The sequence below is a fragment of the Streptomyces sp. NPDC059255 genome, assembly GCF_042752355.1.
Taxonomy (GTDB): domain Bacteria; phylum Actinomycetota; class Actinomycetes; order Streptomycetales; family Streptomycetaceae; genus Streptomyces.
The window spans coordinates 1-54,954 of record NZ_JBHYZP010000034.1 but is presented as its reverse complement, the minus strand read 5'-3'; the positions used below and the strand labels follow the sequence as shown (position 1 = coordinate 54,954).

The window sequence follows — 54,954 nt, the reverse complement described above, 5'->3', positions numbered from 1 at the left end:
ATCCGTGCGGTCCGTAGGTACGTACGGCACGGTAGGGATCGGCGCGCTGCAGGTATCAGCGCTGTACGGATCAGCGCTGTACGGATCAGCGCTGTACGGATCAGCGCTGTACGTATCGGTGCCGTACCGATCGGCGTCGTACGGGTCGCGCACGCCCGACGTGCGGCGGTACGGGCGACGCGGCGGTCCGGCGTACGGCCGCCCCCTCCGCCAGGGGAGCGGCCGGTACCGGTGCCGTACGCGCGGCGAACAGGCCGTCCGGGCGGGCGTCGGGCGGGCGTCAGGCGGGTGTGACCTCGACCGGTACGCCCATGACCTCGCGCGCGTGCCGGTTCGGCACCATGCCGAGGTCCCAGGCCTGCCAGCCGTCCTCCAGCCGGACACCCCGGCCCAGCATCACGGCGAACGCCGCCAGCGAGTCCGCCAGCTTGCCGTCCCGCGCCGGATGGTCCGCCGCGGACAGCTCGGCCAGCTCCTGTTCGGCCACCGCCGAGCCCACCTCCGTACCGCCCGCCGAGCCGTACGGCAGCAGTGTGCAGCGCAGGAAGCGTGACCAGTCCGCGCCGCGGTGGTCGCCGTACGAGGTGAAGAGCGCCGTCGCCTCGTCGCACAGCGCGAGCGCCTGGGCCGCGCGGCTGTTCCCCGCGTCGACGATGGCCAGCTCCAGACAGGTCCACCCCTCGCCGTGCGCGACGCCGATCCGCCGGAAGTCCGCGCGGGCGTCGACCAGGAGCTGCCGGGCGAACCCCGAGTTGCGCAGGTTGCCGGTCTGCGCGGCACGCTGGTCGCGGGTGACCCGGCCCGAGTGGTGCCGGGCGCAGGCCAGCCCGTACACGTCCCGCATCCGCGAGAACATCGTGCGGGCCCGCTCCAGCTCCCGTACCGCCTGGTCGCGCTCGCCGCCCTCCTCCAGCGCCTGCCCGAGGTAGTACAGCGTCCACGCCTCGCCGCGCGCGTCCTCGTTCTCCCGGTGCCTGGCCAGCGCCTCGCGCAACTGCTCGGCCGCCTGCCCCGGTTCACCCTCCACCAGCCGCGCCCGCGCCAGCTGCGTCGTCGCCCACGCCACGCCGCGGCCGTCCCTGGTCCGCGCGTACAGCTCCAGCGCCGCGCGCAACTCGCCCTCCGCGCGGGCCACATCACCCATCCGCAGGAACAACTGACCGAGCTGGAAGTGCGCCCACGCCTCGCCGTGCACCGACTCGCTCTCGCGGTGCAGCGCCAGCGCCGCGGTGAGCATCCCGAACGCCTCCTCCGGGTAGCCGCGGTCCCGCTCCACCGCCGCCAGCGCGTGCAGCGTCCAGCCGCGGTCACCCGCCAGCGACGGGGTCTCCTGGAGCGCCAGCGCCTCGCGCAGCTTCGCCGACGCCTCGGTCAGATTGCCCTGGTGGTGCAGGGTGATGCCGAGCGAGCAGAGCGCGCGGGCCGCGCCCGCCTCGTGCTGCGCCTCCTGGTAGAGGCCCACCACGGAGGTCAGGGTCGTGCGCGCCTTGTCCAGCTCGCCGAGCTGCCGGGCGGCGATGCCCGTACGCCACTGGACCGAACGCACCAACAGCCCTTGGTCCACCGCCTGCGTCAACTCGTTGATCTCGCCCAGCCGGTAGAGGTCGCCGCGCAGCAGGCAGTAGTCGCAGAGCGCGCCCAGCAGATTGAGCACGGCCTGCTGGTCCACGCCCTCCGCGTGGCGCAGCGTGGCCGTGATGAAGCTCGACTCGTCGTCCAGCCAGCGCAGCGCCGCGTCCAGCGACGAGAAGCCGTGCGCGCCCGCCGCGCTCTTGAAGAGGTCCGCGCGGGTCGACGTCTTGCCGTCGACCAGCCGGATCACGGAGTCGGCCAGCTCGCCGTAGTTGCGGATCAGCCGCTCCTGCGCGGCCGTACGCTCCTCCGCGGGCTCCTCGTCGCGCAGCCGCGCGTGCACGAAGGTCCGTACGACGTCGTGCAGCCGATAGCGGCTGCCCCGTACGTGCTCGACCAGGCCCGCCCGCGACAGGGCAACCAGCAGCCGTCCGGCCTCCTGCTCGTCCGTCGCGAGCAGCGCCGCCGCGGCGCCCGCGCCCAGCGAGGCGCGCCCCGCGAGCGCGAGACGGCGCAGCAGCCGCCGGCCCTGGTCGTTCTGGTCGGTGTACCGCAGCCACAGGGCGCGCTCGACGGGCTCCACCGGGCCGTACGCTTCGAGATCCGCGGCCAGCCCGTGCGCGGTGCGGCCGGCGCCGAGCGAGGAGCCGGCGATGCGCAGCGCGAGCGGCAGCCCGCCGCACAACTCCCGTACACGGTCCGCCGACTGGGCGTCGTACGGCCCGCCCTCGGTCTCACCCCCGCTCCCGGAGGCGGCGCGCAGCAGCTCCTCGGCGCCCGCCCCGTCCAGTGCGTCGACGGGCAACTGGTGCACCCAGGCCGGGACATCGGCCGGCAGCTCGACGGGGCCGCGCGCCGTCACCAGCACCAGGCTGTCCGAGCGCTCCGGCACCAGGGTGCGCACCTGCTCGGGGTCGGAGGCGTCGTCCAGGACGACGGTCACCGGCAGGCCGGTGAGGTGCTGGTGGTACAACTCGCTGAGTCTGCGCACCTGTTGCTCGGGCGAGGAGCCCTCGCGGAAGAGCAGCTGCTCGCGCGGCGCGCCGAGCCGGTTGAGCAGGTGCAGCAGCGCGTCGCGCGTCGACAGCGGCGCCTCCAGGGTGCCGCCGCCGCGCAGGTCGACCACGCAGGCGCCCCGGAACTGGTCCCTGAGCTGGTGTGCGGCGCGTACGGCCAGCTCGGTGCGGCCGGACCCAGGGGCGCCGTACAGCACGACGACCGTCGGCTTGGTCTCCGTCGACGCGCGGGCGGCGTGCACCCACTGCGCGATCTTCGCCAGTTCGGCGCGGCGCCCGGCGAACGGGCCCGCGGGCTCGGGGAGATGGCCGAACGACTGCTCCAGCACGGTCCTGCGGCGGGCCGCGGCGCTGCGGTCCCCGCCCCGCAACTGCGGGACGGAGGTCTTCTTGGCCGTCGTACGGCGTGTCGCGGAGGTCAGGACGCGCTGCTGGTCGAGGAACGGCCGGATGCCCCGTACCTCCAGCGCCGTCAGCCACTGGAGCCGCAACTGCTCGGCCCCGCCCGGCTGGCCCGCCGCGCCGGCTCTGCGGTGCGCGGCCGGCCAGTGCGCGGCGGTCACTTTCGCGACGGTGGTCGCCGCCCCGGCCACGGCGACGACGGCGCCGGCGCCGAGGGCGACCCCCGTGGCCGTCCCGAGCGCGACATCGGCGCCGATCGCGGCCACGGCGGCGACCGACGTGACCAGCGCGGGCGTGCCGATGCTCTGCCGGCTGAACCGCTCGGACAGCGGCACCGCCTGCACCCGCGTCGCGTCCAGGGCCTGCGTGTAGGCGGCGTACTCCTCGTCCGCGCCGGCGGCCATCGCGTCCAGGGCGCCGCGCCCGCGCGCCAGCAGGGCGTTCCCGTCGGTTCGCCCGCCGGAGCGCCGTACCTCCTCCTCGACGGCGCGTACCAACAGCCGTTCGGCCTCGGCCCGGTGGCTTTCCCGCATGTGCGTCCCCCTCCGAGAGCATGGTGAGTGCACATTGTCCTGCGGACGGGGCGTCATGGCGAGTGGTGCCTGTCGTTCGGCTGTTCGGCGGCCCGGTACAGGAATGATTGCCTCCGTCCCGTGCGTTCCAGCGGACGAGGACTCATTCGACAGCACCCGACAGCATCGGAGATGGACAGCATGCCTCTGAAGGGCGAGTACGAGCCGAGCACGCAGCAGCTGGTACGGGACCAGGTGGAGCTGTACGAGAGTTCCGGCGGCACACAGGGCACGACACTGGCGTCCCTGGTCGGCACGGCCGACGAGAAGCGCCGGGACATGCCCGTCGTCATCCTGACCACGCTGGGCGGAAAGAGCGGCAAGATCCGCAAGTCCCCCCTGATGCGTGTGGAGCACGACGGCACCTACGCCGTGGTCGCCTCCCTGGGCGGCGCCCCGAAGCACCCGGTCTGGTACTACAACGTCGTGGCCGACCCGAGGGTGGAGCTGCAGGACGGCGCGGTGCGCCAGGACATGGTGGCCCGTGAGGTGACGGGCGACGAGAAGGCCCTGTGGTGGGCCCGCGCGGTCGAGGCGTTCCCGGACTACGCGGACTACCAGAAGAAGACGGAGCGCGAGATCCCGGTCTTCGTACTGGAACCGGCGGCAGACGGACACTGACCCGGCGCCTCTCCAGGCCGTATGCCGCGCCCTCCACACCACGCGGAGGGCGCGGCGTCGTGGTGGGGGCGGCACCGTCACACCGGCCATGCCCCGAAGACATCCCCCGGTCCCCGGACCAGGTCGGCCCCGTCGCCCCCGCCCGTCCCGGTGATCCCGCTCGTGCCGCCGAGGGGCGCGACGATCAGCCCGGTGGAGCCCGGGACGAAACCCGGTACCTGGGCCGCGCCCTCGTTCAGGGCGGCCAGGTCGTGGTGGTCGAAGGGCCCGTCAGCCACTTGACCGAGCCCGCGAAGTACAGCGTCCCGGCCACGGGTGCGCGGTCGGCGCCCACCAGGTCGACCTCGGGGCTGAACTGCCGGTTCCACCAGCTACCCACCGCCTCGGCCTCCGGCCAGGGCAGTTCCCCCGTCGCTGCCGCCAGTTCGAGCGACTCCCGGATCAGAGGTTCGACCGCACGACCGCGCCAGGCCGTCCACCGGCGCCGTACCATCCGGAACGCCATGTCCGGACGCCCTCGCAGCGCCGGATTCTGGGAGCGGAAGGGATCTTTCCGATCGCGCGCCGACTCCGACGCCGTAAACGGGCGACACCTTCCATTTACGTTGAAGTGCAGAGACACGCCTGCTCGGCCCTCTCGGAAATGAGGCCGTGGCACGATGTGCGGCATGACGACGAACCGAAAGGCCCATGCCGCGTAGGCGGCCAGGACACATCCGGGCACGCGTCCCCGGCGCCCGGTACCCAGAAGTAAGGCGCACCATCGACGGCCTGTCCTCGCGTGCGCTGTCCGAGATCTTCCGTCTCGAACACACCCGCAACTATCTGCGGCCGGGAGACGTCGGCGCGGCTCTGCGTCTGTGGAAGGACTACGTGCACCGTCCCGAGCGCCAGTTGTGGGACGACTACGAACGGGGCAACGTGCACTGGTACTGCTGCGGTGATCCCCTCGAAGCCCGTGCTCTCCTCGACACCGTGACGCAGGTCCTTTCGCCTCGAAGCGCCCGCGAACTCCGGCGGATCGTCGGCCGGTACGACGCCGTCTGGAACCAGCCCTCACCGCCGTACGACCCGGGTGAAGGCTGATGATCGTCACGTTCGGGGTGAACGGCACGCTCGTCGTGCCGAAGGGCGGCCCCACGTGCCCCGACGCCGGGGGGGGCCGGACGGCGCTGCGAGTGTGTCGTACGGGCTGTCGGCCGCGGCCCGGCGTGAGAATCCAGGGATGAACGGGGCGCCGGGGGCCGACCGTAAGGAGCTGGACACCATGGTGATGGCGGACGAGCGCGACGAGTGGCCGGACACCACCGCGGTACGGGTCGCCCTCTGGCGGGCGATGCACGTACAGGCCGACCCGCCGCCCCACGTCATCGAGGACGAGATCGGCCTGCGGCTGGCGGCCCCCGGCGAGGGATGGCGGCACCGTCCCGACATGGACCCGCGCGCCACCGCCGGGTTCCGGGCGGCCGTCGTGGCCCGCGCCCGGTTCGTCGAGGATCTGGTCGCCGAGCAGGCCGGCCGCGGGGTCACCCAGTACGTCATCCTGGGGGCCGGGCTCGACACCTTCGCCCAGCGCAGACCGGAACTCGCCGCCCGCCTCCGCGTCTTCGAGATCGACCGGCCGGGCACCCTGGCCTGGAAGCGGCGGCGCCTGACCGAGCTGGGGTACGGGGTCCCCGACGGGCTGCGACTCGTCCCGGTCGACTTCGAGGCGGGCGGGGACTGGTGGGAGGAACTGGCCGCCGCGGGCTTCGATCCCGGCCTGCCCGCGGTCGTCGCATGCACCGGGGTCACCATGTACCTCACCGAGGAGGCCACGGCGGCGACCCTGCGCCGGCTCGCCGGACTGGCCCCCGGCTCGACGCTCGCCCTGACGTTCCTGCTCCCGGCCGGACTCCTCGACGAGGCCGACCGCCCCGCACTGGAGGCGACCAAGCCGCAGGCGCGGGCGGCGGGAACGCCGTTCATCAGCTTCTACACCCCGCGAGAGATGCTGGCACTGGCCCGCGCGGCGGGGTTCGAGGACACCCGGCACGTACCGGGAACCGCCCTGGCCGACCGCTACTTCGCCGGCCGGAGCGACGGCCTCCGCCCGTCGAGCGGGGAAGATTTCCTGGTGGCCTCGGTCAGCTCGGACGACGCCCGTGAGCGCAGCTGACCGTACGGAGGAAGTGGCCCGCGTCCTCGGGGCCGGCCGGCTGCTCCCTCGCTCGTTCCGCCCTGACCGGGGAGCTCCTGGTTCCTTCGCCCGTTAGGGTGCCGGTGTGAACGAGGTGACCCCGGATGCGCCCCAGGACGTAACCCCCGATACGGCCCGTGTGTTCCGGGCGCTGCTCTCCGACGGCCTCGGCGCCGGCCGGTGGGAGGCCGTCACCGACGGTGAGTCCGGGGCCGGTGTCTTCCGCGCCGAGGACGGCTCGCGGTACGCCAAGTGTGTCCCCGCCGGTCAGGTCTCCGCGTTGGAGGCGGAGCGGGACCGGGTCGAATGGCTCCACGCACAGGGCCTCCCGGGGGCGCGCGTGCTCGACTGGCGGGTCACCGGCGAGGGTGCCCGCCTGGTGACGAGCGCGGTCGCGGGGGTGGCGGCCGATCAGCTGCCCGCTCCGAGGCTCCGGGAGGCGTGGGCGCCGATCGCCGACGCGGTACGCGGGCTGCACGAACTGCCCGTACGGGACTGCCCGTTCACCCGTGACCTCGCGCAGATGTTCGCCGTCGCGCGCGATGTCGTCGCCCGCGGTGCCGTCCACCCGGAGTTCCTCCCCGAGGAGCAGCAGGGGACGCCCGCCGGGGAACTGCTGGCGCGGCTCGAACCACAGCTCGGCCGGCGGCTCGCCGAGGAGGCGGACCGGAGCGTCGTCTGCCACGGGGACCTGTGTCTGCCCAACATCATCCTCGACCCGGAGACCCTCGACGTGGCGGGCTTCATCGACCTCGGCCGCCTCGGACGGGCCGATCCGTACGCGGACATCGCGCTGCTGCTCGCCAACTCCCGGGAGACATGGACCGGCGAGGAGCAGGCGTGCGCCGCGGACGAGATGTTCGCCCGACGGTACGGCGCCGTCCTGGACCGCGAGAGGGAGCGGTTCTACCTCCACCTTGATCCCCTCACCTGGGGGTAGCGCGGTGGCGCGGCAGCGGCGCCGTACCGCGCCGGTGCCAAAGGCCGGAATCGGGGTGGAGGCGCGAACCCGGGCGTGCCTATGATCCGGCTCATGGTGTCCACCGACCGGCTTCTCGCCTTCGCGGCCATGTCGTTCCTGCTCATCGTGGTCCCCGGCCCCAGTGTGCTCTTCGTGGTGGGGCGGGCCCTGGCGCAGGGGCGTCGTGCCGCGCTGACCACGGTGCTGGGGAACACGCTGGGCGCCTATGTGCTCGTCGTGGCCGTGGCGCTCGGGGTCGGTGCCGTCGTGGAGCGCTCCGTCATCGTCTTCACGGCGCTGAAGCTGGTGGGCGCTGCTTATCTGGTGTACCTCGGTGTGAAGGCGATACGGCAACGTGGCGTGCTGCAGGCCTCGTTCACGGGGGAGGGGCCCGGGCGCGGCAGTCTCCGTACGCTGTGGGACGGGTTCGTGGTCGGCGTGGCCAACCCCAAGACCATCGTGTTCTTCGCCGCCGTGCTGCCGCAGTTCGTCGACCCCGGCCAGGGGCATGTCGCCCTGCAGATGCTGCTGCTCGGTCTCGTCTTCAACGTCGTCGCGATCGTCTCCGACAGCACGTGGGGGCTGATCGCCGCCACCGCGCGGGGGTGGTTCGTCAGCTCGCCGCGCCGGCTCGCCATGGTCGGCGGCGCCGGTGGTGTCGCGATGATCGGCCTCGGTGTCGGCGTCGCGGTGACGGGCCGTAAGGACTGAGACTCCGTACCCGCACACAACTGACGTTCCGCACCACACACAGCGGAGTGCGGTAGCCCACCCGCGGCAAGGAGGGCTACCGCACGATGCCGACTCGGGGAACGGCTACCGGCTCAGCCGGTCTTGACGGGGGTCAGGGTGAAGCCGTCGTTGGGCTTGCCCGCGAGGAGGTCGGCCAGTCCGCCGCTGAGCGCGTACGTCCTCCCGTCCGGGCCCGCGGTCACGTCGCTGGTGACGGGGTCCTGGACGGTGTCGGTGACCTTCACCGTGGCTTCCTTCCAGTTGTTGCTGGGCCGCACGTGCTGGATCTGGGCGGGCTTGCCGTTCAGCAGACCGCTGCTGACCGCGGTGATCGAGCCGTCCTCCAGGAGCCGCATGCCGGCCGTGGGGGCCGACAGCGGCGTCCCGGACAGCTTCACCAGCTCCGCGTCCTCGGGCTGCTGGACGGGCACCCGTACGATCGCGCCGTCGGCCATGGCGATGATCAGCTGGTCCCCGGCCACCCACTCCACCGCGGACATGCCCACACCGTTCAGGAAGTCAGGGATGTCCAGCTTGCCCTGGAGCAGGTCGCTCCGCAGGAGGACCGAGGCGCGGCCCTCGGTGTCGATGCGGAACACCGTGGGGGTCAGCTCGTCGACGGCGTAGACGGTGCCGTCGGGCGCCACCGTCACGTCGGAGATCAGGTGCTTCTTGCCATCGAGGGCGATGGCCGTCAGGTCGACGCACCAGTCCTGCTTCCCGGTGGCCAGGTCGTAGCTGCCCACACCGGCGATGCCGAAGGGGTTCTCCTTGGAACGGTCGGCGGTGCCGTAGTCCACGTTGCCGACCAGGACGCGGCCCCGCTCGCGGTCGACGCGGACGGCCTGTGCCGACACCAGTTGCGGGTCGTCGATGAAGGTGCGCACCGTGCCGTCCGGGTCGACGGCGTAGACCTTGCCCTGCTTCAGCGAGCCGGCGAAGAACGTCTTCGACTGCGCGTCGTAGTCCAGGGAGTGCGGGAACACGTTCGCGCCGTCGGCCTTGATGGGGCTGGGCGTCTTCTGCTTGTTCTGCCCGGTCACGGATCGCTCGGAGGCGGAGCTGGAGTTGGAGTTGGAGTTGGCCACGGTTTCGGAGCCGGTTCCGCCGGACATGTTGCGCGCGGCCAGCGCCGTCCCGGTGGCCGCCACAACGACCAGTGCCGCACTCGCGATGGCGATCTTCAGCTTCGTCTTCTTCATGGTCCTTGTTTCCTCAGGAGAGTTGGGGTCGGCGGGTACTGCGGTGAGGTGTCCGGGGATCATCCGGTGATGTCGCGTCCGAGCAGGGCGGCCAGCCGGTCGAGCGCGGGGGCGTCCTCCGGAGCGGTCCGGGACGGCGCGAACGGAGCGCCGGGCCCGGACGGCAGCTGTGCCAGGAGGCCGCGGGCGAACTCGGTCTCCCGCTCCACCGTGGCGTCGTCGAACAGGGCCTTCTGGCCGATGGCCCGGGCCAGGTCCCAGCCGTGCACCAGGTGCTCGATGGTCTGCAGGTGCAGCGCCACCGCACCGGGCACCTCACCGACCGGCGCCCGCACGGCGCGCTCCAGCGCTCCCGGAGCCTCGAAGGCGGCGACCAGGGTGGCGGCCGAGGTCCGGAACGTCCGCCTGAGCTCCTCCGGAGCGGTGTCGGCGTCGAGCGCCGGCAGGGGCGCCTCCGCCCCCATCACGTCGGCGAACGTCTGCTGTCCCGCGACCAGATGGTCGACAAGCTGCCGGACGGTCCAGTCGGTGCAGGGCGTGGGCGCGCTCCACCGCTGCTCCTCCACGTGCTCGACCAGGTAGGCGACGGTGTCGACGACCTCGGTGAAAGCCGTGACGGGTGTAGTGGACATGGGGAACCTCCGGGAGGGGTGAAAGAGGAAGACGGGCACGCGCCCGTCGCGTGCGAGCACCGGAAACGGGTGATCGCCGCTGGGCGGGGACACAGGAGAAGAGAGAGGGGAGGCGGCGTCATCGGCGGCGGGAAGGCGCGCGTGACGAGGCCCTGCGGCACTCTCCGGCAGGCCTCGGGCCGGGGAGCGACGAGTGATGTTCAGGGGTGACGCTTCATACGTACGGGCGAGACGGAACGAACGGGCGGACTACGGACGGACTGTGGATGTGCGGTGGCCGGACGGCCGGATCAGGAGTGCAGGGGAGGAGCGATGTGTACGGGGGCGCCGGTGGCGGGGTGGGCGGTTGCCGGCCTGTCGGCTGTGGGCTGGAGGGTCTGGTTGAGCAACCGCAGCGCCGCCTGGGAGGCGGAGCCGGGCGCCGCCGTCGTCACCACCACCCGGATCCCCTGCTCCCGGGGCACCGCGAGCGAGTGCTGGAGCACGTCCAGCTCTCCGACCGTCGGATGGCGCATGCGGTACTCGACCATGCCCCAGGCGCGCACCCGGTGCTCGGCCCACAGCGTGGCGAACTGCGGGCTGCGCATGGTCAACTCGCCTATGAGGGAGGCCAGATGCGGGTCGTCCGGGTATTCCCCGACCGCCTGCCGCAGCTTGCCCACCACGTCCCGCGCCTTGCTGTGCCAGTCCACGTACAGGTCCTGGGTGTGGGCGTCCAGGAATATCAGCCGGGCACTGTTGGGCCGCGTGGCCGCCCGATCCGGGCTGTCCCCGGCCAGGTGCCCGGCGAACAGTGCGTGCCCGGCGCGGTTCCACGTCAGGATGTCCGAGCGCCGGCCGAGGACGACCACGGGTGAGTCCCTCAGGGCGTCCACCAGTTGGCGCACCGCCGGGGTGACCCGCTCGGCGGGGAGCCGGCGGCGGCTCTTGCGGGCATCACCGGACAGGGTGTGCAGGTGGCGCCGCTCCGCGTCGTCCAGGCGCAGAGCCGTGGCCAGTGCGTCGAGGACCTGCGGCGAGGCGTTGAGCGACAGCCCCTGTTCCAGCCGGATGTAGTAGGCCACGCTGACCCCGGCCAGCTGGGCCAGCTCCTCCCGCCGCAGCCCCGGCACCCGCCGCCGGTCGCCGTAGTCCGGCAGTCCCACGTCGGCCGGCTTCAACTGCGCCCGGCGAGTGGTGAGGAACTCGCCGAGGAGGGACTTGCCGTGCGCTGTCTCGTCCATGCGGTCGAGTATGGCCAGCCCCGCCACATCCAGCCTGCCCCTGCGAGTAGCAGACACGGAGCCGCGGCCGCGGCCGGCGGGGCGGTGCCGGGCGGTCCCGTGCGGGGCCGCCCGGCGGGCTACGGGCGTGATGTTGTGTCAGGCCCGCTGTTGGGGGAGCGCTTCACCCGATCGGGACGTACTGGCCGTTGCGGATGACGCAGGGGCGACCGTTGACCTCGTACACGGGCTCCGAGGCCGGCGCGCCACCACCTCCGCGCGGGCCGGGCGGCGGGCCTCCGTACGAGGGGCCTCCGTAGGAGGGGCCGGGCGGCGGGCCTCCGTACGAGGGGCCTCCGTAGGAGGGGCCGGGCGGCGGGCCACCGAACGAGGGGCCACCGAACGAGGGCCCGGGCGGCGGGCCAGGGTAGGGCGCGTGCGACGGGCCGCCTCCGTACGAGGGCCCGGGCGGCGGGCCAGGGTAGGGCGCGTGCGACGGACGCGAGTGCCGTGGCGCGTGCGACGGACGCGAGTGCCGTGGCGCGTGCGACGGACGCGAGTGCGGATGCGGGGCGTCCACGATCATCGGCGACCCCCCGCCCCCGTCCCCGCCCTCGTCGGAGGATGACGACATTTCGAGCAGGGTATCGCGTGCCCCCCTGGAGAGCTTGTGCTTGCCGGACTGTGCCTTGGGGTAGGCCTGCGCACCGTAGCGGTCCCCGTCATGTGTCACGGATCCGGCCATGGGGAAATTGTCTACGAATTCGTCACGGCTGGCCCTGCCGCTCTTTTGGCGCTCAAGTGCGGAACGCAACGCCTTGTTGGAACCCGGGCGACGCTTATGCTCCGAATACGAGGCGCCGTAGAGTGTGGAGGCGGCACGGCGCCGGGTGGGGTCCATGCTGTCGATCCTGTCCTGGTCCGGCGGCTCATTCCGCAGGACGTCCACGGCGACCCCGAGATCGTCGTCGGTCAGCTGGGACATGAAGCCTGGGGGCTTGCCAGGGCGTTTTTCGTGGTACCTGTCGCTGAATCTGCCGCTGCCGGGGTGCTGCTTTTTGTTCGTCACGGCCATCGGGCCCTTGTCGTTCGCGTAGCCCTTCTTGATGGTGTGCCCGCCGAACGGATCGTCATTCGGGCCGTAGGGCAGGTCCCCGTCGTCGTATTCCGCGTCGCGTCTTGAGGCGCGCTCGTGAGCCCTCCTTTCCCTTGCGAGCGCCTCCTGGTACTTCTCCTCCTCCGTCATGCGTGAATAGTCCCGGTCCCGGCCGCGCTGCACCTGAAGGGGCGCGCGCTGCACCTGGGGCGCCCGCTGCACGGGCGAGGCACCGGACAGGAATGCCGACGTCGCGGCGTTGCCCGCTTGAGTCTGCATGGCCGAGAGGGAGAGGAACGTGTCGGCAGCGGCCCCGGCCGCGCTCTGGGACGGACGCGCCAACGGCGCTCGGGCACCGTTGGCTTCGCGATCTCTGTATGCGTACAAGGGCTCGGCTCCTCGGGTCTTTGGGCGGTCCCCCCGGCTTTACTGCCACCTTCCAGGTGTAGTGAGGCGAAGCCTGGGACGCCATGGACGCGAGGGCAGTGTGCGGCTACCCAACGGGCAGCCGTTCGGCGCCTCTTGGGGCAGGGTCGCATCTTCGACCTCGGCCACGCCCCTGACCGGTGATGCCTCGCCGGGGGTCTTCGTTCCGGGTGTTGTTGTGCCGCCGGAAGGCGAAGCTCGGGTTGTCGGCTGCCCACTGTCGACGCCGAGCACCGTACCCGGTCCGGAGACGCGCCGTCGAGAGCGGCAGCGTGGTCTTCCCGGTCCCCGTCCGCGCTCCGGACTCGGTCCTAGCCCACGCCGTCAGGTGCGAACGAAGACCGACCAGACCATGCGGATCGGGCGCGGCCGGGAGATGAAGCGCAGTCCGTGCCGTGTGGCGGCCGGTTCGGTGGTGAGCGCGAGGTCGTATCGGCGCTCGGCCACGGCCTGGGCCGCCTGGCTGGTGGAGTCCGCGATGGCCACTTCGGGTAACTGGTGGGCGACGGAAAGCAGTTGGTCGACCAGCGGTCATGGCGATGGGTGCGTGACCACGCTCAGGGGGTAGGAACTGCTGCCCGATAAGTGAGTTCTGGTGACCATACGCGCGCGCGAGTGAGTCTGTGGTGGTTCCCGGTTCTGTTCCGGTGGGGTGGGTGGCTGTTGGGCTGGGTGGGTGACTCTTGACCCGGTGGTTCGTTGTCCTGTTCGACATGGGATGCCCGGTGGCGTACCGGAGGCCCGGGAGCCCAGGGCTGCGGAGGGGGTGGGATGGATGGCGGAGCTTCGGGTAGTGGTCGCGCCGTTTGTCGTGCCCGGCCCGGCGGGTGTTGCAGTGCGTACCCGATTGCGTGTGTCGGCCGCCGAGGAGCGGGTGCTGTGTGAGGTGGGTGGGTGGTTGGGGTCGTTGGCGTCGGGGGATCTGGCGGTCCGCTGCCGTGACGGTCTGGACCACGACGCGGAGCGCTGGGCGGTGCGTAAGCGGGCGTTGACGGGGCGGTCGTCGTCGCGGTGGGCCGGGAGTATCACCAAGGCCACCCATGACCAGTGGGCCCTGGCCCGTCGGGGCCTGGCCGCGCATATCCGCGGTCTGGAGGCGGGGATCGCGACGGTCCGCCACCGCCTCGCGCTGCCGGTCGGCGAGAAGGGCACCCAACCTGCTTCTCGGCGCTGGTCCTGGCGCCGAGAACAGGATTGCGGACGAACTCGACCGGGCGGCCGAGCAGTCCCCCGCGAGCGTTGATGTCCTCGGCTCCGGATCCCATGGGCGAGACGGGCCGAAGGCCGTTGTCCGCGAGGGGACCGGTCGGCGACAGGCCGTTGGCGACCGGCGGTACCCGATACGGATCGGGGCCCGCGCGTCGTCAGGTCAGACGTCGGTTCCACCGCGTCCTGTGGCGAGCAACTGCGTCTCCCAGCTGAAGGCGACGCCTGTTGCGCCCCCGTGCTCCAGCAGAACGTCGGTGAGGCCCGGGAGGGTCTTCTCGCGGGCATAGTCGCGCTGCCACTCACTCATTACGGCCAACCAAGTGATCGGTACCACGCCCGCCTGGATCATGCGACGCACAGCCATGTCGTGGGTTTCCTTCGAGGCGCCGCCCGAAGCATCGGTGACGACGAAGACCTCGAAGCCCTCACCCGCCGCCTGTATCGCCGGCATCGCGACACACACCTCCGTCCAGAGACCGGCGATGATCAGCTTCTTGCGGCCGGTCGCCTTGACGGCGTCGACGACGACCTGGTCCTCCCAGGTGTTGATGACCGTGCGGTTGATCGGCTTCTGCTCCGGGAACACGTCCTGCAGTCCCTTGATGAGGTAGCCGCCGCGCTCCTCCAGGACGGTCGTCAGGATGGTCGGTACATCGAACACCTTGGCGGCCTTGGCGAGGGCGACAGAGTTGTTCACGACCATCGTGGGCTCGTGGCTGTTCAGGTTGGCGAACTGGAACGGCTGGTGGTCGATCAGGACGACGACGCTCTCCTCGGGCGTCAGCAGTGCCTGGAGTCCGGACTTTGCTTCCTTGCTCATGGGATCTCTTTCCTGGTGTCTGTGTCTGTGTCTGCGTGCGTGTCTATGTCCGCGTGCTCGGACGGGTCATCGTCGATACGGCGGTACACCGCTCCTCGGGCCGAGTCGGCAAGCCATCACGCCGAGTGCTCCACGAGCCGGTTCGGCCCCGTGCGGAGAGACGGCCCCCGGTGTCAGGAGCAACCGGCTCGACCAAGTAGATGACGCGTCACCTATATTAGCGTTGGAAGTTGACGCGTCAAGTAGATGTGTGGGGGCGGAAGTTGGTGGCCCGAACCTGGGCGAGCGAAGCTGGCGGTCGGCCGCGTACGCCGTTGTGCGGCCGGTGACAGGTGCCTTCTCGGCGGGACCGCGCTCGGCCGGGCTGCGCATCCGGCCACCGCGGGGTGTCGGGTGTGACCGGGCCTCGCCCGTCTCGGTGTGGAAGAAGACGCGCTGTACGCCCGGGTCGGGGTAGGCGGTCGGAAAAGGGAGGTCAGCGTGTCGGTGGGTTCCGGCGCGGTGTGATGACGGCGTTCGGCAGGGCCGGTGCGGGAAGGCGGCCGCCGGGAAAGTCCTCGATGACGCCGAAGCGGTCGGAGGAGGCCTCCCAGTCCTCGCGGGCTTTCACGATGTCCTCGTTGCTGCGGCCGATGAAGTTCCACCACATGACGATCTCCTCCCCGAAGGGAGGTCCTCCGAGGAGGATGGTCCGCGCCGGGGTGTCGGTCTCGTTCACCATCGTCAGGGTGTCCGCGCCGCGAGGGACGTAGCCGAGTTCGGCAGGCCGCAGCACCGTGTCGATCAGGCGGATGTCCCCGCTGTCCATGAGAAGGCCGTGCTCGAAAGCCGCGTCCACGGCGAGAGTGAGCGTTCTGTGCGCTTCGATGACGATCTCGGCGCCGAGCAGCGGTGTGAAGCTCCGGACCGGGGAGGTCCGGCCGGCGAGCGAGCCCAGAAAGACCCTGATCTCGGCCCCGTCGACCTGAGTGGGTTCGGGCGCGTGGTGCTGGAAGTCCCGGGCGGTGCCGCGGTGTTCCTCGGGCAGTGCGACCCACAACTGGACGCCGTGGATGACGGTGGTGTTCGGGGTGGAGACCTCCGAGTGGGCGATGCCGTGTCCGCCGGTCATGACGTTTACCTCGCCGGGCCTGACCAGGGCATGAGTGCCGAGGGTGTCGCGATGCTCGACCTCGCCGCTGAACAGCCAGCTCACCGTCTGCAGTCCGGTGTGCGGATGTGGGGGCATGTTCATGCCGCCTGACGCGGCGACCTGGTGCGGCCCGTAGTGATCGGCGAAGCACCAGGCGCCGATGAGTGTGCGCCCCCGCTGGGGCAGTGTCCGCCGCACGCGCATCGCACGCGGACCACCCAGGGGGACCTCGCGCGCCGACAGGACATCGACCCGCGGCGCTCCGGTCGGCCGGTCGCCTTCGACGAGTGCACCGCACCGCAGCGCCGCGGCACCGTTTTCCACGTTGCTCACCGAGAGAGCACCTCCCACACAATTTGGTTGTCGTGTCAACTATGATGTCACGGAGGCAGGCTGATGGCCACAACACCCGTACGAACACGGGCCACTGCGAGCACGGCCCGAAGGAGGCCCCGACGTGAGCAACCGCACCCACGGCTCCCCATCCCGCAGGATCTTCATCGACAAACAGAGCCCCAAGGCCTTCCACGCCCTCGTGCAGGCCTCGGAGGCGGTCCGGGCAACGGCCTCCGAGGCGGGGCTCGACCGCACCACCGTGGAACTGATCAATCTCCGCGTGTCACAGCTCAACGGCTGCGCCTAGTGCCTCGACGTGCACACCGGAGCGGCCCTGCGCGCCGGTGAATCACCGCGGAGACTCGGCATCCTGAACGCATGGCGGGACGCCGGCCTGTTCACTTCCTCGGAGCGCGCCGCCCTGGCGCTGGCCGAGGCCACGACTCATCCGGTGAACGCCGCGGCCCAGGCATCCGCCTACGAGGCCGCGCGGCAGGTCCTCTCCGAGGATCAGATCTCAGCCGCGATCTGGGTGGCGGTCACCATCAACGCGTTCAATCGCGTGTCGATCATGAGCAAGCACCCGGTGCCGCCGCTGCACGACACGTAGAAGCGGTTGGCCCGCCATGCCCATGCCCCTGCCCCTGCCCTTCGGTGTGTCCGGTGCGGCGGAGACGTGGTTGACCGGTTACGTACATCGGCGGCCACTGCGGCGACGCGCACGCCGGCCGCATGAGGCACCCCGGGCCGCCCGTTCCGGTCAGGATGGTTTCTCGTCCAGCTTCTCCACCACGCGCTCGGAGATCCGGGCCAGCAACCGCAGTTCCGACGGCGTGACGTTGTCGAGGAAGAGCTCACGCACCGCTTCCACATGACGCGGGGCGGCAGCTTCGACCATCGCTCGCCCCTCGTCCGTGATGACCACGAACGCGCCACGGCCGTCCTCGGCGCACTCGTCCCGCACCACCAGCCCGCGCTTCACCATCCGGGCGATGTGATGGGACATCCGGCTCTTCTCCCACTCCAGCGCCCTGGCGATGTCCAGAAACCGCTGCCGCCCGTCCGGTACGTCCGTCAGCTCGACCAGTACGGCGTAGTCCGCACGCGACACGTTGGACTCCGTCTGCAACAAGCGGGACAACCGGCCCAGGAGCCTCTCGTGCATGCGGACGAAGCTCCGCCAAGCAAGCTGCTCCTCAGCAGTCAGCCAACGCACTGTCTGTTCCATGAAACAAGTTTAGACGTAGTTGACACTTCACTGAATAGGCGCCGGGCATGCCGACGGGCTCGTCATGCCTCGTCCGCACCCCGCAGACGGGGCGGCAGCCTTCCCGGCGGCGGCCACAGCCGGCTCGCGGTGTCGGGACGCGCGGCGGCGGGGGGCAACGGGATGACGCCGGACTCCGCCGCCTGCGTACTGCTTCAGGATGTCCCGGCGCGGTCGTCGTGGGTCCTGCGGCAGGCCGGGCTCCGGTGAGGAGGGTGGTGGAGAGAGCGACGGCGATGAGGGCGGTTCCGGCCAGGATATGGGAGGTGAGGGGTTCGTCCAGGAAGAGGGCGCCGGACAGGACGGCGATCACCGGGGCGACGAAGGCGTAGCTCGTGGCCGGAGCCGGGTTGGTGTGGGCGGTGAGGTGGCGGTAGGCGGCCATCGCCAGCAGGGACCCGAAGACCACCAGGTAGGCGAGGGCGAGCCCGGCGCCCCAGTGCGGCCGCGGCGGTGACGCGAACTCGCCCCGGGCGGCGGCAGCCACGGCCAGCGCCGCGCCGCCCACGATCATCTGCGCGGCCGGCCCGCGCACGCCGGCCGAGTGGTCGTCCAGATGGGAGCCGAGTACCCAGCACATGGCGGCCGGCAGGAGGATCGCCGCGCCGGTCAGCCCGCCGCGTCCCAGCCCGGCCGACAGCACGGCGACGCCCGCCAGGCCGAGCCGGACCCCCGCCATTCCGCGCTGCGCGTCGGCCGTCCCCTCGCGGTGTTCAGCAGCACGCTCCACAGCGGAACCGTGGCGATGAACAGCGCCGTCGTGCCCGAGTCGACATACTCCTCGGCCAACGCCACGCCGCCCATGCCCACGGAGAAGAGCAGCACCCCGACGAGCGTGGCCCGCCGCCGAAGGGCCGTCAGCCGTGGCTCGTGGCGGCGTTCGGCCAAGCCTCACAGCAGCAGACCCGCCGTCAGGAACCGGACCGAGCTGAGCGTGAGGGGCTCCGTCCCGCGCAGCCCGAACGCGATCGCCAGATAGGTGGTTCCCCATACGAGCCAGGTCACGGCGAGCGGAACGGCGGTTCCTCCGAACGCCGGCGACACGGATCTCATGGCGAGGAGCGCACTTCGGCTGTTCAGTCGCTGACCCTGCTGCGGGACTGGTACAGGAGGTCCTCGTATTCGGGATGCCGGGCGATCCAGCCCGCGAAGAACGGGCAGGTGGCGAGGACGCGCAGGTTCGCGGCCCGTGCCTCGTCAAGGGCTGTGCGAGCCAGCGCGGACCCCACTCCCCTGCCCTCGTACTCCGGCTCGACCTCGGTGTGCGTGAATGCGATGAGCTCCGTCGTACGGATGTATGCGGCGACGCCCGCGGCCTTGGACTCTCCGTCGACGCGGGCCTCGTAACGCTTTGCATCGGGCACGTCGCGTACTTCGACCGCCATGTGACCTTCTCCTGGGTGTGATTCCGCTCGACTCGGCGGGAGTTCCGTCGGACAGGACATCACCTTAGTTCCCTTCGGTTGACGTATCAACTTTCTTCTCCGCGGGTGAGCTCGGGACGGCAGCTGAGGCCGACTCGGCACGTCACGTCAGCCGCTACGAGCCGGGCCGCGCGAGGCGAGGGCCTGTGGGTCCGGATCATGCGACGATGCACGTATGAACCGACTTGCCAAGGAGCAGTCGCCCTACCTGCTCCAGCACGCCGCCAACCCGGTGGACTGGTGGCCCTGGGGGGACGAGGCGTTCGCGGAGGCGAGACGGCGGGACGTCCCGGTGCTGCTGTCGGTGGGGTACTCCTCGTGCCACTGGTGCCATGTGATGGCGGGCGAGAGCTTCGAGGACGTCACCACCGCCAAGTACATGAACGCCCACTTCGTCAACATCAAGGTCGACCGCGAGGAGCGGCCCGACGTCGACGCCGTCTACATGGAGGCCGTGCAGGCCGCCACCGGGCAGGGCGGGTGGCCCATGACCGTGTTCCTCGACGCCGACGGAGCGCCCTTCTACTTCGGTACGTACTTCCCGCCCGCGCCCCGGGGCGGCATGGCGTCCTTCCCGCAGGTGCTGGAGGGTGTCAGCGCCGCCTGGACCGGACGGCGCGCGGAGGTCGCCGAGGTGGCGGCGCGGATCGTCGGGGAGCTGGCGGGGCGGTCGCTCGCGCAGAGCGGTGACGGGCCCCCCGGGGAGTCGGAGCTGGCCCAGGCGCTGCTGGGGCTGACCCGGGAGTACGACGCGCGGCGGGGCGGGTTCGGCGGGGCGCCGAAGTTCCCGCCGTCGATGGTGGTGGAGTTCCTGCTGCGGCACCACGCCAGGACGGGCTCCGAGGGCGCGCTCCAGATGGCCACGGACACCTGCGAGGCGATGGCGCGCGGCGGGATCTACGACCAGTTGGGAGGCGGGTTCGCGCGCTACTCCGTCGACGGCGAGTGGGCCGTGCCCCATTTCGAGAAGATGCTCTACGACAACGCCTTGCTGTGCCGGGCGTACGCGCATGTCTGGCGGGCCACCGGCTCCGATCTGGCCCGCCGGGTGGCGGTGGAGACCGCCGACTTCATGGTCCGTGAACTGCGCACCGCCGAGGGCGGGTTCGCCTCGGCGCTGGACGCCGACAGTGCGGACGGCAGCGGTGGCGGACGGCATGTGGAGGGTGCCTTCTACGTCTGGACGCCGGACCAGCTGCGGGAGGTCCTGGGGGAGTCCGACGCGGAGTTCGCCGCGCAGTACTACGGGGTGACACCGGAAGGCACCTTCGAGGAGGGCGCCTCCGTGCTGCAACTGCCCCTCGGCGAGGGTGTGGTGGACGCCGGACGCGTCGAGTCCGTACGGGCGCGGCTCTTCGCCGCCCGCGAGGAGCTGCGGGAGCGGCCCGGGCGCGACGACAAGGTCGTGGCCGCCTGGAACGGGCTGGCCATCGCCGCGCTGGCCGAGACCGGCGCGTACTTCGACCGCCCCGATCTGGTGGAGCGGGCCACGGAGGCCGCCGATCTGCTCGTCCGCGTCCACCTCGACGGAGCGGCGCGGCTGGCCCGTACCTCGAAGGACGGCCGGGCCGGCGCGAACGCCGGAGTGCTGGAGGACTACGGCGATGTGGCGGAGGGGTTCCTCGCGCTCGCCGGGGTCACCGGCGAGGGCGTGTGGCTGGAGTTCGCCGGAATCCTGCTGGACATCGTTCTCGACCGGTTCGTGGCGGAAGGCGGCGCCCTGTACGACACGGCCGACGATGCCGAACAGCTGATCCGCCGGCCGCAGGACCCGACGGACAACGCGACGCCCTCCGGCTGGACGGCCGCCGCCGGGGCGCTGCTCTCGTACGCCGCGCACACCGGCTCCGAGCGTCACCGGAGCGCGGCCGAGGGGGCGTTGGGCGTGGTGAAGGCGCTCGGGCCGCGGGTGCCCCGCTTCATCGGCTGGGGGCTCGCGGTCGCCGAGGCGGCGCTCGACGGGCCGCGGGAGGTCGCGGTCGTGGGCACGGGGAAGGAGGCCGCCGCCCTGCACCGTGCCGCGCTGCTGGCCACCGCGCCCGGAGCCGTCGTCGCGGCCGGTGAGCCCGGGGGCGAGTCCGGGGGCGAGGAGTTCCCGTTGCTGGCGGGGCGTCCGCTCGTCGACGGGCGAGCCACCGCCTATGTCTGCCGGCACTTCGTCTGCTCGGCGCCGACGACCGAACTCACGTGGCTGAAGGGCGAGTTGGGCGTTCTCGAATAACGGCATGCGCGCCCGGCCGGCCCGCCACCCGGATAATCGGCTTGGGTGGCGGGCCGGCGTCGTGTTACCTCTGGCGGGTTCACACGAACGTCAACCGGTCGTACGAAACCGGCAGCACGGACAACGAAGGGCTGGACCGCGCATGGTGCTCGGAGAGCTGGTGAAACTGCGGGCGATGGAGCCGGCGGACGCCGAACAGCTGTGGCACTGGAACCACGACCCCGAGGTCATGCGCTGGATGAGCGACGGCTACGCCCAGTCGCTGGCCCAGGTCAGGAAGGGCATGGAGGAGCGCCCGCGCAACGCGTACGGCGACGTGCTGTACGGCGTCGAGACCCTCGCGGACGCCACGCTCATCGGGCTGGTCCGGCTGCGTGACACCGAGCCGGAGACCGGCTGTGCGGCGCTCGACATCTACATCGGTGAGAAGCAGTACTGGGGGCGCGGTTACGCCACCGACGCGATGCGGACGATCTGCCGCTACGGCTTCGACAAGATGCGGCTGCACAAGATCACGCTGAAGGTCGTCACGGAGAACCACGCGGCCCACCACGTCTACCGGAAGATCGGCTTCGTCGAGGAGGGCCGGCTCCGCCAGGTCTTCCGGCGGGACGGTCAGTGGTACGACATGTTCACGATGGGCCTGCTGGAGGGCGAACTCCTCGCCTGACGGTGCCGGATGAAGCCCGACGAAGCCGGACGAAGCCCGACGGAGCATGACGGAGGGCGTCCGGGCGGGCCGCGCGAACTCTGAGATGCCTGGACTTCATCGCGATGTCAGACCTCCGCCCTATCATCAGTTCCGAGTGTTACCGATCACAGCTCTACGCTGCGATCGTGGTCGGAGACGCAAGGGGGGCGTTGATGTTCGACGGGGATTTCGGGGCCGGTTCCGGTCCTTCCGGGGTGCGGGGGATGGCACGGCTCGCCCGGGGACTGCCGTGCGGCGTGGAGGTGTTCCACCTCAGGCCCGACGGCCGGGTGCTGTTCGCGGACCGGGAAGGGGCCCGGGAGCTGGGGCCGAGCGAGGAGTTCCTCCGGTTCATCGATGACGGGCAGTTCGCGCACTACCTCGTCGGGGACGCGAGGACCTCCCCGGAGCGGCCGTCGAACGCGACGTACAAGCTCGGGGTCGTCGGGCCGCGCAGCGCGTTCACCCCGCACGCCCACGGCGGCGAGCACATCGTGCTCAGCCTGGGGCACGCCTCCTGCGGTGTGTACGACCCGGTGCGGCGCCGGGTCACCGAAGTCCGGCTGTTCCCCGGGGCGATGATCCGGATCCCCGAGATGATGCCGCACTCCTTCGCCAACCGGGGCGCGCGGCCGCTCAACATCCTCGCCGCCAACACCGGCTTCGGCATCGACCACGAGGACTACGCGATCACGGCGGACGAGGCGGAGCGGCGCGCCGCCGGGGAGGGAGCGGCGGGAGTGGCGGAATCGGAGGGGGTGGAGGGCGGCCACGGGCTCTCCACCGCGGGCCGGGTCCCCACGGACGGCCGACTCTCCACGGACGGCCGGGGCCCTACGGACGGCCGGATCGCCACAGCCGACCGGGTTTCCGCCGCGGGCCGGGTCTCCACCGACTACGGGATCCTCGCCGCCGCGCTGCGCGACATCGAGCGCGTCCAGCGCGTCGGCGGTGTCGGCACCGTCAGCGCGCGCGAGCGGCTGGCCGCCGGTCTGCGGAGGGCCGCTGCCGTGCTGGAGGGGCCCCGATGATCTGCCCGCACTGTGCCAGAAGCCTGCTCCAGCGGGAGCGGACGGGCCGTACGTGCTCCAAGTGCAACCGGCAGTTCGCGCTGGACCCCAAGACCAACTCGCTGGGGCTGAGCGACGTACGGGTCCGGCGCGTCGCCGCGAAGCTCACCGACGACGGCCGGACCCCGATCACCGTCAACCAGCTCTGGTACGCCCTGAGCCGCAGGAAGGCGAAGGAGAGCGGGCGGGGCGCCGCCATCGGATGCCTGGTGATCGGGCTGCCGGTCAGCCTCGTCCTGCTGATCGCCGCCCTGTCCGTCGACGGAGCCGGCCCGCTCGCCATTTTCGGCTCGCTGTTCCTCGTCGTCACCCTCACCCAGTTCCGCTCCGCCATGAAGAGCCGCACACGCCTGGTGGAGGCCCACCCGCTCTCCCATTTCCGCAGCTCGACGATGAGCCTGTGGGTGTCGGTCCACGGCGCGCTCCCGACCGGTGTCGTGGACGAGGGACAGTTCCGGCACCCGGCGCCGCCCGCGCGGCCCCGGGCCGTGCTGCTCTGCGGTGACACGAGCATCGCCGTCTTCCTCGCGGCCAACGAACTGCCCCGGAGGTACGACATAGCCCTCGCCACCCGCGCCGGCGAGGTGCCGCCCGGTTCCGCGCCGGTGATCGTCCTGCACGACGCCGACGCGACGGGCTGCCAGCTCGCCGCGCGCACCCGCGCCGCGCTGCCCGGCCGCCGGGTCGTCGACGCCGGGCTGCCGCCGCGCGCCGTCATGAGCGCGCCGGGCGCCCTGACCGTACGGGGACCCAGGCCGCCGGCCGACGCGCTGGACCGGCTGCGCGAGAGCCGTACGCTCACCGACGCCGAGCTGCAGTGGCTGGCCAAGGGGTGGACCAGCCCCCTCGGCGCCGTACCGCCCGGCAAGCTGCTCGCCGCCGTCACCCGCGTGATCGAACGCTCCACGGGAGCGGAGGACGCCGACCGGACGAAGGCCGAGGCCGTCGGATTCCTCACCTGGCCCGGCGAGGCCGCCTCATGAGCGCTGACGGGCTTTTCGACCGGGCCGTGGACGCGGTGCTCGACCGCGCCGTGCTCGCCGCCGTCGGCCGCGCGGGCACACCGGGGCGGATCCGCTTCACGGAGCGGCAGCTCTACTACGAGACGTGCCGCGTGCTGCGTCCCGTGCGCGCCGTCCCGCGCCGGGTGCCGTTCACACCGGCCCCGCCCGTACGGTACGAGCGGTTCGAGGAAGCGTTGCGGAGACAGCAGGGGCGCGGGAGGCTCCCCGGGCTGCTGCCGCCGGTGCCCGCCGGTGCGCGGCGGAGCGCGCCACCGTCCGCCGAGCCGGATCTCCACGACTACGGGCTGCCCCGGCTGCTCGTCTGCGAGAGCCGGTCCGTGGTGCGCATGCTGCTCGCCAACGATGTGCATCTGGAGGCCGCCTGCCCGGTGTTCGCCGCCGACGACCTTCCGCTCGACCCCCGGCTGACGGCTGGGCTCGGCCGTGTCGAGGGCGCCACCGTGCACGTCCTGCACGACGCGAGCGTGGCGGGCATCGCCCTCACCGCGCGGGTGCGCGCCGCGCTGCGGGACACGGCCCCCGGCGTACGGGTCGCCTCGATGGGGCTGGTGCCCCGGCACGCGACGGCGCTGCATCTGACCTCCCGGCACGAAGCCGGTCACGAAGCCGGTCCCGCATCCGGTGCGGCCGGTCCCGCATCCGGTCAGGGCGACATGGCGGACCGGGGCGAGCGGCTCAGGTCCGTCCTGCCGTCCGCCCTCGGAGCGGGCGAGCTGGAGTGGCTCGCGCGCGGGCGCTCCGCCGAGGTGGAGTCCGTCCCGCCGGCCCGGCTGCTGCGCACCGTCCTGCGGCTGGTGCGCGGGCCGCGGACCGCCGGGCCCTCCGTGTGGACCGGCCTGCGCGAGCTGCGGACGACAGGCTTCATGACCTGGCCGACGGGACCGGCCCGGCGACACGAGGACACGAGACGATGATCCGGCCACGCGAAACCCCGTACCGGGACGAACTCCTCGCCGACGGGAGCGTCCACCGCACCTACGAGTCCGGCCGCGAGGAATGGCGGCGCAGGGACGGCGACAACCGTGTGCGGTGGCACGACAACCAGGGCGCCGCCGGCACCGACGAGCTGCTGGGCCGGCGGATCATCAAGCGCCGGTACGCCGACGGCACCGTGACGTACGGCCGGGACATCGGCTACGGCCGTACGGTCTGGGGCCAGGGCGAGTCGGTGATGGTCAACCGGAGCTCGTTCGGCGGCCGTATGGGCCTCGTCCTGGGCGGCGTCGGCCTGGCGGCGCTCACCGTCACCGCCGCGCAGTTCCCGCCCGCCAGCCTCACCCCCGAAGAGGAGGAGGCGCTGCGGCAACAGCAGCAGGCGGCGGCCCAGAGCTCCTCCGGCGGCGAGGCGGGCGGCAGCGGGGGAGGCGGGGACGGCGGGGACTCCGGCGACGGGAGCGGTTCCGGGGACTCCGTCGACGGGGACGACTGGAACGCCGGGGACGGCTGGGGCTCCGACGACGGCGGCGGCTGGAGCGACGACGACTTCGGGTGACCGCCCCCCGTGATCGACCGACCGGCCGGCAAGAGAGAAGCGAGACGAGAGGAGGGGGACCGTGGCGCGTTTCTGTGCCTGCCTGGCGACGACCCCCGAACGGGCGCGGTCACACCTCGCCTCGATGGGCGCGGCCGTACGGTACGACGCCGGAGCGGCCGGTCCGGGCCCCGGCGCCGCGCTGATCCTCGACGAACCCGGGCACGCCACAGGGCCGTTCACCGCCGGCGGCCGTACCGCCGTGGGGGAGGTCACGCTGCACAACCGGCCCGAGCTGCTGGCCGCGCTCGCCCGCTCCGGCGCGCACGCCCGGCCCGACTGCCCGGACGGGGAGCTGCTGCTGCGCTGCTGGGCGCGGTTCGGGGCGGCCGGGATCCGGCTCGCGGAGGGCATGTTCGCGCTCGCCGTGCACGACGAGGGCGACCTCGTCCTGATCCGCGACCACGTCGGCGCTCGTACGCTCTTCTACGCCCGCGCCGACGACGCCTGGGCCGCGTCCACCTCCCTGCGCGCCCTGCGCCGCTGGCCCGCGCTCGGCACAGGGCTCGAACTGGCCGCCGTACGCTCCTTCCTGACCTTCGCCTATCTCCCCGGCGAGGAGACGCTGCTGCGCGGCGTACGGGAAGTCCTCCCGGGCCGCTGCCTGCGGCTCGCCGACGACGGGACGGTGACGGAGGAGCACTACTGGGAGCCCGAGGAGCGGATCGGACAGGGCCTGCGCGAGTGGTACGAGGGCGGCGACGCGCCCCCGGAGGAGTACGCCCTGAAACTGCGTGGCCTGCTGGAGGAGGCGACGGCCCGACGGCTGCCGGACGCCGAGGCGGTGGCCGTCCTGCTCTCCGGCGGCGTCGACAGCTCACTCGTCACCGCCCTCGCCGCCAAGCTGCACAGCCACCCCGTACACACGTACTCGATCAGCTTCGGCGACGAACTCCCCAACGAGCTGGGCTACTCGGGCCTGGTCGCCACGCACTGCCAGACCCGCCACCGGGTGCTCAGCGTCTCCGGCGACGCCGTCGCCGCCCGTCTCGCGGAGGCCGCCGCGCTGCTCGACAGCCCCGTCGGCGATCCGCTGACCGTGCCCAACCTGATGCTTGCCGAAGCCGTCGCGGGCGACGGACTGCGCGTCGTGCTCAACGGGGAGGGCGGCGACCCGGTGTTCGGCGGACCGAAGAACCTGCCCATGCTGGTGTACGAGATGCACCGCGGCGATGGCACGGGCGGGTCCCCCGATGACGACGCGGACGACGCGGACGACGCGGACGCGGCGGACACGCGCGAGAACGCGTACCTCCGCTCGTACCGCAAGTGCTTCACCGACCTGCCCGACCTGCTCACCGCCGACGCGCTGGAGGCACTGGAGACGCTGCCGCGCCCGGAGCGGTTCATCACCCCGTATCTGCGCCCGGAGGCCAGGGACGGCCGGATGGACCACCTCCTCAACCAGCTCCTCCACTGCAACCTGCGCACCAAGGGCGCCCATCACATCCTCACCAAGGTCGAACGGCTCACCGCCTCCCAGGCGATCCAGGGCCGCTCCCCGCTCTTCGACCGCCGCGTGATCGACCAGGCGTTCGCCACCCCGCCCCGCTGGAAGCTCAACGGCGCCGTCGAGAAGTGGGTGCTCAAGGAGGCCGTACGGGACCTGCTGCCCGGCACGGTCGTGGACCGGCCCAAGAGCGGCATGCGCGTACCGGTGCAGCAGTGGCTCCGCGGCCCGCTGCGCGAACTGGCGGGCGATCTGCTGCTCGGCAGGGAGGCACGGGCGAGGGGACTCTTCCGGCAGTCCACGGTACGGGCGTGGATGAAGGGGGAGGGCGCGCTGCTGCCCCGGCAGGGCGGCAAGCTGTGGCTCGTGCTCACGCTGGAGCTGTGGCTGCGCGCGTACGACGTGACGTGACCCCCGACGAACACACTTCGAAGACGAACACACTTCGAAGACGACTTCGAAGACGAAGCCACTCCGAAGGCGAAGCCACTCCGAAGACGAAGGCAGTCCGGAGACGGAGACACTGAGAAGACGGAGACACTGTGAAGACCGACGCCGACCCCCGCACGGTGCCGTTGACGGACCCCCGGACCGGCCAGGTCCGGGGCAGCTCGACGGCCGGCCGCGCGCCGCAGGTCGCCGACGCCGTCGCGGCGGCCCGCCGGGCCCTCACGGGCTGGCGGGCGCTGACCCCGAGGGAGCGTTCCCGGCGGCTCGACCGCCTCGCCGGACTGATCGAGGAGCACGCGGCCGTGTACATCGCCGCGGAGCGGGCCGGCACGGGCAAGCCCGCGCACGAGGCCGCCGGCGAGGTGGAGAACGCGGCGGACCTCTTCCGCTTCTACGCCTGGGCGGCCCGCACCCGGTCCGCACCGGCGGCGGGCGGCTTCGTCGCGGGCCACGAGAGCTGGGTCCGCTGGGAACCGCTCGGTGTCGTCGGTGTCGTCGTCCCCTGGAACTACCCGCTGATGATGGCCACATGGCGGTGCGCGCCCGCCCTCGCCGCCGGGAACACGGTGGTGACGAAGCCGGCCGAGACGACCCCCGACTCGCTGCTCCTCCTCGCCGAGCACGCGCGGGAGGCGCTGGGCGAGGCCGTGGCCCAGACTCTCCCCGGCGACCGCGAGACGGGGCGGCTGCTGGTGGCGTCCGCCGGGGTCGACGCGATCGCCTTCACCGGGAGCGCGGCGGCGGGCGCCGATGTGACGGCGCGCGCGGGGACGAAGCGGATCAGCCTGGAACTCGGCGGCAACAGCCCGGTCATCGTCCTGCCCGACGCCCCCGAGGACACCTGGACGGAGCTGGCGCGGGCCACGACGTACAACGCGGGGCAGTCCTGCGCCGTACCCGCACGGGTGATCACCCTGCGCGAGAACCACGAATCGGCGCTCTCCCGGCTCACGGCGGCGATGCGGGAGCGCGCGGCGGGCCGGGACTTCGGGCCGCTCAACAACGCCGACCAGGCGGCGCGTTACGACCGGATCGTCGGCGCCTCGGCCGCGAAGACGACGGCGGAGGGGGAGCTGGCGCTCGGCGCGGACGAACAGGGCGGCTTCTGGCGCCCGGCCCGCGTCCTCGCCGAGCTGCCCGACGACGACCCGGCCGTGCTGGACGAGGTGTTCGGACCGCTGCTGACGGTGCAGGCGGCCGACGGCGTCGAGGAGGCCCTGGCCCTGGCGAACGGGGTGCCGCAGGCGCTGGCCGCGAGCGTCTGGACCCGGGACCTGGAGACGGGACTCGCCCTCGCCGGACGGCTGGACGCGGGCGAGGCCTGGCTCAACTGCCATCTCGTCCAGACGGCGGAACTCCCGCACGGCGGCCGGGGCACCTCCGGGCACGGTACGGACCTGAGCACGCTGGCCCTGCACGAGTACCAGCGGCCGAAGACGATCACGGCCCGGATCCGGCCGCCGGGGGCCGTCAGGCCGGACTGACCTCCCCCGCCCGCGCCGGGGACGCCGACTGTTCCGGGGACGCCGGCACGGACGGGGCCAGCGCGCGGGCGGCCGCGACCAGCGCCCGGTTGTCGGGGGCCGTGGTGCCGTCGGGCAGTTCCATGCCGTCCTCGAAGCCGATACGGGCCTGCCGGCCGTCGGCCAGGGCGGCGCGGAGCACCGGCCAGACGGTGGCCTCCTCGCCGTGGTACAGGATCGGGCAGGTGACACCTGCGGCCAGCACGGCGTCGGCCATGGCCCTGGCGTGGGCGACCGCGGTGTCCGGGTCCTCGTCCATGGGCTCGATCAGGATCCGTACGTTCCGGTGCAGCGTCGGCGAGGCGAGCAGAGCCGGGACGTCGTCCAGGCTCCAGACCGCGCTCTCCAGTTCCATGCCGCGCGCCACGACGAGCGCGGCCGTCTCGGCGGCACCCTCCTCGCCGAACGCGACGGAGGCGAAGTCCGGCAGCACGTCCCACGCCTCCACCAGCGCGAAACGTTCCTCCGGTCCCGAGCAGGTCCACAGCCCGGTGGTCGTGCCGACCACCGCGCCGGGGGCCGCGGCGCGGACCGCGCGCAGCACCTCCGCGAGAGCGTCGGGGCGGATGGTCTGGCCGTCGGCCTCGTCCCGTACATGGAGATGGACGACATCCGCGCCGGCGGCGGTCACCGCGAGGACATCGGCGGCGAGTTCGGCGGGCGTGAGGGGGACCGCGGGATGCTCGGTCCTGAGCCGTCCACCGTTGACGGCGGCTTTGAGGAACACAGGGGGTCCTTCCGGGGTGTGGGGGAGCAGTAAGCCCAGAACAGGGTCAGGTGGATGAGGTGGATGAGGTGGATGGGGCGGTCGTGGCGCGGAGGTCCGCCGCGGCGGCCGCCTCGACCGCCGCCGTGAGGGCCGCCTCGACCGCCGCCGTCGCGCCGGTGAGCGTGCCGAGCGGACTGCCCCGCCGGACCTCCGCCACCAGCGCCGGTTCCTCCGCGTCGTCCGCGAGCGCCTCGTCCACCACGGCGGCCAGCAGCCGCGCCGGGGCGATCAGCAGCCCGTTCTCGTCGCCGAGGACGAGATCGCCCGCCCGTACGGAGACGCCGCCGCAGCTGACGGGTGTGTTGAGGCCGCCGTCCGCGATGCAGTGCAGCTTGGTGGTGAGCATCGACAGGCCGTACGCGTACACGGGCAGCCCGACCGCGCGCAGCGCGCCGATGTCCGTACAGACCCCGTCCACCACCGCACCCGCCGCGCCGCGCGCGGCGAGGGCGTTGGCGACGACCTCGCCGAAGGGCGCGTGCCTGCGGTCGCCGCCGCAGTCGACGACGACCACGTCGCCCGGCCGGACCAGGCCCGCCGCGTGGTGCAGCATCGTCGAGTCGGTGGCGGTGGTCCGTACGGTCACGGCCCGGCCGAGGAGTCTGCGCTCACCGGCGATCCGGTGCAGACGCGGATCGCAGAAGCCCTCCTCCAAGTAGTGGCCGAGCGTGGGGAAGTCGACCCGTTCCAGCCGCGCGAGGAGGGCGGCGTCGGCGGGGGCGGGGGCGGGAAGGTCGTGCAGGGTGATGGGCACGGCGGAGTCACCTCGGTCCGATGATGATGCGGCGGTTGCGGAGTACGGGCAGCACGGTGCGGGCGGTGTCGATCCGGTCCTTGTCGACGTCCACCACGAAGAGGGCCCGGCTCTCCTCGCCGAGCGCCGCCCTGACCACGCCGAGCGGGTCGACGGCCATGCTCATGCCGATACAGGCGGGGGTGGTGAGCGAGGAGGCCACCACCCAGCAGGTGTTCTCGATGGCCCGGCCGCGCAGCAGCGTCGTCCAGTGGTCCTCCTTGAGCGGCCCGCGCACCCAGGCGGCCGACACGGAGAGCAGGTCGGCGCCCATCTCCACCAGGGACCGGGTGAACTCGGGGAAGCGCAGGTCGTAGCAGTTGACCAGGCCGACGTTGAAGTCCCCGATCCGGACGACGCACGGCCCGTTCTCGCCGCGCTGGACCTCGCGGGACTCCTTGTAGTCGAACGCGTCGTAGAGATGCATCTTCCGGTACTGCCCGAGCACGGCCCCGTCGGAGTCCACGGCCACGAGGGTGTTGTACGGCAGGGAGGCGCCGCTGTCCTCGTAGCCGCCGGCGATGACGGCGACGGAGTGCGCGGCGGCGGTACGGGTCAGCGCCTCCAGGAAGCCGGCCCAGTGCGCCACGGCGGACTCGCGCAGGGACGGGGTGGCCTCCGAGGGGATCATGGACTCCTCGGGGAAGACGACGAGCCGGGCGCCCGAGGCGGCGGCCTCGCGGGTCATCTCCTCGATGACCGCGAGGTTGCCGGGCACGTCGGCTGTCGGGGCGAACTGCGCTACGGCGACCTTCACGGCCGTATCTCCTTGCTGTGCGGGCGGTTCTGGTGATGCGGGTGGTGCGGGCGGTGGCGGGTGTTCCGCGAGACGTTCATGGGGATGTTCGCCGGGGTGTTCATTCGGCGAGCACCCGGGAGCGTTCCGCGTCCCAGCCCACCCAGACCCGTTCGCCGACGGAGAGCCCGCCGCGGTCCGCGCCGCCGGACTCCGCCAGCAGCTCGGTGCCGTCGGCGAGCGTGAGGTGGTGGCGCGTGGCGTTGCCCAGGTAGACGGTCTGCCGGAGCGTCGCGGGAAGCGCGACACCCCGGCCGTCCGGAACGCGCGGCAGCTCCTCCTCCGTACGCGCGACCGACACGTTCTCCGGCCGCACCGCGAGGTGTGCCGACGCCCCCTCGGGCAGCGTGTGCGCCGGCACCGGCAGGGCGCCGAGCCCGGCCACCACCAGCTCCGCCGCGGTCAGCCGGCCGGTGAGGAAGGTGGACGTACCGATGAAGTCGGCGACGAAGCGGGTGGCGGGGCGCTCGTAGACCGCCTCCGGGGTGTCGACCTGGAGCACCCGTCCGCCGTCCATCACCGCGATGCGGTCGGACATGGTGAGTGCTTCCTCCTGGTCGTGCGTGACCGTCACGAAGGTGACGCCGACCTCGCGTTGCAGCTTCTTCAGTTCGAGCTGCATCTCCGCGCGCAGCTTCTGGTCGAGCGCGCCGAGCGGTTCGTCGAGCAGCAGCAGCGAGGGGCGCCCGATGAGCGCGCGGGCGATCGCCACGCGCTGCTTCTGGCCGCCGGAGAGCTGGGAGATCGCCCGGTCGCCGTACCCGTCCAGCCTGACCAGTGCCAGCGCCTCGTCGACGGCGGCGCGGATCCCGCTGCGGGGGCGGCCGCGTACCTTCAGTTCGAAGGCGACGTTCTCGTACACGTTGAGATGCGGGAAGAGCGCGTAGCTCTGGAAGAGCATGTTGAGGTCCCGCTTGTGCGGCGGAACGCCGGTGGCCGGGGCGCCGCCCAGCTCGATCGTGCCCTCGCTGGGCGTCTCGAAGCCGGTGATCATCCGCATCAGGGTGGTCTTGCCGCAGCCGGACGGGCCGAGGATCGAGAAGAACTCGTTGGCCCGGATGTCCAGCGTGACGTCCCGGACGGCGTACGCCGTGCCGAATGCCTTGCCGATGCCCGTCAGCCGTACGGCCGGAGTGTTCGCTGTCGTGTCAGCTGTCATGTCAGGACGCCTTGATCTTCGTCCAGCCCTGCTGGAAGTACTGCATGGCCGTGCCGGGGTCGAGGAGGAAGTCCGACTTGGCGATGGCCGAGTCGGGGGCGTAGACGGCCGGGTTCTTCAGGGCCGCCTTGTTCTTGATGTGCGCGCGGGCGGCCTGGTTGGTGCTGGCCGACGAACCGTCGTCGGTCGCGAGCGCCGCCACCTCGGGGCGCAGCAGGTAGTTGATGAACTTGTACGCGGACGTGGTGTTCTTGGCGCCCTTGGGGACGGCCAGCCCGTCGGTCCAGATGGAGCCGCCCTCGGACGGGATCACGTAGTGGACGCGGGGGTTGGACTGCACGACCTTCGCCATCGCCGTACCGCTCCACGCCTCGGCGGCGCAGGCCTGGCCGGTGGAGAGGAGCTGCGCGTAGTTGGTCGAGTTGTACCCCGCCAGGATCTTCTTCTGCTTCTGCAGGGCGTCCGTGGCCTTGGCGATCTGGTCCTTGTCGGTGCTGGTCGCGCGGTAGCCGCTGACCTGGAGGCCGGCGATGTAGGAGGCCAGCATGTTGTCGAGCATGTAGAGCTTGCCCTTGTACTCCGGGTCGAAGAGCGTCTTCCAGCTCGTCGCCGACTTGACGCAGGTGTCGTTGTACGCGAAGCCGGTGGTGCCCCAGATCCACGGGACGCTGTACTCGTTGCCCTGGTCGTAGGACGGATTGCGGAACTTCGGGGCCAGATTGTCCAGGCCCTCGATCTTCGAGTGGTCCAGCTTCTGGATGAGCTGCTGCCCGATGAGCTGCTGGACGGTGTACTGGCTCGGCTCGACCAGGTCGTATGCGGAGGCGCCGGAGCTGAGCTTGGCGGTCATCGTCTCGTTGCTGTCGAAGGTGTCGACGGTGACCTTGATCCCCGTCTCCTTCTCGAATCCCTTGACCACACTGTCCGGGATCTCCCCGGCCCAGGCGTAGATGCTGAGGGTCTTGCCGCCGCCGGAGGAGGACACGGTGCCGGAGCCGCCGGAGTCACCGGAGCCCCCGCAGGCGGTGGCGAGGAGCGCGGTGGTGGTGACGACGGCCGTGGCCAGGAGGGTTCGGGAGACGGTGCTTCTGCGCATGACGAGACCTTTCGTGCTGACGACGTGCGGCTTACGGCTTACGGCTGACGGACGGGACCGGGTCGCCGCCCAGCAGGACGCGGCGCATCTGGCGGAGCCCGACGCCGAGGATGATCAGGAAGGTGAAGAGGACGAGCAGGGTGCCCAGCGCGTTGATCTCGGGAGTGAGGCCGACCTTGAGCAGGGAGTAGACGCGCAGCGGGAGCGTGGTGCTGCCGACGCCGTTGGTGAAGGTCGACATCACGATGTTGCCGAACGAGATGGTGAAGCAGAGCAGCCACGCGGCCACCAGCGCCTGCCGCAGCAGTGGCAGTGTCACCCGCCGGAAGCTCTCCCAGGCGTTGCAGCCGAGGTCCGTCGCCGCCTCGGTCAGCGAGGGGTCCAGGGCGCCGTGCGCACCGAGGACGATCAGTGCCGCGTACGGCAGGGTCACCACGAGGTGGCCCAGGACCAGGGTGGTGAGGCCCAGGCCGGCGTGGAGGGTGCCGAAGACCGAGAGCAGGGCGACGCCGAGCACGATCTCCGGGATGACCAGCGGCAGGAACAGCCCGCCCCCGAACACCGCGCGGAGCCGGGGCCGCAGCCGGGCCATCCCCATCGCGGCGAGCAGGCCGCAGAGCGTGGCCAGGGTCGCCGAGACGAGGGCGACCTCGGCGCTGACCTTCAGGGCGTCCAGCAACTCGGTGTCCCGGGCCAGCACCCCGTACCAACGCGTCGTGAAACCAGCCCACTTGTAGGTGATGTCCGAGTCGTTGAAGGACAGGACGACCACGACCACGATCGGCACGTAGAGGAAGGCGATGACGGCGCGCGCCACCCAGGCGGCGACGGAGTCCATCCGGTGCGTCGTGCGCTGCTTCATGCGGTCTTCCTCCTGAGCCGCCGGGCGGCCGTGCCGAACACCGTGAGGGAGACGAGCATCAGCACCAGCAGCACGACGGAGGCGGCGGCGCCCATCGGCTGGTTACGGAACTCGGTGTAGAGCGTCACGATGAGATTGCCGACCAGCTGGTTCTTGCCGCCGCCCAGCAGGACGGGGATGACGAAGACCCCCAGGGTGGGGATGAAGGTCAGCAGCGCCGCCGCGAGCATCCCGGGACGAGCGATGGGCAGCAGCACCTTCGTGTGCACCCGCCACCAGCCGCAGCCGAGATCCCGGGCGGCCTCGCCGAGCGACGGGTCGACCCCGCGCAGCGAGGCGTAGACAGGGAAGATCGCCGTGGGCAGGAAGGCGTAGACGAGACCGATGAACGAGGCTCCCTGGCTGGGGATCCATCCGGTGGCGCCGTCGGTGAGCCCGAGCGCGTCGGTGAGGCTGTTCACCGGACCGCCGGGGCTGAGCAGATTGATCCAGGCGAAGGTGCGCACCAGGAAGTCGGTCCAGAAGGGCACGATGATCAGCAGGAGCAGCAGCATCTGCCGCTCCGGCTCCCGGCTCACCAGGTAGTACGAGACGACGTAGCCGAGCAGCAGACAGACCGCCATGTTGAGGCCTGCCATGCCCAGGCTGTAGCCGAACACCTTGAGGTAGACCGGGTCGAAGAGGCTCCGGTAGTTCGCGAGGGTGAAACCGCCCTGGATGCCGCCGTACCGGTCGGGCGCGGCGAAGCTGTCGCGCACCACCAGCAGCAGCGGGACGAGCACCAGCCCCGCGACGGTCAGCCCCGCGGGCGCCAGCAGCGCCGTGGTGAGCAGCCCCCGGCGGGCCCGGGTGCCGACGGGGTGGGGGGTGCCCACGGCCCGGTCGCCGGCCGTCGCGGCGGGCGGTGGTGCGGTCATGCGGTGACCTCCAGAGGCGAAAGGCGCAAGGCGGAAGAGCACGAGGCGGAAAGCGCAAGGCAGGGCGGCGCAAGGGCTGTGCAAGGCAAGGCGAGGCAGGGCGGTGCACGGCGGGGTGGTGCACGGCGGGTGACCGGTGTGCTCCGGGTGACGGGCGTTCCGGGTGGGGAACAGCTTCCGGCCGTCCGGCCCCGCTGAACAGGTGAAATGTCGGCGGATCCCGTGGAATGAACCCCCGGTTTCCGCGAGATTCGCAGCGCGCTGCCTGCCGTGACCGATCCGAAACGACGCCGCAACGCGAGCGGGGCGATGATGGACGGACGGCGGGGATGAACGGACAGACGGACGGACGGTTCGACGGGACGGCCCCGCGACCCGGGTGGGGCACGGGAGCCGAGCGGCAGCTGAGGAGCGGAGGTCCGATGATCGACGACCTGGACCGGCAGATCATCGATCAGCTACGCGTCGACGGGCGCCGCTCCTTCGGTGAGATCGGCCGCTCGATCGGGCTGTCCGAGGCATCCGTACGGGCCCGCTTCGGACGGCTGCGGCGCATGAACGTGCTCCAGGTCGTCGGCATGACGGACTCGGTGAAGGTCGGCGAGATCGAGGTCCATCTCGCCGTGAAGGTCCACCACATGCCCGTCGCGCTGGTGGCCCGCGAGCTGTCCCGGATGCCGGAGGTCCGCTACGTCGCCTCGTGCGTCGGCCCGTACGACCTGATCACGGACGTACGCTGCCAGGACCTCGGCCATCTCGCCGAGCTGCTCACGGAACGCGTCCGGCGCGTGAACGGCGTCGCCCACGCCGAGGCGCTCACCGTGCTGGAGGTCATCAAGGACAGCTATCTGTGGGCGGGCTTCCGCGAGCTGCCCGCCGGGCCGGGCGAGCGGATCATTCCGCGGTGACGCCCTGCCCCACCGCGCTGGCCAGCCCGTCCCACGAGTAGTCCTTGAACAGCTCCAGCAACAGCAGGACCTGCACCTCGGACACCCCGGGCAGCATGCGGATGACGTCCAGGAGCTGGACGAGCTGCGCCTGGTCCCGGCAGGTCCCCTCCAGGAAGATGTCCTGGCTGCCGGCGCAGAGCGCGACATGGTTGATCATCGGCAGGTCCGCCAGGCTCTTCGCCACCGCGCGCGGCGTCAGGTCCCGCACCCTGATCATCAGCCGCACCGACTGGTGGCCGAGGGTGAGCGGGTCGGAGAGCGCCACGATGCGCAGCGTCCCGCTCTCCTGGAGCCGGGCGACCCGCTGACGTACCGTCGCCTCCGAGGTGCCCAGCTCGCGGGCGACCGTGGTGTACGGCGTACGGCCGTTGCGGGTGAGGATCCGCATGATCCCGCGGTCGAGATCGTCGATCATGGTCCTGCCTCCCGATCCTGCTCGCAGCGTACCTCCAGGCCACGACGGCGGCGCGGGCCGTCTCCGTCAGCGGCGCGGTCCGCCTCCGCCGGAGGCTCAGAGGCGCAGGCCCCCCGCGAGGCCGTCGAGGGCCCGGTGGACCAGCGCCACCAGGTCGTCCCGGCAGCCGTGCTCACCCCAGTGGAGGGTGACCTCGCGCAGCGCGCCGAGCACGGTGGCGATGAGGATCCGCAGGTCGAGGTCGTCGGGGTCCCGGCCGGTGCGCTCGGCGAGGACGTCGGCGAGGAGCCTCGACGTCACCGACATGGTCTCGCTCATCCGCGCTCGGACGGCGGGCACCTCGACCAGCAGCCTCGTCCGCTCGACCAGTTCCGCGGACTCGTGGGCCAGGGACTTCGCCAGTGCTTCCGCCAGCACGGCGCGGAGCGACTCCAGCGGGGACTCGCCGGCCGGCCGGGCCCGCAGGGACGTCGCGATCACCGGGTCGTACGCGTCGGCGAGGACGATGTCCTCCTTGGTGGGGAAGTAGCGGAAGACGGTGGAGGGCGAGACCTCGGACGCCTCCGCGATCTGCTCGACGGTCGTCGCCTCGTACCCCTGCTCGGTGATCAGCCGGTAGGTGGTCCGGCGGATCGTGACGCGCGTTCTGAGCTTCTTCCGCTCACGGAGGGGGAGCCGGGAGAGCTGTTCTTCGAGGGGGGTGTGGGGGATGGCGGCCATGGTGCTCATTGTCGTGCATCCACCGCCACCCGGACCCCGGCCGGAACCCCGATGGGAGACGGCGTCCGCGGACCATGTCCGGGACGCCGTCACGGACTTCAGGAGTGCTGCGAGGCGACCATGGAGATACCCACGAAGTGCACGACGAACGCGGCCAGGGTGAAGGAGTGGAAGACCTCGTGGAATCCGAACCACCGGGGTGACGGGTTCGGCCGCTTCAGCCCGTAGATCACACCGCCCGCGCTGTACAGCAGCCCGCCGACGATGACGAGGACGAGGACCGCGATTCCGCCCGTCCGCAGGAAGTCCGGCAGGAAGAAGACGGCCGCCCACCCCATCGCGATGTAGCACGGGGTGTAGAGCCAGCGCGGGGCCCCGACCCAGAAGACCCGGAAGGCGATGCCCGCCGCGGCGGCCGCCCAGACCGCCCACAGCAGGGTCCGGCCCGTCGAGTCCGGCAGCAGCAGCATCGTCAGCGGGGTGTACGTGCCCGCGATGATCAGGAAGATGTTGGCGTGGTCGAGCCGGCGCAGCACGGCCTCGCCGCGCGGTCCCCACTCGCCGCGGTGGTACACCGCGCTGACGCCGAAGAGCAGACAGGCCGTCAGGACGTAGATCGCGCAGGCGATCCGGGCCCGGGTGGAGCCGCTCAGGGCGATCAGGGCCACGCCCGCGACCAGCACGGCCGGGAACATCCCCGCGTGCAGCCAGCCGCGCAGTTTCGGCTTGACCGGATTCAGCGACGACAGGATCTCGGCCGGCTCCCCTTCATTCTTCAGCGGGGGGTGCGCGGGCGGATCGGACGCGGCAGGAGTCATGGACTCATGCTACCTACGCTTCCGTAAGTTACGGCCCGGTACCGGACTCTCCCGGCTGTGAATTGCGACGCGGCCGCCCCGGGCCGCCCACCCTTCCCGCCGCACACGCATGTACGTGAAGGTGCCGTTCCGGTGGCATCCGCGCGCCCTCCGTGTGTCCCCCCGGTGCTTCCGGAGTGGCGATGCTCACGTGGGCGGCCCTCTGGACATATGGGCGGATGGGTCGGATGATCAAATGAGTGCGGTCGGCACCGGATGAGCGGCTACGAAGCATCCGGGTCGGAGCCCCCAAGGGGCAAAACATCATCAAACCCCTCAACAAGGAGCGATCGTGGCGCGCGACAACGCGGCTCCCAGCACCTCCGGCACCACAGGCACGACGGGCAACATCAGCGCGACGGGCAGCGCCGGCGCGACGGGCAGCGCCGGCACCCCCGGAACGGTCCCCACCGGTCACCAGGGACTGATCTCCTGGGTGGACGAGATCGCCGCCCTCACCCAGCCGGACAGCGTGGTCTGGTGCGACGGGTCCGAGAGCGAGTACGAGCGCCTGTGCGGGGAGCTCGTCGCCAAGGGCACGTTCCGGAAACTCGACCCGGCCAAGCGACCCAACTCGTACTACGCCGCCTCGGACCCCTCCGACGTGGCGCGCGTCGAGGACCGGACCTTCATCTGCTCCGAGAAGGAGGAGGACGCGGGCCCGACCAACCACTGGAAGGACCCCGCCGAGATGCGGGCCGTCTTCACCGGCGAGAACGGCGTCTTCCGCGGCTCGATGCGCGGCCGGACGATGTACGTCGTCCCGTTCTGCATGGGCCCCCTCGGCTCGCCGCTCTCCGCGATCGGCGTCGAGATCACCGACTCCGCCTACGTCGCGGCCTCCATGCGCACCATGACCCGCATGGGACAGCCGGTCCTGGACGAACTGGGCTCCGACGGCTTCTTCGTCAAGGCCGTCCACACCCTCGGCGCCCCGCTCGCCGAGGGCGAGGCCGACGTGCCGTGGCCCTGCAACTCCACCAAGTACATCTCGCACTTCCCGGAGTCCCGCGAGATCTGGTCGTACGGCTCCGGCTACGGCGGCAACGCCCTGCTCGGCAAGAAGTGCTACGCCCTGCGCATCGCGTCCGTCATGGCGCGGGACGAGGGCTGGCTCGCCGAGCACATGCTGATCCTCAAGCTGACGCCGCCCCAGGGGGAGGCCAGGTACGTCGCGGCGGCGTTCCCCTCCGCCTGCGGCAAGACCAACCTCGCCATGCTGGAGCCCACCATCTCCGGCTGGACCGTCGAGACCATCGGCGACGACATCGCGTGGATGCGGTTCGGTGAGGACGGCCAGCTGTACGCGATCAACCCCGAGGCGGGCTTCTTCGGTGTCGCGCCCGGCACCGGCGAGCACACCAACGCCAACGCCATGAAGACCATGTGGGGCAACTCGGTCTTCACCAACGTCGCGCTCACGGACGACGGCGACGTCTGGTGGGAGGGCATGACCGAGGAGCCGCCCGCGCACCTCACCGACTGGAAGGGCAACGACTGGACCCCGGAGTCCGGCACGCCCGCCGCCCACCCCAACGCCCGCTTCACCGTCCCCGCCGGACAGTGCCCCATCATCGCGCCCGAGTGGGAGGACCCCAAGGGGGTCCCGATCTCGGCCATCCTCTTCGGCGGCCGTCGCGCCTCCGCCGTCCCGCTGGTCACCGAGTCCTTCGACTGGCAGCACGGTGTCTTCCTCGGAGCCAATGTCGCCTCCGAGAAGACGGCGGCCGCCGAAGGCAAGGTCGGTGAACTGCGCCGCGACCCGTTCGCCATGCTGCCGTTCTGCGGCTACAACATGGGCGACTACATGGGCCACTGGGTCAAGGTGGGCCAGAACGCCGTACGCGAGAACGGCGGGTCGAAGCTGCCGAAGATCTACTACGTCAACTGGTTCCGCAAGGACGACAAGGGCTCGTTCGTCTGGCCCGGCTTCGGCGAGAACAGCCGCGTCCTGAAGTGGATCGTCGAGCGCCTGGACGGTACGGCGGAAGGCGTCGAGACCCCCATCGGCGTGCTGCCGACCAAGGAGTCCCTCGACACCGACGGCCTCGCGCTCTCCGAGGCCGAGCTGGACTTCCTGCTCTCGGTCGACAAGGACGTCTGGCGCGAGGAGGCGGCCCTCGTCCCCGCGCACCTCAACACCTTCGGCGACCATGCGCCGAAGGAGCTGTGGGACGAGTACCACGCGCTGGTCGAGCGCCTGGGCTGACGCCCGCTCACGGAACCCCGGGCGGACCTTCACCGCGAAGCGCCGTGGGCCCGGAGCCTCAACAGGCCCCGGGTCCACGGCGCTTACCGGTTCTCAGTCGGTGTCGGTGGCGGTCAGGACCGCGATCTCCTGACCACCCGGACGCAGGGCGGCCACGGCGAGGTCCCAGGCCACCTCGTTGAACCAGTCGGACACGGGCGCGATCCGGAACCAGTGCGTCTGCTCGACCAGCTCCGTGACACGGGCCGGCGGGGCATCGGCCGGGGCACCGGTCAGCCCGCCGAGGGACTGCCAGGCGGCCAGCCGTCCATAGGCACGGCCCAGGCCGGAGCCGTAGGCCGAGCGGAGGACGGCCGCGGTGAGAAGGGTCCGCAGCACCGTGTCCGGGGTCGCCGGAGCTACCCGCACGGGTGGCTGCCCCTCGGGCCATGCCGTCAGCGGAAGCCTCCGGAGTACGGCCGTGAAGTCGTCCGGTGACACGGCGTCGGGAGACCAGAACTCCTGCGCCGCGACAACACCGTTGGACTCCGAACACCATGGCCGCACCGCGGCGCCCATGGCCGCGGCGGACGGCGCGTCGGTGATCTCCGTCATGTCGATGCCCGAGGTACGGCGGAGGGCGTCCGGCGAGGCGAGCAGCTCGGGCTCGTCGAACGCGGCCACCGACGCCGGAGGCACCGCCCAGGTCCAGTCGTCCGCCGCGCCCCGCGGCCGCCGGAGCCCACGCTCCGACGGGAGCAGCCGCAACGGCAGCACCGCGAGGGGATGTCCCTCGGAGACCAGCGTGCCGGCGAAGGCGCGAAGCGCCGGGTATTCCTCCACCGGGACGGAACGGAACACCAACTCGTGGAGAAGGCACGCCTTGAACTCCCGGGACAGCGTGGAAGCGGCCCCGGCGGCGAACACCACCTCAGCGATGTCGGCGACCCGGTGGCCGTCCGCGACGAGCCGCGCCAGACCCCGCTCGGCCCGAACCCGTTCCTGGGCGGCAACACCCCGGGAAGCCTCCACGGCTGACAGGATGCGCAGACTCTGTGGCCCGGGATGGGCGGCGAGTGTGCGGCGGACACGGTCGAGTACCACCTGGTAGTGGAGTCCCTCATCGGTCCCGGAGGCGGCTCGCAGGGCCACGGCCTCCGCGAAAAGACCAACCCACTGAAATTCTCCGGAAGAAAGACGGCGTTCGATTTCATCGCCGAGTGCGAGTATTTCTGAACCACTGGCCCCGGACAGGCTTTCCAGCCTGCGGGCGACGTCGCTCTTCATGGCGGGAATACCTCGTTCCGCTCGCTGGGTGCGGCAGATCACCCCCGACCTCATCGGCCGCAACGATATCTTCACTCGCTCCGTACGACAACGTCGGCCTTCAAGGCCACCATGTGGTCTCGAAGGCCGACGTTGAGCACAACTCCGGATTATCCGCCAGCGTTCTCTGCTGAGGCTCCGTGAGTACGGTGCTGATACGGGTGGCCTGCGGGGTGGCGCCGGGGACCGGCGGCACACGGTCTTCGGTGTCAGCGCCACCGAGACGGAATGTTCCGCATCTGCTCGTTCACGTCCCACCCATAGGGCTTGGTGGACGCGTCGGCCCAGGCGAAATCCGTACCGACCCAGTGGGTCCGGAAATTCCTTACACCCTCCAGCAGATTGTCCTCGTAGCCGAAGGTGACACCGCAGCAGTCGCAGATGTCGTGGCTGCCGGCCCCGTCCTCCCGAATGGCGTAACCGCCGTAGTCGTATCCGCACACACGGCAGATATATTCGACGTCGGTCATCTCGGCGTCAGCGCCACTGGGGCGGGATGTTCCCCAGCTGCTTCAGCAGGTCCCAGTGGTTCGGCTTCCTCGCCGGGGTACTCCACTTCGCGCCGTTACCCACCCAGTAGCCACGATAGCTGCGGACACTTTCGAGATCGGTGTCGCCGATCCCGGATTCCAGTCCGCAACAATTGCAGATGACGTGATTGGGAACCCCGTCCTCCCAGGTGGGGTCGCCCGGGAAAAGGGCCCCACAGATACGGCATGCATGCTCGATTCCACTGCCCATTTTTCCCATTCCGATTGCTCGTGTACCTGTCCCACCGGAGTGACATCAAGGGGATCACGAAACGCTCAGCACCAGCTGAATCCACTTCGGGGCAGGCACTCGGCTGGGGCCCAGCCGAGTGTTCTGTGCACAGGGGCCGTTGATGCGGCCGGTGGGTCGGAGTTCGGTGCCGTCGGGGATGAGGTGGTCGTACTGGCCTGCCTTGACGGCGAGTATGTGGGCCAGCATCTCCTTGTCGGTGAAGCGCAGGGCACCGTCGAGGTCGCGCCGCTTGGTGTCGCCGAAGGCGACGCCGCCGTTGATGGGCATGACGGTGACGCAGTCGCCGCTCAAGGTGGTGCTGGTGGGGCTGGGCGAGGCCGTACCGCTGGAGACCGAAGAAGCTCAACTGGTTGGAAGGCGGGACATCGTGGCCGATGTGCCTTACTCCTGTGCCACCTGCGGTGCCACTCGGTCCGTACGGAAGGTCGGACCCCGGCCCTCTGTGAGTGGCGCGGGCGTCGATGTGTACGGCTGTCCCGATCACGCGCCCGCGCTTGCCGCCGAGGTGGACGACATCCTGCCCGACCTGGAGTGGCTGCTCGCGCGGCGACCTCGGTGAGCCGAACGGGGGCACCCGGTCCGCGCGCCTCCGCGGTCCGCGGGCCGGGGCCGTCAGTGGGCGCCGACGAGGCGCTGCTCCGGGCTGCCCCGGCCCGGACGGTTCCGGTCAGGGAGGGGGTTCTGGTCCGGGCCGCTCCGGTCGGGGAGCGGTTCGGCCAGGGCCGCCGTGTGCGCGTCCATGCGTTCCGCGGCGAGGATCGCCGCGGCCGTGTCGGCGCGCGACGCCGCGACGACGAGGGCGCGGCCCGCGAGCGCGAGTGCCCGGCGGTGCAGCGCGGCCGGGTCGGCGCCGCTCAGCCCGGCGTGCCGGGCCGGCGGGGCGCCGCGCAGTCTGCCGATCTGCCCGGCGATGGCCTCCGCGGCCTCGTCGAGCCCCAGCTCGTCGGTGACCGCGAGGAGCGCGGAGAGATGGCCGGAGAGCTGGATCTTCAGCTCGTCCTCGCGGCTGCGGTGCGGAAAGTCGGCGTCGTCGGACGTCGCGTGGACCGACTTCGTACGGATGGGCTCGTACATGGGACGGCCTCCTTGCGTGGTCAGGAGACCATCCTACCTTGGATTCAGTCTAAAGTTGAGTGCGATCCGGTACTGGCGGGCTCACACTGGGCTCAGTGCTGTGCGTAGCCGTCCAGGAACGTCCCGATCCGTGTGACCGCGTCCGTCAGGTCCTGGGCCGCCGGCAGTGTGACGATCCGGAAGTGGTCCGGCTCCGGCCAGTTGAACCCCGTACCGTGCACGACCATGATCTTCTCGGCCCGCAGCAGGTCGAGCACCATCTGCCGGTCGTCCTTGATCTTGAAGACCTTCGGGTCGAGCCGGGGGAAGAGATACAGCGCGCCCTTGGGCTTCACGCAGGTCACGCCGGGGATCTGGGTGAGCAGGTCGTACGCCGCGTTCCGCTGCTCCAGGATCCGGCCGCCCGGCAGGACCAGGTCCTCGATCGACTGCCGGCCGTTCAGCGCGGTGGCCACCGCGTGCTGCGAGGGCATGTTGGCGCACAGCCGCATGTTGGCCAGGATCGTCAGCCCCTCGATGTACGACGAGGCGTGCGCCTTGGGACCGCAGACCGCCAGCCAGCCGGAACGGAACCCGGCCACCCGGTAGTTCTTCGACAGCCCGTTGAACGTGAGTGTCAGCAGATCGGGCGCGACGGCCGCGGTCGGGGTGTGCGTGGCGCCGTCGTACAGGATCCGGTCGTAGATCTCATCGGAGCAGACGACCAGGTTGTGGCGGCGGGCGATCTCCGTGAGCGAGCCGAGCATCGCGTCGTCGTACACGGCCCCCGTCGGATTGTTCGGGTTGATGATCACGATCGCCTTCGTCCGATCGGTGATCTTCCGCTCGATGTCCGCGAGGTCCGGCATCCAGTCGGCCTGCTCGTCGCAGCGGTAGTGCACGGCCGTGCCGCCCGCGAGCGAGACCGACGCGGTCCACAGCGGGTAGTCGGGGGCCGGTACGAGCACCTCGTCGCCGTCGTCCAGCAGGGCCTGCATCGACATCTGGATCAGCTCGGAGACGCCGTTGCCGAGATAGATGTCCTCGACGCCCAGCTCGATGCCCTTGGTCTGGTAGTGCTGCATGACCGCGCGGCGGGCGGACAGCAGCCCCTTCGCGTCGCCGTAGCCGTGCGCCCCGCCCAGGTTCCTGAGCATGTCCTCCAGGATCTCGGGCGGGCACTCGAAGCCGAAGGCGGCGGGGTTGCCGGTGTTGAGCTTGAGGATGCGGTGGCCCGCCGCCTCCAGCCGCATCGCCTCGTCGAGGACCGGCCCCCGGATCTCGTAACAGACGTTGGCGAGCTTCGTCGACTGGATGACCTGCATGTCCGCCACCTTACGGCCGCGTAACGGAGCCCGCGTGGTGTTCTTCCCCACGTTGCTCCACTGGGGCGTACGCCTCGTACGCGCGTACGAGGTGGGGGTGTGTGTGCGATGCGCTCATCGCTCCGGGAAGCCGAAGGCGTACCCCTGTCCGCGCAGCCACGGCAGCAGCCGCTTCATCGCGTGCGCCGTCTGCGAGCGGTCACCCCCGCCGTCGTGGAAGAGCAGCGTGGGGCCGTTGCCCAGTTCGCCCTTCACCGTGCGCAGGATCGCCCCGGAGCCGGGCTGGTCGAAGTCCTTCGAGTCCACGTTCCAGCCGAGCGGCCGCATGCCCGCGCTCGCCGCGATCTGCCGGCTGTACGGGGTGAAGGCGCCCCCGGGGGCCCGGTAGTACAGCGGCCTCACCCCGCCGGACGCGCGCTCGATCTGCCGGGCGGCCGTGAGGATCTGCTCCTTCTGGTACGCGCGCGACCTGTGGTCCATTCCGGTGTCGTGCGTCACGGAGTGATCGCACAGCCGGTGTCCCTCGGCCACCACCCGCCGGACCAGATCGGGGTGCGCGGCGGCCTGCGGGCCGATCATGCAGAAGGTCGCCCGCGCCTCGTTCTGCCGGAGGATCGCGAGGATCCGCGGCGTCCAGACGGGGTCGGGACCGTCGTCGATGGTGAGGCTGACCGCCTTGCCGCCGCCCTCCACGGCATGGGCGATGTCCATGCTGACCCGGGGCGGCGGCAGGTGCGGGTCCGGCTTCGAGGTCTGCGTCGGAGGTGTGGGAGGTGTGGGCGGTGTGTGCGGGGCGGGCGGTGTGTGCGGCGCGGGGACGCGTTCCTCGCGCCGGTCCCGCGCGCTGTCGCGCCCGCCGTCGCGTCGGTCCAACCCGTCGCGTCCGTCCCGCCCGTTCTGTCCGTCGGGGTCCCGTCCGCCGTTCCGTCCGTCGTCGGGCGGGGACGGTAGGGACGGTACCGGGGACGCGACCCGGGGGCGCGGCACCGCTGCCTTCGCGTCGCCGCCGTCGGCCGTCTGCTCGCCGCACCCCGTGAGCAGCGCGGCCCCGGCCAGCGCGAGCGCCACCGTCAGCAGCCGCGCGCCCGCCGACCGGGCGCCCCCACGGGCGCCCCCGCCCCTGCGGGCCGTACCCGTGCGCCCCATGGTCCCCACCGCTTTCGCCTCTGCTCACCCGGTCACCGTGTCCGGGAGTCCGGGAGGAGAGACGAGTGAAAGGCCGGTGAGGATCCGTTTCCGGATGCCCGGTCACAAGTTTGTGTGAAGCGGCTCGCCCGCCCGTTCCCACCAGGCGCGTCCGTACGTACGCACCGCACCGGCCGCGTCCGTACGGACTCACCGGCCGGGTCACCGGCCGCGCCGGAGCGACCTCCCCGCCAGGACATCCGTACGGCGTCCGTCCTCGATCACGAACCGGCCGTCGACCATGACGTACGGGATCCCCACCGGCAGGGTGCGCGGCTTCTCGAAGGTCGATCCCGCCGCCACCGTGTCCGGGTCGAAGAGCACCAGATCGGCTCGGTGGCCCTCCTTGACCAGCCCCCGGTCCCGCAGCCCCAGCCGGGCCGCCGGGCGCGCGGTGAGATGGGCCACGCACTCCTCCAGCGAGAGGATGCCCAGGTCACGCGCGTACCGGCCGAGATAGTTCGGGAACGTGCCGTACGCGCGCGGATGCGGCTTGGCGCCCTGGAGGATGCCGTCGCTGCCGCCCGTGTGGACCCGGTGGCGCATGATCGCGCGGACGTTCTCCTCGTGCCCGACGTGCTGGAGGATCGTCGGGCCGAGCCGGTCCTCGATCAGCAGCCGGCGCGCCGTGGCCCACGGCGCCTCGCCCGCCCGGGCCGCCGACTCCGCGACCGTCCTGCCGACGTGGTGGGCGAGCGCCGGGTCCGTGACCCCGGAGATCTCGATGGTGTCCCACTCGATGGGCACCCCGTGGCAGCCGTCCGCGCCGACCTCCTCCAGCACGTACCGGATCCGCTCGGCGCTCTCCTCGTCCCGCAGCCGCTCCAGGATCGCGCCCGGCCCGCCCTCGCTCGCCCAACTGGGCAGCATCGCCACGAGCGTGGTGCACCCCGGCGTGTACGGATACGTGTCCAGCGAGATGTCCGCGCCCGCGTCCAGCGCCCGGTCGAGCAGAGTGAGCAGTTCGGGCGCCTTCCCCTTGTTCACCCCGAAGTTCATGGTGGCGTGGGCGAGATGGAGCGCGCAGCCGGCCCGCCGGGTGAGCGCCACCATCTCCTCGTACGCGCGCAGCGCCCCGGCCCCGTACGAACGGTGGTGCGGGCAGTAGTAGCCGCCGTACCGCGCCACCACCCGGCACAGCTCGGTCAGTTCGGCGTCGTCCGCGTACATCCCGGGTGTGTACGTCAGTCCGGACGACATCCCGAAGGCGCCCTGCTCCAGCGACTCGGCCACCAGCCGCCGCATCGCGGCGAGTTCGTCCTCCGTCGCGGGGCGGTCGTCCCAGCCGACCACGTGGGCGCGGACCGTGCCCTGCGGGACGAGATAGGCGGCGTTGACGGCGATGCCGTCACCGTCGAAGCCCCGGCCCTCGAAGGCGTGGTCGAGCCGGTCGAGGTACTCACCGACGGTGCGCCAGTCGAGGTCGAGGTCGGAGCCGTCACCGTTCCAGCCGGTGATCGCCTGCCGGACCCCGGCGAGGGTGGCGTCGTCCACGGGCGCGTACGACAGGCCGTCCTGGCCGATGACTTCGAGGGTCACGCCCTGCGCGGCCTTGGCGGAGTGGTCGGGGTCGCGCAGCAGCGCGAGATCGCTGTGCGCGTGCATGTCGATGAAGCCGGGCGAGAGCGCGAGCCCGGCGGCGTCCAGCACCCGCGCCCCGGTCGGGCGCGGCGTCCGGGGTCCGCCGTCGGACGCGCGCCGGATGCCGGCGATACGGCCGGCGTCGACGGTGACGTCCGCGCGGTACGAGGCGCCGCCCGTGCCGTCGATGACGCGCGCGTCGCGAATGACGAGATCCATGCCACCCTCCCTGTCAGTACCTGGTGCGTACGTACTAGAAGTAGGTGCGGACGAAGTCCGTGACCGTGCCGTCCGCCTCCACCAGCGGGATGAGCTGCCACTTGTCGAACGACGTGCACGGATGCGACAGCCCCATCCCGACCCAGTCCCCGACCTCCAGCGCCGCCTCGGGCGCCGTGGTGAGCCAGCCGTGCTGGTCGGACAGGCCCGTGACCGTGATCCCGGCCGCCGGGCGGATCTCGCCGGTGCGGCCGTCCCGTACGACCTGCGCCTCCGGCAGGTCCAGGTCGTACGCCGCGTCCCGCTTGCCCGCGTTGACGAACGCCTGCGCGGCGGAGGGGCGGGAGACGACCTGCGCCCAGAGCCGGAACGCGGGCTGCAGGGCGCCCTCCCCGGTGACCCGGTTGAAGGGGGTGATCCGGCGGTAGTGGCCGTCGTCGTGCGAGATGTACGCGCCGGAGCGCAGCAGCTTGCACACGGGGCGGGAGAGCGCCGGGATGTCCGCGAAGACGTCCGCCACCGCGTCGAACCAGGCGCTGCCGCCCGCGCTGATCACGATCTCCTCCGTGGCGGCGAAGCGGCCCGCCCCGTCGAAGTCGGCCGCCAGCGCCACGAGCCGGCGGAGCCAGTCGCGTACGGTGCCGTCGTCGGCGCCGGGGACCTCTCCCTCGTAACCGGCGACCCCCGTCAGCCGCAGGGTCGGGGCGCCGGCCACCGCGTCCGCCACCGCGGCGCACTCCGCCTCCGTACGGGCCCCGGTCCGGGCACCCTCGCCGGCGCCCAGCTCCACCACGACCTCCACCGGGCGGCGCGTGCCCGCGGCCCGCAGCGCCTCGTCCATCAGCTCGACGCCGCGCACGGAGTCCACGTAACAGACGAAACGGAAGCCGGGGTCCCGGTCCAGCTCGGCGGCGAGCCAGCGCAGCGCGGCGGCGTCGACCAGTTCGTTGGCGAGGAAGATCCGCCGGATGCCGAAGGCGCGGTAGACCCGGGCCTGGTGGGGAACGGCGGCGGTGATGCCCCAGGCGCCCCGGTCGAGCTGGCGCGCGAAGAGCTGGGGGGCCATGGACGTCTTGCCGTGCGGGGCGAAGGCGAGGCCGTGGCGCTCGGCGTACGTCTCCAGGAGGGCGAGATTGTGCTCGACCGACTCGGCGGACAGCGCGAGGACGGGGGTGGTGAAGCCGCCGGTGAAGAGGGAGCGGCGCTCGGCGGCGAGCGCGCCGACGGTCAGGCCCTCGGCGTCCGGCGGGAGGCCCTTGAAGCGGTGGTCGACGTACTCGGAGCCGGTGTCGTACGAGGCGTCCCGGTCGTACCCGTCGGTGGCCATGGGCAGTGCCTCCCGTATCGTCGTTGCGCCATGTGCAACGTCCATTGCGTATGTCGCTCAGGGTTGTCTAACATCCGGACGGACAACGGGTCAACGGGTCAACGGGTCAATGCTGCCCCGATCGACGCCATCAACCCCTCGCGCAACCCCTTACGACCCAGGCACCATCCGCCACGCTTCACGACCGAGGCACCACGCACCGCGCATCACGTATGACGAACCACGTATGACGAACCACGCATCACGAACCATGAGGAGCCCCAGCGTGACCGGAACCGTAGCCGCGGACCGCGCCGTCCACCCGAGCGTGGACGTCGTCTGCCTCGGCGAGTCCATGGTCACCTTCCTGCCCACGCGCCCCGGCCGGCTCGCGGACGTGCCGTCGTACGACCGGACGATCGGCGGCGCCGAGTCCAACGTCGCCTGCGCGCTCGCGGGCGCGGGACACACCGTGAAGTGGATCAGCAGGGTCGGCGCCGACGGCTTCGGCGACCACCTGGTCGAGGCGATCGGCGCGTACGGCGTGGACACCTCGGGCGTCCGCCGGGACCCGGACCGGCCCACCGGCATCTACTTCCGTACGGCCACGGACCGCGCCACCGACACTCATGAGGTCGCCTACTACCGGGCTGGCTCCGCCGCCTCCGCCATGGCGCCGGGCACCCTGGCGCCCGAGGACCTGTGGGCGGGACGCGTGCTGCACCTCTCGGGCATCACCCCCGCGCTCTCGGACAGCTGCCTCGCCCTCACGCGCGAACTCACCCGCCGCGTACCCGGCCGCCCCCTCCTCTCCTTCGACGTCAACCACCGTCCCGGTCTGTGGCGCGACGCGGACGGCGCCCGGGTCCTGCTCGACCTGGCGCGCGGCGCCGACCTCGTCCTCGTCGGGGAGGACGAGGCGGCCGAGGCCTGGGACCTGCACGGCGCGGACGCGATCCGGGCGGCGCTGCCCGAGCCGGAGACGCTGGTGGTCAAGCGCGGCAGCGAGGGCGCGACGGCGTACACCCGCAGCGTCTCCTCCGGCACTGGACGCGCGGACAGGGGCGCCGGGGGCGCCGGGGAGAGCGGCGTCGGGGGCGCCGGGGACGCCGTCGTCTCCGTCCCCGCCCTGCGCGTCGACGTCGTGGCACCCGTCGGCGCCGGTGACGCCTTCGCCGCCGGCTTCCTCTCCGCGACCCTGCGCGGCCTCCCCGTCGAGGCCCGGCTGCGCCACGGCCACCTCATGGCCGCCGCCGCCCTCACCGTCGCCGGTGACCTCGCCACGCCGCCGTCCCGGGCCCACGCCGACCGCCTCGCCGCACTGGACGCGGGCGCCTGGGGCACACTGCGTCTCGGGCCGGGCTGGACGGGCGCGGACGAGCCGGAGGTACGTACCCCATGAGCCAGACCGTCGACCGCGCGCTGAGCATCCTGCCGCTGCTCGCCCAGGGTCCCGCCGACCTCGGACAGGTCGCGGAGCGGCTCGGCGTCCACAAGTCCACCGCGCTGCGGCTGCTCCGTACGCTCCACGAACACGGCCTCGTCTACCGCCAGCAGGACCAGCGCTACCGCCTCGGCGCCCGGCTCTTCGCGCTCGCCCAGGAAGCCGTCGAGAACCTGGACCTGCGCGAGATCGCCCACCCGCATCTCGTCGCGCTCAACGAACAGTGCGGCCACACCGTCCATCTCGCCGTGCGCGAGGAGGGCGACGTCCTCTACATCGACAAGGTCGAGAGCCGCTACCCGGTCCGGATGTACTCGCGGATCGGCAGACCGGTCGCGATCACCGTCGCCGCCGTCGCCAAGCTGCTCCTCGCCGACCTCCCCGAAGCCGAGCGCCGCGCCGTCGCGGAACGCCTCGACTACCCCGCGTACACGCCCCGTTCGACGACCGACGCGGCCGCCTTCCTCAGGGAACTGGCGACCGTACGCGAACAGGGGTGGGCCACCGATCTCGGCGGCCACGAGGAGTCCATCAACTGCGTCGGCGCCCCGATCAGGGGCGCGGACGGCCGCGTCGTCGCCGCGATGTCGGTCTCCGCGCCGAACGTCGTCGTCGGCGCCGAGGAACTCCTCACCCTGCTCCCGCTGGTGCGCCGTACCGCCGACGCGATCAGCCGGGAGTACTCCGGCACCGCTCCCCACCTCCACCCCGACAAGGAAGCCCGATGACCACCGAGACCAGCAAGTCCGAGAAGGCCGAGAAGGCCGAGAAGACCGCCCTGACGCCCGCCACGCACACCACCCCGCCGGCCCGCTTCTCGCACGGCGTCCGCAAGGGCAACATCCTCCAGGTCGCGGGCCAGGTCGGCTTCCTCCCGGCCGTCGAGGGCCGGCCGCCCACGCCCGCGGGGCCGACCCTGCGCGAGCAGACGCTCCAGACCCTCGACAACGTCAAGTCGATCCTGGAGGAGGGCGGAGCGAGCTGGGACGACGCGATGATGGTGCGCGTCTACCTCACCGACGTGGACCACTTCGCCGAGATGAACGAGATCTACAACACCTACTTCGCCGCGCAGGGTCTGACGCAGCCGCCCGCCGCCCGGACGACGGTCTACGTCGGGCTGCCCGCGGGCCTCCTCGTCGAGATCGACGTACTCGCCGTCCTGGGCTGACCGCGCCACAGACATACGGCCCCCACCTCCCTCCCCACCTCCCCGCCCACCTGTACAGCACAGCCGCACCGCGATCCTCCATGTCCTTCCCCGACCAGAGGTCCCGAGGTAACTCATGCTGCTCGCCGCTGACACACCCGCCCCCGCCACCCCACCCCACACGGGTGGCCTGCTGCTCCTCATAGGCGGAACCCCCGGTCTGCTGACCGTCGCCGCCCTCGGTATCGCCCTGCTCCTCGTCCTGATCATCAAGGTCAGGCTCCAGCCCTTCGTGGCGCTGCTCGGCGTCTCCATAGCCGTCGGCCTCGCCGCCGGTCTCTCCGTCACCGAACTCTTCGGTACGGTCCAGAAGTCCGCCGCCGTCTCGATGATCGAGTCGGGGATGGGCGGCATCCTCGGCCATGTCGCGATCATCATCGGACTCGGCACGATGCTCGGCGCCATCCTCGAAGTCTCCGGCGGCGCCGAGGTGTTGAGCACCCGGCTGCTCCGGCTCTTCGGCGAGAAACGCGCCCCGCTCGCCATGGGCGTCACCGGGGTCGTCTTCGGTATCCCGGTCTTCTTCGACGTCGGCATCTTCGTCCTGGCGCCGCTCGTGTACGCCGCCGCCAAGCGCTCCGGCAAGTCGGTCATCCTGTACGCGATGCCGCTGCTCGCCGGGCTCTCCATGACCCACGCGTTCCTGCCGCCGCACCCGGGACCCGTCGCCGCCGCCGGGCTCTTCAAGGTCGACCTGGGCTGGGTCATCCTGATGGGCGCCGTGGTCGGCATCCCGGCCGTCCTCGCCGCGTGGGCCTACGCCGCGTGGATCGGCAACCGCCTCTTCGTCGACGTACCGCAGGACATGGTGGAGGCGGCGGAGGAGGCGAAGGAGGCCGTCGCCGCCGAGCAGCGCGCGTCGGGTGTCATGCCGCGGGAGACCCCTGTGGCGCTCGGCACGGTCCTCGCCATCATCGGCACCCCGCTGGTCCTCATCCTGCTGGCGACCTTCTCCTCCATCGCCTTCGATCCGTCGACTCTCCGGTCGGTCATCGAGTTCTTCGGCCACCCCTTCGTGGCGCTGACCATCGCGCTGCTGCTCGCGTACTACCTGCTGGGCATCCGGCGGGGCTGGTCGCGCGGCTCCCTGGAGACGGTCTCCACCGCCTCCCTCAAGCCCGTGGGCAACATCCTGCTGGTGGTCGGCGCGGGCGGGGTCTTCGGCGCGGTCCTCAAGGGCAGCGGGATCGCGGACGCGCTCGCCGACACCTTCAACGACGTCGGTCTGCCCGTCATCGTGCTGGCCTGGCTGATCTCGGTCGTCCTGCGCGTCGCCCAGGGCTCCGCCACGGTCGCGATCGTCACCACGGCGGGCATCGTCGTCCCGCTGGTCGAGAACCAGGGGCTCTCGCAGGCGCATCTCGCCCTGATCATCATGGCGATCTCGGCGGGCTCGATCTTCGCGTCGCACGTCAACGACGGGGGATTCTGGATCGTCGCCAAGTACTTCGGCATATCGGAGCGCGACACCATCAAGTCCTGGACGGTGCTGGAGACCGTGCTGTCGGTGGCGGGATTCGTGGTGGCGGCGCTGCTGAGCCTGGTGATCTAGACGTGTCCAGGGCCCGTAGGGGGCGGGCGCCCACCCAACCCTCACCGCAGGCCCTCTTGCGCGATGATCGACACCCCGCTTTGGTGACTTGAGTCACGTAACGAGGCGAGCGGGAGGCGATGACACGTATGGCAGGAACCACGGAGACCGGCACGGGTGGCACCGGCACACACGAAGCCGGCGCCACCGATTCCCGGCCCCGCAAGTCGAGTTGGACGTACATCGGCCCCGGGATCGTGGTCGCCGCGACCGGTGTCGGCGCGGGTGACCTGGTCGCCACGCTCATCGCGGGCAGCAAGTTCGGCTACACCCTGATGTGGGCGGCGGTCATCGGCTGCGTCGTCAAGATCTCCCTCGCCGAGGCCGCCGGCCGCTGGCATCTCGCCACCGGACGCACCCTCTTCGACGGCTGGCGCAGCCTCGGCCGGTGGACCACCGTGTACTTCGCGGTGTACGTCGTGGTCTGGGGCTTCGTCTACGGCGCGACCGCCATGTCCTCCAGCGCGCTGCCCATCGTCGCGCTCTTCCCGGACGGTCCCGGGCTCAAGACCTGGGCGGTCGTCACCGGCCTGATCGGTCTGGTCTTCGTCTGGTTCAACCAGTACGCCGTCTTCGAGAAGGTCATGACGGTGCTGATCGGCATCATGTTCGTGGTCGTCATGTACGTCGCGATCCGCGTCGCGCCCGACCTCGGCGCTGCCTTCGCCGGGCTCGCCCCGGTCCTGCCGGACGGCTCGCTGCTCTACACGCTCGGGCTGATCGGTGGGGTGGGCGGCACGATCACCATGGCGGCGTACGGGTACTGGGTCAACGCGAAGGGGTGGACCAACTCCTCCTGGATGAAGGTGATGCGGCTCGACAACCGGGTCGCGTACGTCACCACCGGGCTCTTCGTCGTCGCGATGCTGGTCGTCGGCGCCGAGTTGCTGCACTCCTCCCAGATCGCGCTCACCTCAGGGGACCGGGGCCTGATCGACCTCGGCGCGATCCTGGAGGAGCGCTTCGGGCCGGCCACCGCCAAGCTCTTCCTGATCGGCTTCTTCGCCACGTCGTTCTCGTCGCTCATCGGGGTGTGGCACGGCGTGAGCCTGATGTTCGCGGACTTCGTGGAGCGCGTCCGTGCCGATGGGGGAAGGAAGGCCGGGGACGAGGCCCCGGTGGCCCCGGGGAACGCGGGCGGAACCGCGCTGTCCTCCGCGACCGGGACGTCCTCCGGTACTGGGACGTCCTCCGGTACTGGGACGTCCTCCGATACCGGGACGACGGTCGAGGAGGTCGCGTCCGGTGTGCGTGAGCGGTCGGTGCCGTTCCGCGCGTATCTGCTCTGGCTCACCTTCCCTCCGATCTCGCTGCTCTTCCTCGACGAGCCCTTCGGCCTGGTCGTGGTCTACGGCGTGCTGGGCGCCTTCTTCATGCCGTTCCTCGCGCTCACCCTGATCTGGCTGCTCAATTCCTCCCGTACGCCCACGGAATGGCGTAACGGAATCCTGAGCAATGTGATGCTGGCGGCGGCGGGGCTGCTGTTCGTCGTGCTGTGTGTGCAACAGGTACGGGACATTCCCTGGTAGTCCCGGCGAAGCCGGGCCGGTGCCATGTCGCTGCCGGGGCCGGGGCCGGGGGGGGGGGGGCCCGCCCCCCCCACGGCCCCCCCCCCCCCCCCGGCGGGGGGCCCCCCAAACGCCCCGG

At 71.5% G+C, this 54,954-nt stretch carries 53 protein-coding genes and 2 pseudogenes; 23 read left to right on the top strand and 32 right to left on the bottom strand.

The window, feature by feature from the left end; translation table 11 throughout:
- Positions 1-280 precede the first annotated feature (280 nt).
- On the bottom strand, positions 281-3,523 hold the full coding sequence (locus tag ACFXKG_RS31325) for a tetratricopeptide repeat protein (protein ID WP_384846225.1): 3,243 nt from the start codon (positions 3,521-3,523) through the stop codon (positions 281-283).
- 180 nt (positions 3,524-3,703) lie between these two features.
- Here ACFXKG_RS31325 and ACFXKG_RS31320 point away from each other — a divergent pair, with 180 nt between their 5' ends.
- The gene (locus tag ACFXKG_RS31320; protein WP_384846330.1) at positions 3,704-4,183 is read left to right on the top strand and encodes a nitroreductase family deazaflavin-dependent oxidoreductase; all 480 of its coding nucleotides are present in this window, start codon (positions 3,704-3,706) and stop codon (positions 4,181-4,183) included.
- A 77-nt stretch (positions 4,184-4,260) separates the two neighbouring features.
- On the opposite strand, the gene ACFXKG_RS31315 is transcribed toward ACFXKG_RS31320, so the two are convergent.
- Positions 4,261-4,461 (bottom strand): hypothetical protein, encoded by a 201-nt coding sequence (locus tag ACFXKG_RS31315; protein ID WP_384846223.1) that lies wholly within the window; start codon positions 4,459-4,461, stop codon positions 4,261-4,263.
- Positions 4,419-4,688 carry a DUF234 domain-containing protein gene (locus tag ACFXKG_RS31310; protein WP_384846221.1) on the bottom strand — a complete coding sequence of 90 codons (270 nt, stop codon included), beginning with the start codon at positions 4,686-4,688 and terminating at the stop codon, positions 4,419-4,421. The genes ACFXKG_RS31315 and ACFXKG_RS31310 overlap by 43 nt, the downstream gene beginning before the upstream one ends.
- Positions 4,689-4,873: 185 nt before the next feature.
- Here ACFXKG_RS31310 and ACFXKG_RS31305 point away from each other — a divergent pair, with 185 nt between their 5' ends.
- The 4 genes from ACFXKG_RS31305 to ACFXKG_RS31290 all read left to right on the top strand — a co-directional run bounded on the left by ACFXKG_RS31305 (position 4,874) and on the right by ACFXKG_RS31290 (position 8,034).
- Positions 4,874-5,269, top strand: coding sequence for a hypothetical protein (locus ACFXKG_RS31305; RefSeq protein ID WP_384846219.1), 396 nt, complete (start codon positions 4,874-4,876; stop codon positions 5,267-5,269).
- Positions 5,270-5,456: 187 nt separating this feature from the next.
- Positions 5,457-6,341 carry a class I SAM-dependent methyltransferase gene (locus ACFXKG_RS31300; protein WP_384846328.1) on the top strand — a complete coding sequence of 295 codons (885 nt, stop codon included), beginning with the start codon at positions 5,457-5,459 and terminating at the stop codon, positions 6,339-6,341.
- Positions 6,342-6,501: 160 nt separating this feature from the next.
- A complete protein-coding gene (locus tag ACFXKG_RS31295; protein ID WP_384846326.1) occupies positions 6,502-7,302 on the top strand; it encodes an APH(3'') family aminoglycoside O-phosphotransferase in 801 nt (266 codons plus the stop codon).
- A 93-nt stretch (positions 7,303-7,395) separates the two neighbouring features.
- The gene (locus tag ACFXKG_RS31290) at positions 7,396-8,034 is read left to right on the top strand and encodes a LysE family translocator (protein ID WP_384846217.1); all 639 of its coding nucleotides are present in this window, start codon (positions 7,396-7,398) and stop codon (positions 8,032-8,034) included.
- 113 nt (positions 8,035-8,147) lie between these two features.
- Here ACFXKG_RS31290 and ACFXKG_RS31285 read toward each other — a convergent pair whose 3' ends face one another.
- From ACFXKG_RS31285 to ACFXKG_RS31265, 5 genes are all read right to left on the bottom strand, one after another.
- Positions 8,148-9,257 (bottom strand): hypothetical protein, encoded by a 1,110-nt coding sequence (locus ACFXKG_RS31285; protein ID WP_384846215.1) that lies wholly within the window; start codon positions 9,255-9,257, stop codon positions 8,148-8,150.
- 59 nt (positions 9,258-9,316) lie between these two features.
- Positions 9,317-9,889 (bottom strand): TIGR03086 family metal-binding protein, encoded by a 573-nt coding sequence (locus ACFXKG_RS31280; RefSeq protein WP_384846213.1) that lies wholly within the window; start codon positions 9,887-9,889, stop codon positions 9,317-9,319.
- A gap of 290 nt (positions 9,890-10,179) precedes the next feature.
- Positions 10,180-11,112 (bottom strand): helix-turn-helix transcriptional regulator, encoded by a 933-nt coding sequence (locus ACFXKG_RS31275; RefSeq protein WP_384846211.1) that lies wholly within the window; start codon positions 11,110-11,112, stop codon positions 10,180-10,182.
- A 163-nt stretch (positions 11,113-11,275) separates the two neighbouring features.
- Positions 11,276-12,466, bottom strand: coding sequence for a hypothetical protein (locus ACFXKG_RS31270; protein WP_384846209.1), 1,191 nt, complete (start codon positions 12,464-12,466; stop codon positions 11,276-11,278).
- Positions 12,467-12,937: 471 nt separating this feature from the next.
- Positions 12,938-13,099 (bottom strand): hypothetical protein, encoded by a 162-nt coding sequence (locus ACFXKG_RS31265; protein ID WP_384846207.1) that lies wholly within the window; start codon positions 13,097-13,099, stop codon positions 12,938-12,940.
- Between the two features lie 289 nt (positions 13,100-13,388).
- Here ACFXKG_RS31265 and ACFXKG_RS31260 point away from each other — a divergent pair.
- Positions 13,389-13,769, top strand: a pseudogene (locus ACFXKG_RS31260) (hypothetical protein); the annotation flags it as partial.
- A 213-nt stretch (positions 13,770-13,982) separates the two neighbouring features.
- On the opposite strand, the gene ACFXKG_RS31255 reads toward ACFXKG_RS31260, so the two are convergent.
- Both ACFXKG_RS31255 and ACFXKG_RS31250 read right to left on the bottom strand, forming a co-directional pair.
- A complete protein-coding gene (locus tag ACFXKG_RS31255) occupies positions 13,983-14,642 on the bottom strand; it encodes a hydrolase (RefSeq protein WP_384846205.1) in 660 nt (219 codons plus the stop codon).
- Between the two features lie 475 nt (positions 14,643-15,117).
- A complete protein-coding gene (locus tag ACFXKG_RS31250; RefSeq protein ID WP_384846203.1) occupies positions 15,118-16,107 on the bottom strand; it encodes a pirin family protein in 990 nt (329 codons plus the stop codon).
- A gap of 124 nt (positions 16,108-16,231) precedes the next feature.
- On the opposite strand from ACFXKG_RS31250, the pseudogene ACFXKG_RS31245 reads away from it, so the two are divergent.
- Positions 16,232-16,720 (top strand): annotated as a pseudogene (locus ACFXKG_RS31245) (carboxymuconolactone decarboxylase family protein).
- Between the two features lie 150 nt (positions 16,721-16,870).
- Here the strand turns inward: ACFXKG_RS31245 and ACFXKG_RS31240 are convergent.
- The 4 genes from ACFXKG_RS31240 to ACFXKG_RS31225 all read right to left on the bottom strand — a co-directional run bounded on the left by ACFXKG_RS31240 (position 16,871) and on the right by ACFXKG_RS31225 (position 18,762).
- Positions 16,871-17,338 carry a MarR family winged helix-turn-helix transcriptional regulator gene (locus tag ACFXKG_RS31240; RefSeq protein WP_384846201.1) on the bottom strand — a complete coding sequence of 156 codons (468 nt, stop codon included), beginning with the start codon at positions 17,336-17,338 and terminating at the stop codon, positions 16,871-16,873.
- Positions 17,307-18,107 carry an EamA family transporter gene (locus tag ACFXKG_RS31235; protein WP_384846199.1) on the bottom strand — a complete coding sequence of 267 codons (801 nt, stop codon included), beginning with the start codon at positions 18,105-18,107 and terminating at the stop codon, positions 17,307-17,309. The genes ACFXKG_RS31240 and ACFXKG_RS31235 overlap by 32 nt, the downstream gene beginning before the upstream one ends.
- A gap of 161 nt (positions 18,108-18,268) precedes the next feature.
- Positions 18,269-18,430 carry a hypothetical protein gene (locus ACFXKG_RS31230; RefSeq protein ID WP_384846197.1) on the bottom strand — a complete coding sequence of 54 codons (162 nt, stop codon included), beginning with the start codon at positions 18,428-18,430 and terminating at the stop codon, positions 18,269-18,271.
- A 23-nt stretch (positions 18,431-18,453) separates the two neighbouring features.
- Positions 18,454-18,762: a GNAT family N-acetyltransferase gene (locus tag ACFXKG_RS31225; protein WP_384846194.1), complete on the bottom strand. Its 309-nt coding sequence runs from the start codon at positions 18,760-18,762 to the stop codon at positions 18,454-18,456.
- Positions 18,763-18,976: 214 nt separating this feature from the next.
- Here ACFXKG_RS31225 and ACFXKG_RS31220 point away from each other — a divergent pair, with 214 nt between their 5' ends.
- From ACFXKG_RS31220 to ACFXKG_RS31185, 8 genes are all read left to right on the top strand, one after another.
- A complete protein-coding gene (locus tag ACFXKG_RS31220) occupies positions 18,977-21,022 on the top strand; it encodes a thioredoxin domain-containing protein (protein WP_384846192.1) in 2,046 nt (681 codons plus the stop codon).
- A gap of 142 nt (positions 21,023-21,164) precedes the next feature.
- A complete protein-coding gene (locus tag ACFXKG_RS31215) occupies positions 21,165-21,692 on the top strand; it encodes a GNAT family N-acetyltransferase (protein ID WP_384846190.1) in 528 nt (175 codons plus the stop codon).
- Between the two features lie 194 nt (positions 21,693-21,886).
- Positions 21,887-22,744 (top strand): cupin domain-containing protein, encoded by an 858-nt coding sequence (locus ACFXKG_RS31210; protein WP_384846188.1) that lies wholly within the window; start codon positions 21,887-21,889, stop codon positions 22,742-22,744.
- Complete coding sequence (locus ACFXKG_RS31205) at positions 22,741-23,766, top strand: hypothetical protein (RefSeq protein ID WP_384846186.1); 1,026 nt, start codon at positions 22,741-22,743, stop codon at positions 23,764-23,766. The genes ACFXKG_RS31210 and ACFXKG_RS31205 overlap by 4 nt, the downstream gene beginning before the upstream one ends.
- The gene (locus tag ACFXKG_RS31200; protein ID WP_384846184.1) at positions 23,763-24,722 is read left to right on the top strand and encodes a hypothetical protein; all 960 of its coding nucleotides are present in this window, start codon (positions 23,763-23,765) and stop codon (positions 24,720-24,722) included. The genes ACFXKG_RS31205 and ACFXKG_RS31200 overlap by 4 nt, the downstream gene beginning before the upstream one ends.
- A complete protein-coding gene (locus ACFXKG_RS31195; RefSeq protein WP_384846182.1) occupies positions 24,719-25,300 on the top strand; it encodes a hypothetical protein in 582 nt (193 codons plus the stop codon). Before ACFXKG_RS31200 ends, ACFXKG_RS31195 begins: the two co-directional genes overlap by 4 nt.
- Positions 25,301-25,361: 61 nt before the next feature.
- Positions 25,362-27,200 carry an asparagine synthetase B family protein gene (locus ACFXKG_RS31190; protein WP_384846180.1) on the top strand — a complete coding sequence of 613 codons (1,839 nt, stop codon included), beginning with the start codon at positions 25,362-25,364 and terminating at the stop codon, positions 27,198-27,200.
- 131 nt (positions 27,201-27,331) lie between these two features.
- Positions 27,332-28,723 carry an aldehyde dehydrogenase family protein gene (locus ACFXKG_RS31185; RefSeq protein WP_384846178.1) on the top strand — a complete coding sequence of 464 codons (1,392 nt, stop codon included), beginning with the start codon at positions 27,332-27,334 and terminating at the stop codon, positions 28,721-28,723.
- Here the strand turns inward: ACFXKG_RS31185 and ACFXKG_RS31180 are convergent.
- The 7 genes from ACFXKG_RS31180 to ACFXKG_RS31150 all read right to left on the bottom strand — a co-directional run bounded on the left by ACFXKG_RS31180 (position 28,710) and on the right by ACFXKG_RS31150 (position 35,154).
- Positions 28,710-29,489, bottom strand: coding sequence for a 3-keto-5-aminohexanoate cleavage protein (locus tag ACFXKG_RS31180; RefSeq protein ID WP_384846176.1), 780 nt, complete (start codon positions 29,487-29,489; stop codon positions 28,710-28,712). The two genes, ACFXKG_RS31185 and ACFXKG_RS31180, sit on opposite strands and share 14 nt — an antisense overlap.
- Positions 29,490-29,535: 46 nt before the next feature.
- Positions 29,536-30,285 (bottom strand): RraA family protein, encoded by a 750-nt coding sequence (locus ACFXKG_RS31175; protein WP_384846174.1) that lies wholly within the window; start codon positions 30,283-30,285, stop codon positions 29,536-29,538.
- A 7-nt stretch (positions 30,286-30,292) separates the two neighbouring features.
- A complete protein-coding gene (locus tag ACFXKG_RS31170; RefSeq protein ID WP_384846172.1) occupies positions 30,293-31,081 on the bottom strand; it encodes a carbon-nitrogen hydrolase family protein in 789 nt (262 codons plus the stop codon).
- A gap of 100 nt (positions 31,082-31,181) precedes the next feature.
- Complete coding sequence (locus tag ACFXKG_RS31165) at positions 31,182-32,279, bottom strand: ABC transporter ATP-binding protein (protein WP_384846170.1); 1,098 nt, start codon at positions 32,277-32,279, stop codon at positions 31,182-31,184.
- Between the two features lies 1 nt (position 32,280).
- Entirely contained in the window at positions 32,281-33,375 is a 1,095-nt protein-coding gene (locus ACFXKG_RS31160; RefSeq protein ID WP_384846168.1) for a PotD/PotF family extracellular solute-binding protein, read from the bottom strand.
- Between the two features lie 31 nt (positions 33,376-33,406).
- Entirely contained in the window at positions 33,407-34,237 is an 831-nt protein-coding gene (locus ACFXKG_RS31155; protein ID WP_384846166.1) for an ABC transporter permease, read from the bottom strand.
- Positions 34,234-35,154, bottom strand: coding sequence for an ABC transporter permease (locus tag ACFXKG_RS31150; protein WP_384846164.1), 921 nt, complete (start codon positions 35,152-35,154; stop codon positions 34,234-34,236). The genes ACFXKG_RS31155 and ACFXKG_RS31150 overlap by 4 nt, the downstream gene beginning before the upstream one ends.
- Before the next feature lie 422 nt (positions 35,155-35,576).
- Between ACFXKG_RS31150 and ACFXKG_RS31145 the strand changes: the two genes are divergently transcribed.
- Positions 35,577-36,062, top strand: coding sequence for an Lrp/AsnC family transcriptional regulator (locus ACFXKG_RS31145; RefSeq protein WP_365807958.1), 486 nt, complete (start codon positions 35,577-35,579; stop codon positions 36,060-36,062).
- On the opposite strand, the gene ACFXKG_RS31140 is transcribed toward ACFXKG_RS31145, so the two are convergent.
- From ACFXKG_RS31140 to ACFXKG_RS31130, 3 genes are all read right to left on the bottom strand, one after another.
- Positions 36,049-36,519, bottom strand: coding sequence for an Lrp/AsnC family transcriptional regulator (locus ACFXKG_RS31140; RefSeq protein ID WP_384846162.1), 471 nt, complete (start codon positions 36,517-36,519; stop codon positions 36,049-36,051). The two genes, ACFXKG_RS31145 and ACFXKG_RS31140, sit on opposite strands and share 14 nt — an antisense overlap.
- A 96-nt stretch (positions 36,520-36,615) precedes the next feature.
- A complete protein-coding gene (locus tag ACFXKG_RS31135) occupies positions 36,616-37,248 on the bottom strand; it encodes a TetR/AcrR family transcriptional regulator (protein WP_384846160.1) in 633 nt (210 codons plus the stop codon).
- Between the two features lie 89 nt (positions 37,249-37,337).
- Positions 37,338-38,057, bottom strand: a complete 720-nt coding sequence (locus ACFXKG_RS31130; protein WP_384846158.1) for a hemolysin III family protein — start codon at positions 38,055-38,057, stop codon at positions 37,338-37,340.
- Between the two features lie 388 nt (positions 38,058-38,445).
- Here ACFXKG_RS31130 and ACFXKG_RS31125 point away from each other — a divergent pair, with 388 nt between their 5' ends.
- Positions 38,446-40,305, top strand: a complete 1,860-nt coding sequence (locus tag ACFXKG_RS31125; protein WP_384846324.1) for a phosphoenolpyruvate carboxykinase (GTP) — start codon at positions 38,446-38,448, stop codon at positions 40,303-40,305.
- A gap of 93 nt (positions 40,306-40,398) precedes the next feature.
- Here the strand turns inward: ACFXKG_RS31125 and ACFXKG_RS31120 are convergent, their stop codons facing one another.
- The 3 genes from ACFXKG_RS31120 to ACFXKG_RS31110 form a co-directional block, all read right to left on the bottom strand.
- Positions 40,399-41,571, bottom strand: a complete 1,173-nt coding sequence (locus tag ACFXKG_RS31120; RefSeq protein WP_384846156.1) for a DUF6183 family protein — start codon at positions 41,569-41,571, stop codon at positions 40,399-40,401.
- A 248-nt stretch (positions 41,572-41,819) separates the two neighbouring features.
- Positions 41,820-42,080 carry a hypothetical protein gene (locus ACFXKG_RS31115; protein ID WP_384846154.1) on the bottom strand — a complete coding sequence of 87 codons (261 nt, stop codon included), beginning with the start codon at positions 42,078-42,080 and terminating at the stop codon, positions 41,820-41,822.
- Positions 42,081-42,405: 325 nt separating this feature from the next.
- On the bottom strand, positions 42,406-42,660 hold the full coding sequence (locus ACFXKG_RS31110; RefSeq protein WP_384846152.1) for a hypothetical protein: 255 nt from the start codon (positions 42,658-42,660) through the stop codon (positions 42,406-42,408).
- Here ACFXKG_RS31110 and ACFXKG_RS31105 point away from each other — a divergent pair.
- Entirely contained in the window at positions 42,659-42,952 is a 294-nt protein-coding gene (locus ACFXKG_RS31105) for a hypothetical protein (RefSeq protein WP_384846150.1), read from the top strand. The genes ACFXKG_RS31110 and ACFXKG_RS31105 overlap by 2 nt on opposite strands.
- Before the next feature lie 53 nt (positions 42,953-43,005).
- Here ACFXKG_RS31105 and ACFXKG_RS31100 read toward each other — a convergent pair whose 3' ends face one another.
- The 5 genes from ACFXKG_RS31100 to ACFXKG_RS31080 form a co-directional block, all read right to left on the bottom strand.
- Positions 43,006-43,467, bottom strand: a complete 462-nt coding sequence (locus ACFXKG_RS31100) for a hypothetical protein (protein ID WP_384846148.1) — start codon at positions 43,465-43,467, stop codon at positions 43,006-43,008.
- A 92-nt stretch (positions 43,468-43,559) separates the two neighbouring features.
- On the bottom strand, positions 43,560-44,771 hold the full coding sequence (locus tag ACFXKG_RS31095) for a pyridoxal phosphate-dependent aminotransferase (RefSeq protein ID WP_384846146.1): 1,212 nt from the start codon (positions 44,769-44,771) through the stop codon (positions 43,560-43,562).
- Positions 44,772-44,885: 114 nt separating this feature from the next.
- On the bottom strand, positions 44,886-45,644 hold the full coding sequence (locus ACFXKG_RS31090; protein ID WP_384846322.1) for a polysaccharide deacetylase family protein: 759 nt from the start codon (positions 45,642-45,644) through the stop codon (positions 44,886-44,888).
- Between the two features lie 474 nt (positions 45,645-46,118).
- Positions 46,119-47,756: an amidohydrolase family protein gene (locus ACFXKG_RS31085; RefSeq protein ID WP_384846144.1), complete on the bottom strand. Its 1,638-nt coding sequence runs from the start codon at positions 47,754-47,756 to the stop codon at positions 46,119-46,121.
- 34 nt (positions 47,757-47,790) lie between these two features.
- A complete protein-coding gene (locus ACFXKG_RS31080; RefSeq protein ID WP_384846142.1) occupies positions 47,791-49,083 on the bottom strand; it encodes an alanine racemase in 1,293 nt (430 codons plus the stop codon).
- Positions 49,084-49,348: 265 nt separating this feature from the next.
- On the opposite strand from ACFXKG_RS31080, the gene ACFXKG_RS31075 reads away from it, so the two are divergent.
- The 5 genes from ACFXKG_RS31075 to ACFXKG_RS31055 all read left to right on the top strand — a co-directional run bounded on the left by ACFXKG_RS31075 (position 49,349) and on the right by ACFXKG_RS31055 (position 54,836).
- The gene (locus ACFXKG_RS31075; RefSeq protein WP_384846140.1) at positions 49,349-50,464 is read left to right on the top strand and encodes a sugar kinase; all 1,116 of its coding nucleotides are present in this window, start codon (positions 49,349-49,351) and stop codon (positions 50,462-50,464) included.
- Positions 50,461-51,234 (top strand): IclR family transcriptional regulator, encoded by a 774-nt coding sequence (locus ACFXKG_RS31070; RefSeq protein ID WP_384846138.1) that lies wholly within the window; start codon positions 50,461-50,463, stop codon positions 51,232-51,234. The genes ACFXKG_RS31075 and ACFXKG_RS31070 overlap by 4 nt, the downstream gene beginning before the upstream one ends.
- Entirely contained in the window at positions 51,231-51,677 is a 447-nt protein-coding gene (locus ACFXKG_RS31065) for a RidA family protein (RefSeq protein WP_384846136.1), read from the top strand. Before ACFXKG_RS31070 ends, ACFXKG_RS31065 begins: the two co-directional genes overlap by 4 nt.
- Positions 51,678-51,792: 115 nt before the next feature.
- Positions 51,793-53,268: a GntP family permease gene (locus ACFXKG_RS31060; protein ID WP_384846134.1), complete on the top strand. Its 1,476-nt coding sequence runs from the start codon at positions 51,793-51,795 to the stop codon at positions 53,266-53,268.
- Positions 53,269-53,396: 128 nt separating this feature from the next.
- Entirely contained in the window at positions 53,397-54,836 is a 1,440-nt protein-coding gene (locus ACFXKG_RS31055; protein WP_384846132.1) for an Nramp family divalent metal transporter, read from the top strand.
- Positions 54,837-54,954 lie beyond the last annotated feature (118 nt).

Excerpts from the sequence above, each read along its gene's own strand:
- ACFXKG_RS31325 (WP_384846225.1), bottom strand. The coding sequence starts at position 3,523 with ATGCGGGAAAGCCACCGGGCCGAGGCCGAACGGCTGTTGGTACGCGCC.
- ACFXKG_RS31320 (WP_384846330.1), top strand. The coding sequence starts at position 3,704 with ATGCCTCTGAAGGGCGAGTACGAGCCGAGCACGCAGCAGCTGGTACGG.
- ACFXKG_RS31310 (WP_384846221.1), bottom strand. The coding sequence starts at position 4,688 with ATGGCGTTCCGGATGGTACGGCGCCGGTGGACGGCCTGGCGCGGTCGT.
- ACFXKG_RS31305 (WP_384846219.1), top strand. The coding sequence starts at position 4,874 with ATGCCGCGTAGGCGGCCAGGACACATCCGGGCACGCGTCCCCGGCGCC.
- ACFXKG_RS31300 (WP_384846328.1), top strand. The coding sequence starts at position 5,457 with ATGGCGGACGAGCGCGACGAGTGGCCGGACACCACCGCGGTACGGGTC.
- ACFXKG_RS31290 (WP_384846217.1), top strand. The coding sequence starts at position 7,396 with ATGGTGTCCACCGACCGGCTTCTCGCCTTCGCGGCCATGTCGTTCCTG.
- ACFXKG_RS31285 (WP_384846215.1), bottom strand. The coding sequence starts at position 9,257 with ATGAAGAAGACGAAGCTGAAGATCGCCATCGCGAGTGCGGCACTGGTC.
- ACFXKG_RS31280 (WP_384846213.1), bottom strand. The coding sequence starts at position 9,889 with ATGTCCACTACACCCGTCACGGCTTTCACCGAGGTCGTCGACACCGTC.
- ACFXKG_RS31275 (WP_384846211.1), bottom strand. The coding sequence starts at position 11,112 with ATGGACGAGACAGCGCACGGCAAGTCCCTCCTCGGCGAGTTCCTCACC.
- ACFXKG_RS31270 (WP_384846209.1), bottom strand. The coding sequence starts at position 12,466 with ATGCAGACTCAAGCGGGCAACGCCGCGACGTCGGCATTCCTGTCCGGT.
- ACFXKG_RS31255 (WP_384846205.1), bottom strand. The coding sequence starts at position 14,642 with ATGAGCAAGGAAGCAAAGTCCGGACTCCAGGCACTGCTGACGCCCGAG.
- ACFXKG_RS31240 (WP_384846201.1), bottom strand. The coding sequence starts at position 17,338 with ATGGAACAGACAGTGCGTTGGCTGACTGCTGAGGAGCAGCTTGCTTGG.
- ACFXKG_RS31230 (WP_384846197.1), bottom strand. The coding sequence starts at position 18,430 with ATGAGATCCGTGTCGCCGGCGTTCGGAGGAACCGCCGTTCCGCTCGCC.
- ACFXKG_RS31225 (WP_384846194.1), bottom strand. The coding sequence starts at position 18,762 with ATGGCGGTCGAAGTACGCGACGTGCCCGATGCAAAGCGTTACGAGGCC.
- ACFXKG_RS31220 (WP_384846192.1), top strand. The coding sequence starts at position 18,977 with ATGAACCGACTTGCCAAGGAGCAGTCGCCCTACCTGCTCCAGCACGCC.
- ACFXKG_RS31215 (WP_384846190.1), top strand. The coding sequence starts at position 21,165 with ATGGTGCTCGGAGAGCTGGTGAAACTGCGGGCGATGGAGCCGGCGGAC.
- ACFXKG_RS31210 (WP_384846188.1), top strand. The coding sequence starts at position 21,887 with ATGTTCGACGGGGATTTCGGGGCCGGTTCCGGTCCTTCCGGGGTGCGG.
- ACFXKG_RS31205 (WP_384846186.1), top strand. The coding sequence starts at position 22,741 with ATGATCTGCCCGCACTGTGCCAGAAGCCTGCTCCAGCGGGAGCGGACG.
- ACFXKG_RS31200 (WP_384846184.1), top strand. The coding sequence starts at position 23,763 with ATGAGCGCTGACGGGCTTTTCGACCGGGCCGTGGACGCGGTGCTCGAC.
- ACFXKG_RS31195 (WP_384846182.1), top strand. The coding sequence starts at position 24,719 with ATGATCCGGCCACGCGAAACCCCGTACCGGGACGAACTCCTCGCCGAC.
- ACFXKG_RS31165 (WP_384846170.1), bottom strand. The coding sequence starts at position 32,279 with ATGACAGCTGACACGACAGCGAACACTCCGGCCGTACGGCTGACGGGC.
- ACFXKG_RS31160 (WP_384846168.1), bottom strand. The coding sequence starts at position 33,375 with ATGCGCAGAAGCACCGTCTCCCGAACCCTCCTGGCCACGGCCGTCGTC.
- ACFXKG_RS31155 (WP_384846166.1), bottom strand. The coding sequence starts at position 34,237 with ATGAAGCAGCGCACGACGCACCGGATGGACTCCGTCGCCGCCTGGGTG.
- ACFXKG_RS31150 (WP_384846164.1), bottom strand. The coding sequence starts at position 35,154 with ATGACCGCACCACCGCCCGCCGCGACGGCCGGCGACCGGGCCGTGGGC.
- ACFXKG_RS31145 (WP_365807958.1), top strand. The coding sequence starts at position 35,577 with ATGATCGACGACCTGGACCGGCAGATCATCGATCAGCTACGCGTCGAC.
- ACFXKG_RS31140 (WP_384846162.1), bottom strand. The coding sequence starts at position 36,519 with ATGATCGACGATCTCGACCGCGGGATCATGCGGATCCTCACCCGCAAC.
- ACFXKG_RS31135 (WP_384846160.1), bottom strand. The coding sequence starts at position 37,248 with ATGAGCACCATGGCCGCCATCCCCCACACCCCCCTCGAAGAACAGCTC.
- ACFXKG_RS31130 (WP_384846158.1), bottom strand. The coding sequence starts at position 38,057 with ATGACTCCTGCCGCGTCCGATCCGCCCGCGCACCCCCCGCTGAAGAAT.
- ACFXKG_RS31120 (WP_384846156.1), bottom strand. The coding sequence starts at position 41,571 with ATGAAGAGCGACGTCGCCCGCAGGCTGGAAAGCCTGTCCGGGGCCAGT.
- ACFXKG_RS31115 (WP_384846154.1), bottom strand. The coding sequence starts at position 42,080 with ATGACCGACGTCGAATATATCTGCCGTGTGTGCGGATACGACTACGGC.
- ACFXKG_RS31105 (WP_384846150.1), top strand. The coding sequence starts at position 42,659 with ATGACGGTGACGCAGTCGCCGCTCAAGGTGGTGCTGGTGGGGCTGGGC.
- ACFXKG_RS31110 (WP_384846152.1), bottom strand. The coding sequence starts at position 42,660 with ATGCCCATCAACGGCGGCGTCGCCTTCGGCGACACCAAGCGGCGCGAC.
- ACFXKG_RS31100 (WP_384846148.1), bottom strand. The coding sequence starts at position 43,467 with ATGTACGAGCCCATCCGTACGAAGTCGGTCCACGCGACGTCCGACGAC.
- ACFXKG_RS31095 (WP_384846146.1), bottom strand. The coding sequence starts at position 44,771 with ATGCAGGTCATCCAGTCGACGAAGCTCGCCAACGTCTGTTACGAGATC.
- ACFXKG_RS31085 (WP_384846144.1), bottom strand. The coding sequence starts at position 47,756 with ATGGATCTCGTCATTCGCGACGCGCGCGTCATCGACGGCACGGGCGGC.
- ACFXKG_RS31080 (WP_384846142.1), bottom strand. The coding sequence starts at position 49,083 with ATGGCCACCGACGGGTACGACCGGGACGCCTCGTACGACACCGGCTCC.
- ACFXKG_RS31070 (WP_384846138.1), top strand. The coding sequence starts at position 50,461 with ATGAGCCAGACCGTCGACCGCGCGCTGAGCATCCTGCCGCTGCTCGCC.
- ACFXKG_RS31065 (WP_384846136.1), top strand. The coding sequence starts at position 51,231 with ATGACCACCGAGACCAGCAAGTCCGAGAAGGCCGAGAAGGCCGAGAAG.
- ACFXKG_RS31060 (WP_384846134.1), top strand. The coding sequence starts at position 51,793 with ATGCTGCTCGCCGCTGACACACCCGCCCCCGCCACCCCACCCCACACG.
- ACFXKG_RS31055 (WP_384846132.1), top strand. The coding sequence starts at position 53,397 with ATGGCAGGAACCACGGAGACCGGCACGGGTGGCACCGGCACACACGAA.